The following is a 57,671-nucleotide window of genomic DNA, read 5'->3' as shown; positions in this document are numbered from 1 at the left end:
AAAGGGTTTGGGTCCTGGACCAAAATGGAGATGTCCCTATGGTAACTCCACCTGATGCCTGTTGTTTTTCATTTAATTGGAACCGCATACGAGTCTAAGGGGATCTGAGGAAGAAGGGCAAAAAACTACGCCAAAACCTTGACCATTGTTGTTATACTTTATACTGGTTCTCTGTCAAGGCTGCTTTGAAGTCTCATCCATGAAGTCCTGGAAAATTCACCAATCGAAAATCATTCTGTGAACGTTTCCCCTGTTTCCTTCTTTGACAATTTTTCACAATCAGAAAAGGACCCCGCATAATGGACATTGAAACACAGGCATTCGGTTCACTCGGACTTCTTGTCTTGGTTCTGGTGCTCATGTTTGGATTTCTCTACGTCATACCTATCCCACTGTGGATTGCCGCGTGGGCCTCGAACGCCTATGTTGGTCTTTTTACCCTCATTGGCATGCGATTACGCAGGGTTCCCCCGGTCACCGTGATCAATGCCAGAATCAGCGGAGTCAAGGCCGGACTCGATATTCCCGTGAACGACCTGGAAGCCCACTTTCTGGCCGGAGGAAATGTGGTCAAAGTCGTCAACGCCATGATCTCAGCCGACAAGGCCAATATCCCCATGACCTTTAAACGCGCCGCCGCCATAGATCTGGCCGGACGTGACGTCTTAGAAGCCGTCAAAATGTCGGTCATTCCCAAAGTCATCGAAACTCCCCGTATCACCGCAGTCGCCAAAGATGGCATCCAGCTGATTGCCGTCTCACGAGTCACCGTTCGAGCCAATATTGACCGGTTGGTCGGCGGAGCCGGTGAAGAAACCGTTATTGCGCGAGTGGGGGAAGGCATGGTGAGCACCATTGGCTCATCCGCCACACATAAGGACGTGCTGGAAAACCCCGACCATATTTCCAAAAATATATTGGGAAGAGGCCTGGACGCCGGAACAGCTTTTGAAATTCTGTCGATCGATATTGCCGATGTCGATGTGGGAGAAAATATCGGCGCAAAGCTGCAAATCGACCAGGCCAATGCGGACAAGCAAATTGCTCAAGCCAAAGCGGAAGAACGGCGGGCGATGGCGGTCGCATTGGAACAGGAAATGCGCGCCCGTGTCGTCGAGGCGGAGGCGGAGGTTCCCAAGGCCATGTCTGAAGCCTTTCGTCAGGGAAATTTAGGGATCATGGATTATTATCGGATGAAAAATGTGCAAGCCGATACGGCTATGCGAGGAGCCATTGCCGGCACGGAAGAGGAATCGCCGGGACCTTCAAAATAATGAGGTAATGATGAGCCTGGAAGCATTTATATCTTTCACCATTTTTCTTTTTCTGTCGTTGATCGCCCTTGCCATTCGATGGCTGAACGAACGAATACGGAGAGACATCGCCCTCAGAGACCTAAAGGATCTCTTTCTTTCAGACGGTGACTCCGCAAACCAGCGTGCCCCTGAAACACCCGACATCACGAACATTTCTCCGTCCGCACAAAAACCGCCCATACAGCCATTCAGACCCACGACCCCTCCGAAACGCCGGACCGCCAGCCGGCTTCGTTTACGCAATAAGGCAGATCTTCGACAGGGGATTATCATCATGACGGTTCTTGGACCTTGTAGGGCCCTGGAACACCCCGGTGACTAGACCATGTGAGTTGAAAAAGGCCACCATCGGCCTTCTCTGTCTTCGCCGGAGCGGCTTCACCGAATGAGCTACGAAGACTGAAAGCGGCTATGGCCTTGCTTCGGCATGACTCCGGGCAGGACTGGACGACCATTTTTCAACACTTCGTCATTTTTCCGGCATGTTTTTTTGTATACTCGCAAGGTCCTACCCATAACCCCCAGCCGCACTTTGTGGAAGGGATAAGAATCCTTTTCAATTTGAACAGATGCCTATGACTTGTCATTCCAGCATGACCTGAATACCCATGAAGAAGATCGGCAGAATCCATATCGGGACTTCAGGCTGGCATTATCCACACTGTGTGGGCCCCTTTTATCCGTCAGGTATGGCCAGTGAAGCGTTTCTCCGGTTTTATGCCCGCCACTTCAGCACTGTTGAAATCAACAACACGTTTTATCGGCTTCCTCTCACTCACACAGTGGCAGAGTGGAAAACCGAAACACCCAGGAACTTCTTGTTCACGTGTAAAGGCAGCCGGTTCATCACCCACATGAAAAAACTTAAAGATCCAGAACAGACCCTCCACCATTTTTTTGAAACGGTCAACCCCCTGAGCAACAAACTGGGACCGATCCTGTTTCAGTTGCCGCCGCGTTGGAGGATGAACGCGCTCAGGCTGGAAGAATTCTTGGAGGCCCTACCAAAAACTTCCCGGTATGCTTTCGAATTCCGTGACCATAGCTGGTTTGCGCAACCCGTCTACGACCTGCTCACCAAATATCATGCTGCCTTTTGCCTGTATCATCTAGCCGGCCGGTGGGCACCGGAAATCGTCACCACGGATTTTGTATATATCCGGTTTCATGGCCCCGGCGAAGCCTATCACGGAAAGTATCGTTCCCGAACCCTTCGCCTTTGGGCCAACAAATGTCACACGTGGGCGCAATCAGGCAAGAATGTCTACTGCTATTTCGACAATGACCAGAACGGGTATGCCCCGATCAATGCACTTTCCCTTCAAACAAGGGTGCAGAAATTAAAAAAGGAGTCCCGTTAAGGAAATAGAATCGGGCATGGGAACCCTCCTTGCGAAAATCCGTCCCGGAGGCCACCTCACTAAAAAATTATCATGCTTCATCAAATTCCCCGCAACCGTGGCAATCAGAAGGGTTTTACGAGCATTCCCGAATTAGGCCACACGAGCTCCAGAGCGCAGCGAACGACCGATCCGAATTTCATGCGCGTTGATGTGGTGACATGGATTAGGTTATTTATTTCTGACGTAGTGACTCGACAAAAAGCCTCCCGATGCCACAGATGAACAACTGTTCGTCACCCAGTTTTTAAAAGAATACCGATCCAATGCTTTATGACCACACAATCCTGTCAGCAGTCTCCCTGATGAACCGGAATGGAAACAGCTGGCCCATCGTCATAGACAAAAATTTGTCTCGTCGGCATTGTGGCCTTGAAAGACATCTTGAAATTTCTTTCGTTGAAGCTTGATCCGGAAAAAACCTCATACCCTGAAAATCCCCATCAGCAACCCGGAGCCATCTGTCAGATGATTGCTCTCCTGACCTCGCATTCCTCTCCCAAGCAACTTGAAAGTTTTCCTCAACTATTCATAAACACGACCCCATCAAGTCGGATTTCTATGGGGCCTGACTCTGAGACTGTCACTGTCAGCACGCCGTAAACCCACATGGGGTGGGACTTTCTCATTCAAATTGTGGTAAAAATTTCACTTGCCTATCATAAGATCAGTTGATAGGTGGTTGAGAACATTGGGCGAAGGCAATGGAGGGCCTTTGAGGAATATGAAAACCTCAAAGGCCATTTTTTTAACTTCATCAAAGGAGGAACTCGACGATTTTATCCAAACGTTATCCACGTATGAACCGGAGATTGTTTTCACAACACATCCATTTCCCGGAACGAGGGCTACAAGACAAAGAAGAACAATTCTCCATCGCAGGAAGGAAGTGAAAAGGGTTAAGGAATGGTCTCGGCATAGCTCTAACATTTACACAGACGGAGGACCCAAATGAGGCACATTTCACCAAATAAGAACATTTTTGGAATAGCGCTGGTACTTGGAGGTCTGACGATAGTTTATCTAACCGGGGGAGTATCTGAGGCCCAGAAGATCCCCTTTTTCGATCGGAATGTTGTTCTTTTGGATTGCGTCGAGAGTGCAACAAATACTTTTGTGGTTGATAATATGTCATCGACCGTCGACGTGGACATCAATAGAGGGTTGGATTGTGCAGCAGCTGTGCAAAAGTTATTGGTCAAAGGATATGTGCTGGGTCCCGGAACCGGAGGTGTGACTTCCGGTGAGGCGGCCTCGCTTGATCACTTCTTGATGATATTTTTCCTAAACCCCAATAATTTGCTCGAACGAAGGATCGACACTCAGACTGTAAATCCCTCACGAGATTGTGTTATTGGACAGATCTCACCGGGTTGTCCCACGAATATTCAAAGACCAGAAACACGAAATCCGACAGTGAATAGGCAGGAGCCACTCAGCCCAATACTACAGAGTCCTCGAAGCCCGATTTTACAGAAACGTACCCCTTAAAAGCCCCCGGCAGATAAACATCAAAGCCCGTCGCCTTCACACGGCCTCGGGCTTTGGTGCGATCCGGCTAGCTGATGACTGCCTCGTCCCCTGAGCAGATAGTTCTCTGTCCTGGCGGCGGAAAACCCTCAATGGAGCCCCTATGTGAGTGGCTCTGTCAATAAAGACGTTGATGGTTGGGATAAACTGACTTCTTTGCGAAGATTAAGGAGAACTTGAGGTTGCAACTCGGGTATTGAGGTTACAAACAAACGGCCCTGTGTGGTCCATTCCTGTACGCATTGAGGCATATAGAACAGGACACCTCCAGACCCCATGTTCGAGATTATCCGGAGAGCCCACCCACTTTCTTCAAAAAGAAACCCTTGTCTTCCTCCTAGATACAATCATGGCACTCGAAGGTAGAATCTGGGGCTGGTACTGAAAGGGCCTAGCCAGGTTGGACAAGATCGAACACCAGCACTCGCTGAAAAAGGGTTCGGCTACATAGATTGCCTGAACAGCAGCAGTCATACTTTCGTCCGCCTTGGCTTTCCAAGCCCGAATCGTATTCTTTGCCAAATTCAATGCGAAAAGATCCGCACACTCTTTTCCAATAAACAGGGATTTCCTGCTCCTGCCAAATACCAAGCTTTCCCTCAAAAGGAGGAAAATTCTTCCGGAATCCCTGAGTTTATTGGTCAAGCCACTTCAGGAGAAGGCAGCTTTATCGACGGCTCCCGGGACACTGGGAAGTGGATTAACCGTGGTTGCCTGTGGCCCCTTCTCCCCGTCTTCCACATTGAAGGAAACCTCCACCCCATCCTCAAGTTCCTCGAATTTCATTCCGTGTACCGCATTTTTGTGAAAGTAGACCTCGCCTCCTCCGTCCTGGAGAAGAAAACCATATCCTTCCTTGGGAAACAATTTAGAGATCACTCCGCGTAACGGAATAGGAGGGACACGTATTTCTTTGGAGGCCCGTTTGTCCCGAAACTTCTTCACTTCGATTGCCATGGCAAAGAATGCTGCACGGATCGCCTCTTCGAACGTCTTTTCCTCTTTTCTCGCCGTCAGGGTATGACGGCCAGGCATCGTGACAACCACCAGGGCTTCGGCCACATTTTGAGATTTTTTGTGATGGGCGTTTTTTGTGAGCGTCACCCGCCCGTGGATCAGGTCCTCATGGCCGGCCTGGAGATCGGCCATCCGACTTTCAATCTCCGTTTTCCACCGTGGGGTCATTGTCACATTTCGACTGTCAATTTGAAGATCCATAGTGTTTTCTTCCCTCTCGATTTGAGCATTAGAGACCACAGACACTCGCAACACCACAAACTAGGCTTCAGTATACTCATGGAAGTGCAAGAGGGAAACATGGAAAAATCCCCCTAGCATAAGGCCACGTGACGAAGTGCGGTCATTGGTCCACAGCTTTTCAATCGATCAAGCTGCGTTTGATTCTTCACCAACAAGGCTCCGGCAAACCCCAGGGCATTCACGGAAATGCCTTCAAAACACTCGGTGGACCGAGGAACCACTAACATCCACTGTCGTGTGACCAGTAAATTATAAGGACCAGGGCTTCTAATTTCCTCTCCCGTTCCACTGTCCGCCAAGCCGAGAATCTGCAACATACGCAGATATTGATTCAGCAACTCTGGTGCCCCTTTCAAGGGAGAGGCAATCCATTCCGGGTTCATCCGGACCAAAACATGGGAAAAAGGAAGACCGGGAGCTCTCCCAATCGTCCCCCCGAATCGGGCTCTATCCAAAAGGGGTTCAATAGGAAGATGAGACATTTCAGCCGTCAGGGGAAGAGGAACCATTTGCAAATGCTTATGTCGTTGACTCGCGCCACCAGCTTCCCCAGCATTATAAAAGGCCAATCCTTCGAATTCGATCAAACACAATAACAGGGCTTCGATATCACTCAGTGTGAGGAAGGATTCCTGTTTCTGAAACGATCGCGTCACCATGAGGATGTGATGATCCAGAACATTAAATTTATTCAATAAACACACATGGGTATCGGAAATGTCCGCCACAAACAAATCGGGATCGTAAGGCAGAAAGGGGTCCTGATCCATATTACCAGACTTGGAAGTATGCGGTTGATCGACGCTTGCCTGAGCCTTCCTGACCAGATTGGAGACCACTCGAATGAGAAAATTGACCCCAGCTTGTTCCACCAACTCGAAACGGGTGGGAATCCTATGAATCGCGCCTCGGTGCAGGGCGTGAACGGTTCTAGTTTGTACTTTGGCCTTCAAGGTTCCTGGTTCGAATTGCTGAATGATAACAGACATGTTTATTCCCCCGGCATAGGAGGGAGCTTTCCCTATAAAATGGGATATCTCACTCACATGGACATCTTTTATGCAAATGCAGTCTCACGTTTCTCAAGGGGTGCCGGTTTTTTATCAAACCATCACCATTCTGTCAGATCCCGTTAAACCTTTAAAACACCAAAGGCAGCTTTCAAATCAACCAGTCAGGAATCATGGTTACCGGCCTACTGAATGCCCTTACAGACTTAGCCCGTGCCGGGTGAGCCCTGATTTGTTTACAGGCCTTTCCCCTGAATTTCTACCTATCCCTTTGTCATAGCAAAAAACCTCTTGGCATATGACCTCAGGCCTCGCCATTTTGTATAGTCATCCCTCGCGTCCGATCTATTCAAAAAAAAGCAGAGAGAAGATGGTGACATCCGAGAATAGCGAGAAGAATCCGGAAATCGTACGGCTCTATGTTTTGCTAGAACCACTGTGCGAGATTTAGTATACACGTCCACATGGTCCTCTACAGGATCGTCCCATAGGGAATTTCTATTCATCTACTAGGAGGTTTCATGGCTACACCGAATCTTCACATTAAGGCCCGTGATCTTATGCAAACACGTATGGTCGCGGTGACTCGTCAGTATAGTGCTCGTGACCTCTCGATCCTCATCCATTCCGGCACGTTTAGCGGAGTACCTGTCATTGAACCGGGCAATCATCTGGTAGGAATGGTCACCGAATTTGATGTGTTGAAAGCCCTGGTCGATGGGAAAGATTTGCACGGGCTAAAGGCCGAAGACGTCATGACCATGAACCCGGTGACGGTTGAAGAAACCGCAACAGCGGAGGAAATTGTCCAACGCATGATCAAGCATCAGATTATCCGGATTCCCGTCGTACGTGATGGCAAGCTTCTGGGTATGGTCTCCCGCACAGACCTCTTGAATCACCTGATTGATAACCATTTGATTAATGTCTATGGAGGTTAGCAGCCGGGGGAGTCAATTTTTCAAGCATCGAGGAGGATGTAGCCTCCTCGAAAGTCGGTCAGGTTGAAGGCTGTTTCGGTCCCAAGAAGGCAGGGCCTTTCCGACCACTAATCCACCTGTCTCCTTCCACTTCTGGAAAAAGTCAAGACAAAAAGGACGTCCTTGCATGGGGAAAGGGACCAGACTCGTTCCCTTTATCCATGCTTGCTAAAAGAGCCATATGCGAAGACCATATACTTCTTCAGAAAGCGTAACTCAGTTCAAGCATGTGCAAGTCTACACCACGACTCTTTCCATAAATTGTCGCATCAGACATGTGATGGAATCGCCAGCCCACAATCATGTTTTTGGGGAGCTGAACACCCACACCAACGTGTGCAATGAATTGAAACGGACCACCGATATCTTGGCGGCCAAACTTCCACTTGCTGATGAGCGCACCTCCGACTCCGCCATCAATAATCAACCACCATCTTGGAATTTTTAAAGCTAAACCCGGCGTGAGCGTGGTGATAAAACCGAGATCCCCGGCTCCCCTCAACGCACCCGCAGAACCCCAAACTTGCGAACGCACCTCCCACCCGGACGCACCCTCCCACCTCCAGGGAAGCCCCAGAATGCCAATGACGTCAAATTGTTCAAAATCTTCCTTTTCGCCAGGCTGCAAACCGGCATCTTTAAAGTTCATGCCACCTCTTACCCCCAAGGTAACCAATTCAATGTCTTTGGCCCATCCGGTTCCTGAACATCCCAAGAAGCAAAGAAACACTAATAACGCCCTCATGAACTTATGACTCCTTTTGAAAAATATGATGACACGTTTGTGACAGCCCATCAGACCAACATACTTCCCTACCCCACCATGATTCTCATTTTAGTCATCAATTGATTTGATTGGGTATGCCAGATATTTAAAATGAAATACCCCAAAAAGTGAGACTCTAAACCTGGTGAAACTGAGGACAAGCGCAACACCTCACCGAAGCTGAAATGAGGATTTTTGCGCCACTTTTCCATGTTGGAAGTTTTTCTTTCCTAAAAAATCAAAGTCATCTCCTCCTGGGATTTTGGCACAGGTTTTGATGGTTCCAGATTGTACAATATTTCCATAACGGATATCTCTTCTTATGTTACTCATTGCCACCATCGACCCCATCTTACGAAAAAACTTACAGCGGACTTTAATGGAAAAGGGCGACCCTTTTCTTTTGCTGGATGAGGGGGAAAATATTATTGAATCCGTACTATGTCATGACCCTTCCCTGGTCGTGGTGGATTTATATTTGACCCAGCCGAGCGGTCTGGAAATTTTACGTCAACTCCGCGAAAAGGGATTCTCAGGAAAGGTGGTGGTATTGGGAGGGCAATCTAACCAAAGCCTCGCTCCCGAAGCCAGTCAACTGGGTGCCATTCAAATTATCGGACGTCCTTTCAACGCCAACCAGGTACTGGGCGCAGTACGAGTCGCCAGTGGCGACTTAGACTAAGTGACCGACTAAATTAGCTTTCCCCATCCCAAGAGGTGTGATATGAAAAAGTATCGTAACATCGGACACCATGAACGAGTGATTCGCGTCGGGGTAGGGTTTCTCCTCCTTGCCTTATCAGGATTTTCCTTCTTGCCGGGGTGGGGGGATCTCATCCTTATGAGTGTCGGACTTATCGCCTTGTTGACCGGTGTAATCGCATACTGTCCGGCGTGGCAAGCGTTGGGAATTAATACGTGCCCACTCCAAACACCTGAGCATCCGCGTTCACACTCTAATCCAACAGTTCATGAACAGGCGGATCCCTCATCCCACAGATCGTAAAGAAGCGTAATTTCAACTTGCAAATCAAACTCCCCGGCAAGAACAACACCAGGATAATGATGAACTCTGATATGTTCTGCGCAGAGACTCATGGGTCCACGATGCGAAATTCAACGACAACTGTCGGTAGTTTATTTGGACCGGTCAGGATCATCAATCATAGACGAACGCTGGTGGGTTCTCCCCACGCATGATCTTAAAACGCGGTTGGGGCTCGAATGCCATAGGTTCCCTAGATGGAAGGCCAACTGGTATCACCACTCATGAAAGCCCAACCTTAACCATGCCAGGATACTCCAACAGATTCTTCTACCAGATTACACAGAGCCTCATGCCGCAAACTGGTGGGGTTTCACTAAAATTGAGGACATATGAAGACACCAGCCCCACCATTGAAACCCAAAACTATTTTGATTCCTTTGGATGGTTCGTCCCACACGGAAGAGGCCGTTCGAAGCGTCCAGGCCTTATCTCCTCCTGAACGCGTCCTGCTGCTCCACACCATTTCCCTCCCTCAACTCGCCTATCCAGGAACAGGGATGAGTGTGGGTCATAATTTTTCCGAGGCCGCAGAAACGGCGTTGCGGGAAGAAGGCGCTCGAATCCTCGAAAAGGCCGCTTCCCTTTTGCCACCGGAATGCGGGAAGGTCTTTCCCCACCTTGAAAACGGGATTCCCGCTTCGATCATTCTATCGATGGCGGAACATGAATCGGTGGACCTCATCATTATGGGGTCGCGCGGGTTAGGCACCATTCAAGAACATCTCATCGGAAGCGTCTCGCACCGGATCGCAACCCACGCATCTTGCCACATACTTCTCGTCAAGGCTCCCGTTGTCCCGTTCAACAACATCCTTCTTCTCATCGAACATCCCCTTGATGCCGAATGGGCCATTGAGTTTTTATCCCAGAAGCCTTTTCGAGGCACTCCACATATTACCGTACTGCATGTCATCCCCTTTGCCCAGCCTATTCTCCCGATTGCCGCACTCCTACCTGACTCCTGGAAGAAGGAACTCCAGGATGGAGGAGCCCGTTTAACGAAAGACGTCGCGGACAAACTCTCAAGCCTGGGATATTCCGTAGAGAGTATAGTCGAACCCGGGGCTCCTTTCTCAGTCATTCAAAGACAGATCTCACGTCTTCAACCCCAATTAGTCCTCATGGGTACTCCCGGTCGTAAACCGCTTCAACGACTGGCACAGGGAAGTGTGTCTCATGCGACCATTCACCACTCGCCCTGTTCGGTGCTCTTGATTCGTGAACCGACTTCACATGCTCAGGCTTGATTACTCGAACGGGCTCTCCCTATGATGATCTGCTATAATCTTTAGGTCGAGAAACGACACCATGGATTCCCCATCCCCAAAATTCGCCATTCTAGTCGGGGGCGGACCTGCTCCCGGCATTAATAGTGTCATTGAGGCCGCCACGATTCGAAGCCGTCTTTGTGGGGTGGAGGTGCTTGGGATTGAAGATGGATTCCAATGGTTGATGAAAAGCGACCTTTCCCATACTCAAGCTCTCACCCGCGAAACGGTCAGCCACTTGCACTTCCGTGGTGGCTCCTTATTGGGCACATCTCGAGCCAATCCGACCAAGCGCCCTCAAGATTTATCAACCACGTTGAGCTCCCTGCAAAAATTGGATGTAACCGGCCTTATCACCATTGGCGGGGATGATACGGCCTTTTCCGCATTAAAACTGGCAGAACAGGCCAATGGGCAATTGCACGTTGTTCACGTTCCCAAAACGATTGATAACGATTTATGCCTTCCCCATGGCATGCCGACCTTTGGTTTTCAAACGGCCCGGCACATGGGAGTCGAACTGGTCAAAAATCTCATGATTGACGCCCATACCACATCCCGATGGTATTTTGTGGTCACCATGGGGCGAAAGGCCGGACACCTGGCCCTAGGCATCGGTAAAGCGGCAGGGGCGACCCTCACCCTGATTCCTGAGGAATTCAAGGGGACCACACTCAAGCTTGGTCACTTAACCAACATTCTGGTGGGTGCCATGGCTAAACGTCTGGTCCAAGGCCGCTCGGATGGCGTGGCGGTGCTGGCTGAAGGACTGTCGGAGTTTTTGGATCAGGACGACCTCGCACTCTTAGGCGGAGTTGAACGAGATGAACATGGCAATATCCGGCTGGCGGAACTGGATATCGGAAAAGTCTTGAAGGAAACCGTCACTCAAAAGCTGAAACACTCTGGCATCAAGATCACCATTGTGTCTAAAAATATCGGCTATGAACTTCGCTGCGCCGATCCTATTCCGTTCGACATGGAATACACACGGGACTTGGGGTATTGCGCCGCCCAATTTCTTCTGGATGGAGGAAATGGCGCCATGGTGTCTATCGTAAACGGACGCTTTACCCCCCTGCCGTTTAGCGACATCGTGGACTCCGCCACCGGCCGCACCCGGGTGCGCATGGTCGACGTTGATTCGGAATCCTATAAGATTGCCCGTGCCTATATGGCCCGATTGGAACCGGAAGATTTGGCAAACATGGAGACCGTTGCGCAGTATGCGGAAACCCTAAATATGACCCCCGACCAATTCCGTAGCACATTTGACGGGGTCGCCAATCCCTCCTGAACATTCACGATATGTTCTTCCCGCTGACTCTTTTCGAAATGGCCATTCTCTCGCTAAAGGCCAGAAACTCGCACCCGTGCAAATCCTTGCATAGACCATGAATTGGCCATAGGAGACTGAACGCTTAGACAAAAAAAGGAGGAAGGTGGCAAGCCTTGGCAAAGAAAAAACAAGGACCTGTTGTTATTGATGCGTTTCGTGTTTATAGAGGGATTCCGACACATCCATCGAAAATCCACCTTCATCCGTGAGCACCAACCCTCCATCCTGATCCAGACTAAATCCCATCGAATCCAAGAGAGCCGTCACCGGCAATTGATACACAATAAGGGTCCCTGAGACAATCGACATGACCTTTGTGCGTAGATCGGACTTCTTTTGCATGTTTCCGCTAAACATATCTTTGACAAACGTATACCCTTTCACCTTGACGATCCCGGCTTCATAGATCAGCACCTCTCCCACAAAAAACCGGGGCGTATCTTTTTCAAATAGTCGGCGATGGACGATTAACAGTTTCTCTCCTTGGTTAAGCATGCCTCTTCTCCTTTAACTCGGCAAAAGGATACGGAAGGAATTGCCCGCTCCCTCAACATTGGGCCGAGAATCTCTTTCGCTTATACCCATTGGTCAAAGTCAGGATGGGCGACCAGGGCACGCAGAATATCACTTCTGGTAATCATGCCCACTAAGCCGACGGATTCAGACACAATCGGCAATGCGCCAATGTGTTCCTCCAACAACACTCTCGCCAGTGCGCAAAGCTCGGCCTCCGGGGATGCGACTAACACCGGGCGACTGACCAGACCTTGGATAGAACCCCCGGCTGGTGTATGAGACTCCACTGTCCCTGGAAGAACCGACTCTATGGTTCCACGGAACAGATCCCGATCGGACAACATCCCGACTACGACGCCCTCTGCGCCGAGAATAGGAATGTGTCGAAAACGCCTGGAATGAACAACAGACCAGGCTTGGGCAAGTGAGGACGTCACAGGAAGCGTGACGACAGGGGAGGACATGATGTCCCTGGCAAGAATCTTTGCTCGAGAAGATTGCGTGAGCGAGTCAACCTGTTCATACAAACGGGCCGGCAAGGAAGATGGGCCGGCATTCTTCTGGGAAACCGAGGGAGGATCTTCCTGTCCAACCTTCACCTGGCGGGATGGAGAGGCCTTGGAAATTTTCTCGACATTTCTCTGCCGGAACGAACCCGGCACATAGGGAATCCGCATGCCTCCCGGCTCAAATAGGGTGAACATTCCGACACTCCGTGTGTGGTGGCATGGATTCACACTCTATACTTGTGAATGAGATTTTGCGCATGTTCGTTGAACCCCCTTCAGGGTTTTGTGAGGTCCAAATTTTCGTGCTCAGCGCAGGCATGGAGATGGTCCCAGCAATCCTTCCGGCAACCGGGTTCGTGCATCGACACAAGCCTGATTCAGTTGTGCCTGGTTTAATCCTTGGGCATACCGGATGGCCACACCCTCCAAACGCGTGCCCTGAAAAGAGGCGTTTTCGAGATTCGCCCCCCGAAGATCAGCCCCGTAAAACCTCGCCCCATCCAATTTTGCCTCTTGCAGATTGGTACGGAACAGCACGGCAAATTCCAGATTGCTCTCCGAAAGATCTGCTTCAACCAGGTTCGCCCACGAGACATCGGCGCCTTCCAGATTTGCCCTTTGCAAATTCGCCTTCGCGAGATAGGCTTCATCCAGTGTCGCCCGTAAGAGATTGCTACTCGCTAAATTCGCCTCAAGCAAGTCGGCATTTTGAAAACTTGCCCCGGCGCAATTGGCTCCTTCGAGATTGGCCTGAAACAGGACGGCTCTGTCCAAATTCGCTTCGCGGAGATTGGCCTGCGTTAGCACAGCCTCATTCAGATTGGCTAATCCCAAATCCGCCCCGGACAAATCGGCCGAGCGAATATCGGCTTCTTGTAAGTTGCTTCGGTTTAGATCCGCATCCAAAAGTTTGACATTGGCGAGTAAGGCTCGCTGAAAATTTGTTTCTCGACTATCGGCTCGAATAAGAGACGCCTCTGCCAAATTGGCCATTTCGAAATCCGCTCTGACCAGATAGGCCTCTTCCAAATCAGCGCCCCGTAAAACACCCAGGCGGAAACGGGACTCTGCGAGATTCGCTTCTCGCTTCTCGCAAATCGGCTCCTGTGAAATTGGCTTGGGTCAAATCGGCTTTTCGAAAATCCGCCAACCGGGCCCTCGCACCTGAGACTTTGGCTCCACGCATATCAACCGAGTAGAACGAGGCTTCTGTGAGATTGGCTTTTTGAAAGTTCACATGGACTAACTTGGCCGTGGTGAATACGGCACGCGTCAGGTTGGCCCCTTGAAAATTGGCCCCGCTTAAATCTTCTTCCCGAAAGTCGACCCCGGCCAGATCGGCCCCGCATAAATCAGCCTGCACGCCTTTCGGGTCTTGATGATCGGCGAGCCATCGGGCATGTGCGGCAAACATCCGGGTCAGCGTCTCTCCCGGAACCTGTTTTCCGAGGAATGCCCCACGACAGTCCAAGGAGGTGTCTGTGGGGCCACCGGCCACATCCAGATGCTCCCCATAGGCTCCGGTGGCCATCAGCAATCCGATGAATACGAATCCCATCTGCCATCCAATCCACCACCCTCTTGGTTTCACCGGGCCGGGATGCGAATAACCTGTCTTGCTTATGTTCAACAATATCCCTCCTTTCTTCCGTTTATGTCGTGTAAGGTCGGAGCTTCATCGGATGGGCAACTATGAAGGCAGACAAAGCATTCGGCCTTCATGCGATTATGGTTAATGCCGGACGACCAGCACAGACGAAGGCGCATAGGCGCTCACCCATTCCGAGACACTTCCCATAGTAAACCGTTCAACACCCGTGAGACCCTTGGATCCCATGACCACCAACTGAGCGTGACAGGCTGGAACCGTCTCGACGATTTTCTCCCGTGGATTCCCCTGAAGACGTTCTCCCACCACTTGAAAACCTTCCTTGAGAAACAATTCTCGATATTGCTCAAGGTATTCCTGAGCATGCTTCCGAAGAGGAGCCACCAGGGTCTTCAGCCGTGATTTCGGGAGTATCTTTTTGGACGCATCCGTCAAGATATCGGGCACAACCGACACCAGATGAAGGGTCACCTCTTCGGGAGACAGCCATTCTTTCACCTTATTTGCCGCGAACTTGGATGGCTTGGACCCATCCAAGGCAAGTAGGACGGAAGCCGGCACGTCGAGGGGACTCTTGACCGTCAGGACGGAGCAAGGACAATGGGTCAGAATCGTTCTTGAAATACTTCCAAGCAAATATCCCGGGAGATCGTTCATTCCGCGTGATCCCACAACCACCAAATCAGGGAGGCTTCGCTCGGCATAGGTAATAATTGAATCAGCCACATGCCCTTTCACCAAGGCCGTCTTAATCGCCGCGAAGGGTTTCGTGGTGGCCTGGCTTAATGCCAAATCGATTCGGTGGGCACACCCCGTCAAGACCTTCTGACCCGCTGCCTCTAGTTTCCTAGAAATATCTTTGGTACCTGACTCATGTTTTTTGGGTCGCTTTCCCCCACCACCTCTCAAGATCCGTGGATCAACCGCATGCAACAGCACCAACTCTTTTACCGAATGGCGAAATAGCTTGCCTATACATTCCAGGGCCCAGAGAGAAAACTCCGAGCCATCAACCGCACACAGGATTTTCATCGTCTGATCTCCTCAATCTTGGTCACAGGATATTTCACACCAGACCAGTTTTCATGTCGGTACATTCTGGTACTCGCAGGAATCCTGCCAAGTTGAGTATTTTTCAACAAAAATTTTTGTGTCCAGAATTTTGAATTTTCATGAAAGGAAAAATAGAGGGCCCGTTCACTTCATCCCCCATGCCCTTTTTTGGGACTATTTCCCTTTATCTTACTGTAGCCTTTTTCCACTTTTTCCCGAAAACAATTGTACAAGTCTCACTCAGAACTGTCTCTCAGGGAAGGAACATGATCTGGCATTTTCTTTGCTGAGTTCGCTTATGAAGATGATGATCATCAGTACTTTTCTGACTGGTTGTTAGCGTTGCCGGAACCCGTACTCCAAAATTTTAGGACGGCTGATATGGTGGTTTGGACGCTAAAGTGGCACGCGTCAGAATTCAAACGTCCTGAATCAAAGCCATTCACCATCCCAAGAATCTTTTCATGGCTCCTAACCTCAACCACTCGAATCTCGGCCAGGTCGTCTCCGTGCGGGGCAGCGTGGTGGATATCCGGTTCGAGAACCATTTACCGCCTATCTACTCGTTATTGCGCACAGGACAGGAGAGTCAAATCGCCATTGAGGTGTTGGCCCAACTCGACACACATCGCGTGCGCGGAATTGCGCTGACGCCTACACAAGGCCTCGCCCGCGGCATGGTCGTTGAAGACACCGGCGGACCGCTGATGGCTCCCGTCGGAAAAGGCATTCTCGCCCGCATGTTCGACGTGTTTGGAAATTCCATCGACCGTGAGCCGGAACCAACCGAGATTCAATATCGCTCCGTTCATCGAGCCCCGCCATCGTTGGCCCGGCGCTCCACCAAATCCGAGATTTTCGAGACGGGGATCAAGATTATTGATGTACTGTTGCCCCTGGAGCGCGGAGGCAAGGCTGGTCTATTTGGTGGAGCAGGGGTAGGCAAAACCGTTTTACTCACCGAGATGATTCACAATATGATCGGGCACCACCAGGGTGTCAGCATTTTTTGCGGGATAGGCGAACGCTGCCGTGAAGGAGAAGAATTGTACCGCGAAATGAAGGAGGCCGGTGTGCTGCCGAACATGGGGATGGTGTTCGGTCAGATGAACGAACCACCTGGCAGCCGGTTCCGTGTAGGCCACGCGGCACTGACCATGGCTGAGTATTTCCGGGACGACGAGCATCGTGATGTCCTGCTGCTGATCGATAATATTTTTCGGTTCATCCAGGCCGGCTCGGAGGTTTCAGGGTTGATGGGACAGATGCCATCACGTCTGGGCTACCAACCAACGATGGGGACCGAATTGTCCCGGTTGGAGGAACGCATCGCCAACACCGATTCCGGGGCTATCACGTCCATTCAAGCCGTGTATGTGCCTGCAGACGATTTCACCGATCCGGCCGCGGTGCACACCTTCTCGCATCTTTCCGCATCCATCGTGCTTTCCCGCAAACGAGCCAGTGAGGGGCTCTATCCGGCCATCGATCCCTTGCAGTCGAATTCAAAGATGGCCACGCCGGGCACGATCGATGAACGGCATTACCGCATCGCGCAGGAAGTCAGGCGGACACTCGCACAATATGCAGAACTCAAGGACATCATCGCCATGCTTGGCTTGGAACAACTCTCCATGACAGACCGCAAGGTGGTTGCTCGCGCCAGACGGCTGGAGCGGTTTCTCACCCAGCCGTTTTTCACGACAGAACAGTTTTCAGGCCTCAAAGGACAGCTCGTCAGCCGCAAGGACGCCCTGGACGGTTGTGAACGCATCCTGCGGGACGAGTTTAAGGATTACCCGGAACATGCTCTGTACATGATTGGCAAGATTGAGGATGCGCAGGACCAAGCGAGATCAGATAAACCTCCCGTTTAAGACAAAGGTGAATCGGACACCCCACCAACGGAAACCCGACACCGCATGGAAAGTCCGAACGATAGACAAAGCCATCGTTGATATCGCAACCGGAGGTCAGACATGCCGCCGAACTTCATGACTCTGAACATTCTTCTGCCGTTCAGGATTTTCACCCAGCAGAAATCGGTGATGCGAATCATCGCAGAAACCCGGGAAGGCTCATTCGGTCTTTTGCCGCTACGGCTTGATTGCGTGGCCGCACTCGAGCCGGGGATTCTAACCTATGAAACCGACACGGAAAAAGAAATATACGTCGCCCTTGATGAAGGGGTACTGGTCAAAAGCGGTCTGGACGTGATGATCTCCGTGCGCAACGCCATAGCCGGAACCGACCTCCACCAATTGCGCGAGGCTGTGGAACGTGAATTCCTCATTCTGGACGAACACGAGCAGAGCCTTCGCTCGGTGATGGCCAAGTTGGAAAGTAGCTTTGTACGCCGCTACGCGGATTTTCGCCATGACTGAGGACCCGGAAGAGAAGCCTCTCGGGGAAGAGACGCCCTTAGCCCGACAGATCGGTACGAAAGCCGCGCGCAAACTCAAGGCGCAACGTCACACAACGCGGACCATCTGGTTTGGGTTGGGCATGATGGGGTTGATCGGCTGGTCGGTCGCCATTCCGACACTACTTGGGGCGATACTCGGTCTCTGGCTGGACAAACACCATCCCGCACCACATTCATGGACGCTCACACTGCTCTTCATCGGCCTGATCATCGGCTGTGTCAATGCGTGGCATTGGGTGACCAGGGAAGACCGGGAGATACGAGCGGAACAGGAGAATCACGATGAGTGAAATCTTGAATCTCGGGCCCTCACTGTTCACAGGAATGTTACTTGGAGCGATGTTTTTCGGAGGTCTGTGGTGGACGGTTCGGAAAGGCCTGACCTCCACGCGGCCGGTTCTATGGTTCTCCGTCAGCCTGCTCCTTCGAACGAGCGTGACCCTGGCCGGTTTCTATCTGATCTCAGACGGCCATTGGGAGAGGCTGCTAATATGCCTGGTTGGATTTACCGTGGCGCGTTCGATCGTGACGCGGCTCACACGCTCAGACGAAAAGGCAACCCCCCCCCTGGCACAGGAGGGCGGCCGTGCACCTTAGTCCGGACGACATCATATTCTGGCAATACGGGTTCATCAAGCTGAATGCCACGATTTTGGTCACATGGGGATTGATGCTCCTGTTGGCTATTGGATCAACAGTCATTACGCGCCGCCTGGCCACCGGACTGACACGCTCTCGCTGGCAAAATCTCCTGGAAATTGTCGTCACCGCCATCCAGAACCAAATTGAAGAAGTCGGCCTGCCTCATCCGCACAGGTATCTGAGTTTTCTGGGAACGATCTTTCTGTTCATCGCGTTAGCCAGTCTCTGCACCATCATTCCCGGTTACGAACCCCCCACAGGCTCCCTCTCAACCACGGTGGCCCTCGCCCTGTGTGTGTTTGTGGCTGTGCCGCTGTTCGGCATTGAGGAGCAAGGAGTCGGCAACTATTTCAAATCCTACCTGAAGCCAACCGTCATTATGCTCCCGTTTAACATTATCAGCGAGTTTTCCCGCACGCTGGCTCTGGCCGTCCGCTTATTCGGCAACATGATGAGCGGGGCCATGATTCTCGCCATTCTCCTGACCATCACACCCTTCATCTTCCCGATCGTCATGAGTCTGCTCGGTCTGCTCACCGGGATGGTGCAGGCCTATATCTTCAGTATCCTGGCCACGGTCTATATTGCGGCCGCGACACGAACCCGACAGCATGAACTTCCACCTGATTCTGGAGCACCGGATTGACACACCACTCACAACAACCCAAGGAGATCCTATGGACAACATGACTCTTATCGCCATGGCATCAATTGTCACGGCCGGCCTCACCACCGGAATCGGTACGATCGGCCCAGCGCTGGGGGAAGGAAGAGCAACTGCAGCAGCGTTGACTTCGCTGGCCCAGCAGCCCGATTCCGCCAACACCATCACCAGGACGCTGTTTGTCGGCCTGGCGATGATCGAGTCCACGGCCATTTATGCTTTTGTGGTCTCGATGATTCTGATTTTTGCCAACCCGTTCTGGAATCATGTCCTTGCCCAGACCGCAGGAAAGTAAGACGATGCTCATCGACTGGTTCACCGTAGTTGCGCAGGCACTCAACTTTCTCATCCTGGTCTGGTTGTTGAAGCGCTTCCTGTACCAACCCATTCTGAATGCGATAGACGCCAGGGAAAAACGGATCGCCACTGAACTGGCAGACGCCGACGCGAAAGAAGCCGAAGCCAGGCAGGAACGCGACACATTCAAGCGTAAAAACGAGGAGTTCGACCAACAGCGTGCGGCACTGCTGACCAACGCCGTGAACCAGGCCACCACTGAACGTCAACAGCTCCTCGAGAACGCGCGGAAGGAATTGGACATCTTGCGGGCCCAGTGGCAGGAGGCGCTAAAAAGCGAACATCAAAGTTTAAGTGAAGAACTCAGCCGTCGAGCACGGGAAGAAGTCTTTGCCATCGTGCGAAAAACATTGGTGGACCTTGCCACAACGAACCTGGAAGAACAGATGGCCGACGCCTTCGTCCGCCGATTGCACGAACTAAATAATGTGGAAAGAGAGGGGCTAGAGTCGGCCTTCAAAACTGCGTCCACTCCCGCAATCGTACGCAGCACCTTCCATCTGCCTGCAACTCAGCGTCAGGCGATTGAAATTGCGGTCAAGGACGTGCTCGCTGTGAACACCCACGTCCAGTTCGAAACAGCCCCGGACCTGGTCAGCGGAATCGAACTCACGGCAAATGGACACAAGATTGCCTGGAGCATCAGGAATTATCTTGCGTCGCTTCAAAAAAGCGTCGACGACCTATTGAAAGTGCGTCCAAAAGCGGCAACAACACCCGAAGCACACCCCGAATAACCTACCAATGAACAACCCATTTGAGAGCCTGCACAGTCTCTTCGACAAAACGTTCACTGGTATGAGCCACGCACGCGAAGGTTTCGAGCCCGGCATAACAGCCCACGAGATAGGGAGAATCACATACGTCTCCACCGGCATCGCCAGGGTTTCCGGTCTTCCAGGCGTGGGGTTTGAAGAGGTGCTGAAATTTCCTGGTGATATGTACGGCATCGCCTTCAACGTCGATGAAGACGAAATCGGCGTCGTGCTCCTTGGCGACTACTGGCAGTTGCATGCGGGTGATGAAGTCGAACGAAGGGGACACGTCATGGACGTGCCGGTAGGCAACGAATTAATCGGACGGGTCATCAACCCATTAGGACGGCCTCTGGATGGCTGCGGGCCTGTGGTTTCCACAGAGCGTCTGCCTATTGAACGTCCGGCACCACCCATCATGAATCGTGGCCCCGTCACGGTGCCGTTACAAACCGGCATCAAGGTCATCGATGCGCTTATTCCCATCGGGCGCGGCCAGCGCGAGTTAATTCTCGGCGACCGGCAGACGGGCAAGACTGCCATTGCGATCGATACCATTCTCAACCAGCGCGACCAGAATGTGGTCTGCGTGTATTGCGCCATCGGCCAGCGCGCATCCGGCGTGGCCAAAGTCATTTCCACACTCCGCGAACAAGGCGCGATGGAGTATACCGTCGTCGTCGTGACCGAAGGCAACGACCCGCCGGGGCTCGCCTATATCGCGCCCTATGCCGCAACCAGTCTTGCGGAACATTTCATGAACCAGGGTCGCGATGTGCTGATAGTCTATGACGACCTGACCCATCACGCCCGCGCCTATCGTGAGCTATCCTTGCTCTTGCGCCGCCCACCCGGTCGGGAAGCGTTTCCCGGCGACATCTTTTACATCCACTCGCGGCTTCTGGAGCGCGCCACACATCTTCGCAAAGAACTCGGGGGCGGCTCCCTGACTGCCCTGCCCGTCATCGAAACCGAAGCACAAAACATTTCCGCCTACATTCCGACCAATTTAATTTCTATCACAGATGGACAGAGCTACCTTTCACCCTCTTTATTCGAATTAGGGGTGCTCCCTGCGGTCGATGTCAGTCGATCCGTTTCCCGCGTTGGAGGCAAGGCACAACGGGCGGCCTACCGGGCCGTCGCGGGAAATCTCAAGCTGGCCTATGCCCAGTTTGAGGAACTGGAAACCTTCGCCAGGTTCGGTGCCCGGCTTGATGAGGACACACGAATGATTATCGAGCACGGACGGCGGATCCGTGCCTGCCTCAAACAGCCTGAATTCGCCCCGATGTCCGTGCCCGCTCAAATCACCCTGCTTCTGGCGTTAACCGACAAATTGTTCGATCCTGTGCCACTTGACCAGATGGTGAAGGCCGAACAGACTGTACACAAGGCATCCCTCAACATCCCGATTGACGTGTGCAAACGATTGGAAGGCGCAGCCAAATTGAATGCGGAAGATCGTGAAACGATTATTCGAATTGCCCGTCAAGCATTAGCACGCTTTCAACCCACGCCCGAAAGGAAGGAGAAGGCATGAGCGATACCATGGTCGGTTTGCGTCGACAGATCGACGGAGCGGGAGATCTCCAATCTGTTGTTCGCACGATGAAAGCCTTGGCCGCCTCAAGCATCGGACAATACGAGCAATCGGTGAACGCATTGGCCGACTATGCCCGCGCGGTTGAACTGGGGTTAAGCGTTTGCTTTCGGGAAAACCCGCCTGTAGGCTTGATGGGAGAACAGAAGAGGACACGACAGACAGGTGCGTGTGGCGCAGTGGTGTTCGGTTCAGACCAGGGACTGGTCGGCCAGTTCAATGAGGTGATCGCCGATTTTGCGGTTAAGACCTTGTCGGCTCGGCCTGGACGTCATACCGTATGGGCTGTGGGTGAGCGGGTGCAGTCACGCCTGGCAGACACAGGACTCGCATTAGGAGGATTCTTTCCGGTCCCGAATTCGATCAAAGCCATTACGCCACTTGTCGGAAAGATTCTCCTGGAAAGCGAAGCGGCTCATAGCCGGGGAACGATCCACGAACTCCAAATCTTTTACAACCGCCCCACCTCCAGAGCGATCTATGCGCCGGTCAATCAGCGCTTGCTGCCCCTGGACGAAATCTGGCGAAGCGAGTTGGCCATACTCACGTGGCCGACGGGAAATCTGCCGGAGGTCATCGGCCGTGGCGGGGCCACACTGCGGTCGCTCATTCATGAGTATCTTTTTATCTCCCTCTTCCGGGCATGCGCGGAATCTCTGGCCAGCGAAAACGCCAGCCGACTGACCGCCATGCAACGCGCCGAGAAAAACATCGACGAGCTTCTGAAGGACCTCAATCGCCACTTCCACCAGTTGCGCCAAAGTGGCATCGACGAGGAACTCTTTGATGTCATCTCCGGCTTTGAGGCGCTGGCCGACAAACCAGCCGCCAGAGAAGGCCATGCAGGTACCCCACACATCGCACTATGAAGGAAGAACAATCATGAACATTCAAACCAAAGGGTTTCGCATAGCTGAAGGCACAACGGTTGATCTCAGCAACAGGCCAACCAGAGTCAAGGCTATCTATAACTCGAAAAAAACAGTACAAGCAGGTTCTCAACAAACATATTGAAGAGCTCAGCGACCTGCAACGACTCCTCTATGCGTCGAACCGTTATGCGTTGTTGCTTATATTTCAGGCCATGGACGCCGCAGGCAAGGACGGCGCCATCCGGCATGTCATGTCAGGAGTGAATCCACAAGGGTGCCAGGTGTTCAGCTTCAAACATCCCAGCGCTGAGGAATTGGACCATGATTTTCTATGGCGCACCACCCAGTCTCTGCCTGAACGCGGACGCATCGGTATTTTCAATCGTTCCTATTACGAGGAGGTTCTCATCGTGCGAGTGCATCCGGAGATTCTGTTGAGCCAGGGACTGCCGGACGAATTGCTTGACGAAAAAAATCTTTGGCAAGACCGGTATCGCTCCATCATTGACCTTGAGAGCCATCTCTACCGCAATGGCACGCGAATCATTAAATTCTTTCTTCATCTTTCAGAGGAAGAGCAGCGAAAGCGGTTCCTTCAACGGATTGATGAACCCGAAAAGAACTGGAAATTCAGCCTGGCCGATATAAAGGAACGAAAGTATTGGAAAGAGTATATGCAGGCCTATGCGGCCTGTTTGAGTGCCACAAGCACAGAGGCCGCTCCCTGGTATATCGTTCCTGCCGATGACAAAAAGAACGCCAGGCTCATCATTTCGAATGTGATCGTCGAAACATTGAAGAGTCTCAATATGAATTACCCGACCATAACCAAGGCGCGCCAGAAAGAATTGCAGTCAATCCGTAAACGTTTGGTGAAGTAAGATGAATTATACGGAAATTATGACTCGAGCCCTTCGACGTCACTCTCAGGACAAGCTCTGGAAGGCTCCGTGCCTCTGCCTATCATCCTGAGAGAACGAGAGATCTGAGGCCAGCCCAACCCGGCCATGCCTGCCCTGGGCGAAGTCGAAGGGGCTCAGCCAGGTGCTTCTCGCTGTTCAGCATGACAATGCTGTTGAGGGTATCTCCCACCTAATTTTCTTGTCATCCTCAAACCTTTATGGACCCCATCAGGATTCATCTGTTCAGGATGATGAGCGCTGTGGAGCGTAGAACCCTATATTTTGTATGATCCAGTAAGATCTGAAGCTCAAGAGTAAATGAGCAGAGATAGATTTTCATCTTTCCATTGGCCGCGATGAATAGCTTTTGAAAAGAAACCTTTCGGCCGTGAGCGCCTGCGGATAAGGGACACAGGACCCATGCGAATACGACATAAAGAACGTCATCGAACCGAACGCATTGGGTGGCTTCGGGCAGCCGTCTTGGGCGCCAACGACGGGATCGTGTCGACAGCCAGCCTGCTACTCGGAGTTTCGTCGGCAAATGCCACTCACGGCGATGTTTTGATCGCAGGAGTAGCCGGGCTGGTCGCGGGAGCCATGTCGATGGCTGCCGGTGAGTATGTATCCGTTCAATCACAGGCAGATACCGAGGAGGCCGACCTTGCTCTTGAGCATACGGAACTCCTCTCCGACCCTTCAGGTGAGCACAAGGAACTTGCCGCTCTCTATGTTGGGCGCGGTCTCGATCCAGCACTTGCAAAGCAGGTGGCCACACAACTCATGGCCCATGATGCCATCGGAGCGCATGCACGTGACGAATTGGGCATTTCCGAAAACCTCAGTGCGCGTCCGATTCAGGCGGCCCTAGCATCTGCCGGAAGCTTTGCCATCGGAGCCGCCCTACCTCTTGTAACCGCGACCATCGTCCCGGAAACCAGTTTGATTCCCATAGTTACTGGAACCTCCCTGGTGTTTCTCGGTGGGTTAGGAGGATTAGCCGCTCACGCGGGCGGTGCGTCGGTGATGACGGGCGCCATGCGCGTCACATTTTGGGGTGCACTGGCCATGGGGCTGACCGCGGGAGTCGGAACACTCTTCGGCCCAGCGGGTTAAATGAAAGCACGCGCACACGAATGAAAACTCAGGCCTCCTTCCTCTTGATTTTGTTACACCAACCATGAGCCGACTTGGAGAAATTCGCCGGATCCTATGGTGGATCCTCATTTTGAATCTAATTGTTGCCGCCGCAAAGTGGGGCTATGGCGTGATGACGTATTCATTAGGTCTGCAGGCCGACGGCCTCCATTCCACCTTTGATGGTCTCTCAAATGTGATCGGTTTGATTGGACTCTGGCTGGCCACGGCTCCTCCCGATGCCAATCATCCCTATGGTCATAAAAAATTTGAAACCCTGGCGGCTGGAAGCATCGGGGGTTTTCTGGTCATAACCTGTCTCTATCTCCTGTGGAAAGCCTATCAGTCATGGACTTTGGACCTGCACCCTCAGGTAACAGGGATCAGTTTTTTCATCATGATCGGAACCATGGGAGTCAATATTTTCGTGACCCGATGGGAACGGCGGAAAGGCACCGAACTCAAAAGCGACATTCTCACAGCAGACTCCTATCACACGGCGAGTGATGTCCTGACATCATGTTCTGTCCTGGCAGGGCTCTTGGCTGTGAAAGCCGGATATGCCTTCGTTGATCCGTTGGTGGCGGTGCTGATTGCCGGCGTGATCGCCTGGACAGCATCCATCGTGCTCAAAGACGTTCTGTCTTCCCTAACAGACGCAGTTCGATTGAACCCTGGGGAAGTTCACACGGCTGTCATGTCGATAGCCGGCGTCCTCCATTGCCACGATATCAGAACTCGCGGACTGAACCATCATGTTTTCATGGATCTCTCGGTTCACGTTGATCCTACCTTATCAGTCGAAAAAGCCCATACGCTCGCCACCAGGATTGAAGAGCATCTCATTGATCATTTTGAATCGCTGGAGGACGTGGTCGTCCACATCGAACCGGAAGGACACGAACGACGGTGATGGAAATCCTGAAGGAGAATCTCGAGGAGTGGAGTCAGGGATCAGAAGAAAAGAAACAAAGAAGCATTCAGCAAATTCAATCTTCAACTCCTCTTCTGCCTACGCCTCACGCCGTATTTCTTCGGAATAAATGGGCAGGGAAACAATAAAGGTTGCCCCTTGGCCTGGGACACTCGTTACACGGATGGCACCTTGATGTTCCTGGAGAATGCCATGAACCACGGTAAGCCCTAAGCCGGTCCCCTCCCCCACGGCCTTGGTGGAAAAAAACGGATCAAAAATCTTTGCGAGTTGCTCCTGAGGAATCCCACTCCCGGTATCCTGCACAGTGAGTTCCACCGTATCATCGGTCGGGTGAAGAGCCAAGCTCAGAGTGCCTCCATCACCCATCGCCTGGCAGGCATTCAAAATAAGATTTAACAATACCTGATTCATATGATCCGGATCCGCCAATACCTTTGGCAAGTGAGGATTTACTGTTTTCATGACCTGAATATGCTGTTTACCCAACCTCTCCTGCAGCACATCCAGCACATCGATCATCACGATCTCTAAGTTGACAGCCTGCCGAACAGCCGGACGTTTCCGGGCAAAGCTTAATAACTGATTCATAATTTTTGTAATGCGTTCCACCTGGGTCACGATTGTTTCCAATCCCCGCCTGGTACGCTCGTCCTGCGCTTTACGCATTAACAATTCCGCCCTCCCTAATATCACATTCATCGGTGTGCCAATCTCATGGGCCATGCCCGATGCCAACGTGCCCAACTCGGCCAATCGTTCAGTTTTTCGCAGTTGATCCTCCAACGCACGTTGTTGGGTAATATCCACCACGTATCCTTCAATCCCGACAACCTCGCCTGCTTCGGAAAAGATCCCACATCCCTGTTCCCACACCCATTTGACGGATCCATCCACTGTTCGAATCCGATAGCTGGACTGAAACGGTTTACGGTCCTTGAGAGCCTCCTGCACGTCCTGCCAGACCCGCTCGCGATCTTCTGGAAGCATCACATCCCGACCATACGACACCTCTCGCGATTGGACAAATTTATCAGGTGGATATCCCGTCAGATCCTGACAGCTCGGGCTGATGAATTCCATGGTCCAATCTCGTGTATTTTCACATCGATAGACCATGCCCGGCAGATTCTTGAGAAGGGTCGATAAGGTCCGTTGCGCCTCCTGTAACTCCTGCTCGGTCGCCACTCGTTCCGTCAAATCCATGATAATCGCCAGGAAGACCCGACGACCCTGCTCCCGTATATATTGAAGATGAACTTCAACCGGATACGTCGTTCGATCTTTTCTCCGATGAATTGTCCGAAAATCCACTTGTTCCCGTTGGCCCGTCCGAAGAAGGGCCAACAGCTCAAGAAACTGACCGTTCGGAAGATCCGGCTTCAAATCCAGCGGTGTCATGACGCACAATTCTTCCATGGTGTAGCCGATATTTTCCCTCGCGCCTTTGTTGACTTGAGTAAATCGCAGAGTGGTGGCATCAAACACATAGATTTCATTGACAGAATCCTCAAGAATTCTCCCCAGGTATGATAACCGCTCTTCATTGTGCTTTCGCTGGGAAATATCCCGAAGAATCACCGTCAACCATCGCTTCCCCGATCGTTCGATTTGAGAAATCGAGGCTTCCAAAGGAAAGATCTCGCCATTTCCCCGCAGTCCGGAGATTTCCATTCCGGCGCCCATTCGTCTGGAGGTTTCTCCAGTCTCGGCAAATCGGCGGATGTGTTCACGATGGGCAGATCGCAATGGGAGCGGAATGAATTGGTCGAGGGTATTTCCCAGTGCCTCTTGGGCCGAACACTGAAAAATTTCCTCAGCAGCCGCATTAAAGATGACAATCCGTTGATCATCATCAATGATGATAATGGCATCCATCGCCGAATGGATAATGCCTGCCAGTTGCTGCTCAATCGCCTCCAACCCGTTCCTGGCTTCCTGATGCATCGCCTGGACGGCTCGCAGCTCTGCCAATTCCTGCCGGAGTGCATGAACTTCCTGATGAAGGTCTGGGGATCGTGGATCGTGACTCATCGATTGCCCGGGAGGGTGATTCTGATAACCAGGAGACTAAAATTCAACGAATGAATGAGACAGGGACGAATGAAACATCTCTCGCAGGGCTGAACCCGGGGAAAAAGGAAGACCTTCGGGAGCGGAAAGGGGGAGCGCTCGATGATTCAGCTCGATCATTCTGAATCTTGGTGCATTCATACCACTTCCTCCATTTCAGCCAGCTTGCGATATAACGTCTTTCGATCAATGCCGAGTACGTGCGCCGTTTGATATTTATTCCCACCCATTTTTTCCAGCACCCGCCGGATGTAAGCCTTTTCCAACTGCTCAAGGGGAAGTAACCGCTCCGCGGCATCGCCGATAAGTTGGCCATCTCCTTGGATGTTCCGAATGTTGGAGGGGAGATCATCCAAACAAATCCTTTTCCCTTGCGTCAGGGTCGCCGCACGCTCGAGGATATTTTCTAACTCTCTGACATTACCCGGCCACTGATAATCCATCAGCCGGGCCATGGCCGGTTCTTCGACACTTTCAATGTGTTTTTGCTGCGCGGTGACACTTTTTTGCAATAATCCTTGAACCAGGATAGGCAGATCCTCTTTGCGATCCCGAAGAGGAGGTAAGTGCAGTTCAATCACATTCAAACGATAATACAAATCCTCCCGAAAACGCTTGGCCTTGACCTCCTCAGCCAATTGCACGTTCGTTGCGACCACCAACCGGACATTAATGGACAGGGAGCGGGTCGCCCCTACCCGCCGGATTTCCCGCTCTTGCACGGCACGAAGCAACTTGGCTTGAAGCATCATGGGCATTTCACTGATTTCATCCAAAAACAACGTGCCATCGTGAGCCTCTTCAAACAAACCGGGTTTATCCGACTTCGCATCCGTAAAGGCGCCCCGCACATGGCCAAACAGTTCGCTTTCCAACAACAGCTCGGGAATCGCCGCACAGTTTACCGGAACAAAAGGAGCGGCCTTACGTTGACTATTAAAATGAATGGCTTTGGCCACGAGTTCTTTTCCCGTCCCGCTTTCTCCCGTGATTAAAATATTAGTCTGGGAATCGGCCACTCGACGGATCAGGTCAAAAATTTCTTTCATTGGTTTACTTTTCCCGAGAATCTGATCAAAGGAAAACTCCCGGCTGACCTGTTGCCGTAATTGCTTGACCTCCTGGCGAAGGAGGGCCTCTCGCATGGCTTTCGCCACCGTCACCGATAATTCATTGCTCTTGATAGGTTTGGTGAGATAGTCGAACGCGCCCTGCTTCATGGCATCAACAGCCGACTCGACGGTGCCAAAAGCCGTCATCATGATGAGATTGGACTCCGGATGCTTTCGAAGGACATGATCCAACAATCCCAGCCCGTCCATGCCTTTCATCCGTAAATCCGTGACGACCACCGGAAATTTCTCCGTTTCCATCCGGTTAAGCGCATCGTGACCATCCGAAGCCACCATAACTCGATAGTGCTCTTCCTCGAGAATATCCCGCAGTAATTGCCGCATTTCAGGTTCATCATCGACAACTAGGACAGCTGGAAAATCGTTGATCATTGCCATATTCCTTGTGTTAACTCAGTAACCTGAGACCACGATTTATCAGAAATTACAGGCTCAGCCCACCCTGGGTAAGATAATATTTCCTTTCGGTGGCGCCCCATCCACTCCGGAAAATCGACGAGAGGCACCCAAAAAACATGTTCCACATCTGTAGCTTTTTTCACCAATCACAGGTACATCCACTGTAGCAATTTGCGCCATCTGGTCCAACTCAAGCTATGCTAAGTCGTCTACTTACCTTAAAAATGTTTTGTCAGTACTAGGGAGAGCCCATCCTTTGGTTGTTCATCACCGCGACCCCTTCTCATGATATTAGACTAATTACTAGAAAATCAGAGAAAAGCACACTTTTTTTGAAGATTACGTGGTATCAAGGTGGCATTCCTCTTGCTGACTCTTTACTAAGATAGGGCTCGGAGAACAACCTCGAAAAGGGAGATTCCATGAGAATTGTGGTTCCAGTTGATGGTTCATCCTGTTCAACCTCTTCTGTTCATACTCTTGCACATTTTGCGCCGCCGGAAGAATTGACGCTGGTTCATGCCCTCCACCTTCCCGATTTCAACTACCCCATGGTTACGCCGGATCTCAGAACCGAGGCACAGGAAGAAATCAAAGAACAATTGCGAAATGAAGGGGAGGAAATTCTCGATGCGGCGCAGAAACACCTGCCTGCCGATTTCTCCCATGTGCAGCGGATCCATCAAATCGGACATCCGGTCGACGTGATTGTGGAAACGGCACGATCCGCACAATCCAACCTGATCGTGTTGGGAGCCAGGGGTCTTGGCCCAGTCAAAGAACTGGTTCTCGGAAGTGTGTCGCATCGGGTTCTGATGCATGCGCCGTGTTCAACCATGATCGTCAAAACCCCCATAAGTCAGTTAAAAAAAATTCTTCTCCCCATTGAGGGTCAGGAAGACGCAGAGGCGGCGTTACAGTTTTTGGCTCTCCAACCTTTTCGACAACCGGTTGAGGTCGAGGTTTTTGCCGTCTGGCCACAACCACAATTGTCATGGCCAACCACAGTAGGACAATCGGACCGACTGGAAGCTCAAGCCATAGAAGAGGCCCAGGAACGCATGAAAGCCATCACTGACCGGCTCACCCGGATGAACTTCGCCTGTCAAGCGCATGTCGGGATTGGCGATCCCGCCTATGCCATCCTCGAACAACGCCACGCCTCCCAATCCGACCTGATCATGATGGGTATGCATGGCCGGGGAGGGTTCGCCCGGTTTTTGATGGGGAGCGTATCGCATTCCGTATTACACCAGACCTCGTGCCCGGTATTGATTGTCCGGTAAGCTTTCAGGATCAGGAGGACGGATTCCTTTTCCTGTTGATGACATCTGCCACAGATCTGGTCGGATTGAATGAGGCGCTTTGCCACGAAGGCTCGAGAACAACTGGGTTTTTTAAAGCATTTCCATCAAATTCCGTTGCCTTTCTTTTTAAAGTGTTGGCATACCCATTGCTGTCTATCAGGTGTAGGTATGATCCATAATATTCTTCCTGGGTAAAAAAGGAGGTGAGGAGATGAGTGCCATCACACATTGGGATCCGTTTCGAGAAATGGATGAGTTACAGGGTCGGCTTTCAACCTTATTTGGCCGTGCTCCGGTCAGAAAAGAAGGGGAACGTCAAGAAGCGTTGCGCGTCGCCGAATGGGCTCCCCTGGTAGACATCACGGAAGACCCGAAAGAATACCTGGTCAAAGCCGAGCTTCCCGAGGTCAAAAAGGATGAAATTAAAATCAGTGTACAAAACGATGTGTTAGTCCTTTCCGGGGAACGAAAGTATGAGAAGGAAGAAAAGGATAAAAAATACCACCGGATTGAGCGAGCCTATGGGAGCTTTTCACGGAGTTTTACCATCCCCGAAGATGCCGATCCCGAGAAGGTTTCGGCGGAATTCAAGGAAGGGGTGTTGCACGTCCATTTACCGAAAAGCGACCGGGCAAAACCGAAAAGTATTGCCGTGAAAGTTTCATGAATAAGCGGGTTCCCCCTCTGCATTAAAAGGGGAACCCGGGTACTTTGTAATGACAAGACGATCAGTCGCAGGAAGTCGAGCGAGACAATTCACTTCAACGCAAGGGAGATAATCCACACATGCACAACCTTCGAATATGCCTATTTCGCCGGGCTTGGGTTCTGTCTATTGGATTCTTTCTCCTAGGAGGTATGACCTCGCCCAGCGCGCAGCCCATACAAGAGGTGATCGTGACCATCGAGGGATACACGTTTCAAACCACCCAGATGCCTCTTCAACTGGACACAGAGACCATTATCTACATCACCAACAAAGATACGGTACGCCATGATTTTGGATCCGACATGTTCCTACATACTCTGACCCATGTCGATAGCAACGGCGTCGTCACCTATGGGAAAGGGGTGGAAGGCGTTCTTCTTGAGCCCGGCCATGAAGCATCAATTCGGTTAATGCTTAACCACTCCGGTCGATTCCAATTCCAATGTTCGATCCATAAGGAGATGAAAGGGGAAATTCTCCTCCTGACCGTGGACGCCGTGTAATCGGCAACCTCTGTATTACCCTACGGGTTGTGGTCGGGTGCCTGAGCTATTAGAATTTCTGAGAGTGCTCTCCTGCTGTCACTCTAAAGCGAAAGGCTAATATCGTTATGGTCAAGATCGTCACTCATATCCTATTTCCTACCGATTTTTCACCAAGCTCCACTCCTGCCTTTCGATATGCGGTGGAGTGGGCAAAAGTCTTTGAAGCGCAACTGACCATTCTTCATGTCCATTCCCTGCAACCGGGGCTGGATATCGACGCCGGAGTCGCCCAACAATTCCTGGATGAACAACGCAAGGTGGCGCGGGAAGAGTTGGACTCACTCGTGGCTGAGGCCCGGCAGCAAGTCCCGCGCGCATCCATGGAACTGCTGGCAGGCCTCCCTTCTGAATGCATTTGCGAGGTCGCACGGGGAAAAAAATGCGATTTAATTATGATGGGAACCCACGGGTGGACGGGATTCAATCGAGTCTTATTCGGGAGCGTCGCGGAACGGGTGATTCAACGAGCCCCATGTCCGGTTCTGTCCATTCCTCACCGGGAATCAGCGGATATCTCCGCGATGCATGACTTGCAAATCCTCCCGCGCCAAATCGTTCTGCCCTTAGAATTCTCCGATTGCTCCATGGATGCCTATGAATACGCGGTCCAAATCGCCAAATGGTTTGATGTGCCTCTGACTCTGGTCCATGCCATTGAACCATTATCTTACAGTTTGGACTTCACCCTGACTCATCCGCTTCAAGAAAAAACCAACCGGGATAAAGTCGAAAAGCGTTTGGCTGACCTCACCGCTGTCCTAATCGAACAGGGTCTATCCGCCCAATATGAGTTACTCGATAAGCCAACCGTGGATGGCATCCTGGAAACCAGTGCCATTCAGCAAGCAGATCTTATTATCATGGGGAGCCATGGCCGAAAAGGACTGACTCGGATGATCCTGGGAAGCACAGCCTATAAGTTACTCGAACAAAGTCCCTATCCCGTCCTCACGATTAAAAGTCCGAAATTCGAAGGAGGACATCATCCATCGCCCGCCAATGGCAAGACCACATCTTCTCCAGCATAAACCCTGAATCTGTGACGATGGCAGACAATCACTCTCACCCTATAACCGGATCGGAAGAAGGCTTTCGAAGTCTGTTAACCCGATTGGAGCATCAATCGCTCCGACCGGACTTTCAGATACAGCGGCAACTGGCCCTAAGCCACGCCCTTCAGCCCTATTTCCATCCACTCATGGTTCCTCCCTTGGTTCCCTTGCCGGAAGAAGAGGACCTGGCCAGGTGGTTCGTCTATGCCGATTATTTGCCGACTGACGGTCATGCTTCTCTCATCGAGCAGGTGCGAGACCTGGTAATGGAACATGTCCCGCAAGGGGAACGAGTCTGGCTGGATTCCTTGCGACATTCCTACATGGATCTGCTCGAAGTGCGAGACATCTCTGCCGAAAATGAGGCTGTTTATGCCCGTCTGCAATCGTTGGGAGACAAACAGATATTTGATGTTGTCCCTCATACGAGGCCGGTTCCCTACAAAGTGGGACAGGTCCTGCTCACCCGGCTTCTTCGGGGATTGGCCGATATTCGCCTACCTGGCCCCCCACTCATCCTTTCATCCAGCATGGGAAAAGCGGTCTTTGAATTGACGAATGAGATGCGACGGGAAATCGAGATTGGCACGGGCAATTTTGCCCTTGCAGAATGGGCAGAATTCGCCAAGAACTTCGGGTATATGATCATGTGGAGTGTCGCCAAGGTGCGACGAGGAGCCTGGACGGTCGTCGACTCACAGATTAACTATCAAAATACCCAAGGCGAAACCTTTCTCTATGCCATCGCCCTGTATGAACACCATGACTTCCGCTCAATGGCTGACAGGCTTCGTGAGCTTGATCAATTCACTCCCCCAAAAAAAAAGGCCGGCAAGCCGTCGTCAACGGCTTCACAAAGCGACACCTTAACGTGGGTATGGCTCCCACCACAGGACCCTTCCGATGCCAGAACATGCCCCGTCGCCCGCCTCACCTTGACACCCACACAATTATTTGTCGAAACCGACTCTGCGGACCGGCTGGATACCGTCAAGCACCAACTGGCGGCAGCTTTTGGCTTCTTACTGCATTACCAGGGTGAAACCACCGCTGCTCCTCAACTTCGGACTCCTGAAGTGGATCTCTTATCAGACAGCTACATCGCTCCCCCCACCATCGTCCCCAAAGAAGAAGAGCAACAGATCCTCGAGTCCTTGCTTGAAACCGCCTATTTGGAATGGGCAGAAAGGCCTTCGCCGCTTCTGAAAGGACAAAGCCCTCGGCATTTCTGCTCTGCGCAACAGGACACAAAGGAGGTTGCAGCCATCATCGATCAAATGGAACAACACGATCTGGGTCTGCGACGAACAGGCCAATCCGCGTATAATTACAACGTTCTCCGTGGTCACATTGGATTGTAAGTTAAAGGGAGTGTTGAAAAAGACCGCCAGCGGCGTTCTCGCCACTTGGCGTGCTCACGTACTTCTCCGTACGCTCCGCTCGCCCAAGTGGCTGTGGCCTTGCTGGACGGGCATTTTTGAACACTCCATAATGGTTCTCTGGGAGCCTCGGTCCCTCATAAGTTTGAGGAAACGGGAAAATTTTTAAATATTCAACAGTAATTTATAAGGCAATCATGGCCCCCGATTCTTTTGAACCTTCTCCGCCAGGACTCTTACACCGCCAGGATTTTTCTCATCTGATTGGTATTCTCCAGAACCTTGGCTATCGGATCCTGGGGCCGGTCCTCTCCAACGGCGCGATTCAATGGGGCGAAATTACTCGGGGAGAAGACCTCCCGATCGGGTGGAAGGACCAGCAACATCCAGGAAGCTATCGACTGGAACCGGACTCCAACCCCCGGTATTTTAATATCGTTCACGGCCCACAATCTCTCAAGCCACTGGTGTTTACTCCACGAGAAACCCTGTTAGTCCTGGACCGCAACGGAAAAACATTTTCTGCCAAAGAGACCGTTCCTGAGATACCACGAACCGCTGTGCTGGGAGTACGGGCGTGCGATCTTGCAGGACTCGGCATTCAAGATCAGATTTTTCTGAATGGTTCCTATCCTGATCCCTACTACCAACAGCGACGGACCAATCTCCTCCTCATCGCCGTCAACTGCACGAGGGCGCTGGAGACGTGCTTTTGCGCCTCAATGGGCACGGGGCCAAAAGCCCAAGGAGGGTACGATCTCAGCCTGACCGAAGCCGATGAAGACTTTCTGATCCAAGCCGGAAGCCCCGCAGGACTGGAAGTATTGGAACACCTTGCGTGCGGTGTGGCGTCTGAAGCGCGGATTCAGCAGGACGATGAACGAATAGCCGCCTGCGCAGCCAGCCAGACGAGGACCCTTCCACATGCTGCGTTACCCCAAGGATTATATGAGGCTCACGATCACCCTCGATGGGACGAGGTCGCCGCACGATGCCTGGCCTGCACCAACTGTACGATGGTCTGCCCCACCTGTTTTTGTCATGGGGTAGAGGAAACTCCATCCCTGGACCACCAACAATCGGAGCATGCGCGAGTTTGGGATTCATGCTTCACGTCCGATCACGGCTACATCCACGGGAAAAACTTCCGCCCCACTACCAAAGACCGCTATCGCATGTGGCTGACTCACAAATTAGGGTCATGGATCGACCAATTCGGCATGTCGGGATGCGTCGGTTGCGGCCGGTGCATCACTTGGTGTCCGGTGGGCATCGATCTCACCGAAGAAGCCCACGCCCTCTGCCAGCCACCCTCGTAACCAGTTGGGCACTGGCGAAACGGTCGAGATTGACGTTGGCCGATCGCGCTTTCCGATTGATTCCAGCAAAATTCACTTATCCTGATAGACCTCTCGTCTATGCCCCACTTTGACCACGATAACCACGAGCTCCTCGTCCCGGATCTCATAAACAATTCGATACACTCCTTGGCGAACTCGAAACCTTTCCTGTCCCGACAATTTCTCACTACCGACCGGGCGTGGGTTATCCGCTAAACCTTCAATACGCTTGAGAATGCGAGAAACATCGTTGTTAGGGATGGAACGAAAATCTTTGGTGACCGACTTTTTGAATGTCAGTCTATAACTGGCCATGGGCCTTGAGATCATTCAGAAGTTCTTCATAACTGAGAGTAGGCTCGCCAGCCCGCTGCTGGAAGGCAGCCAGGTCTTCCTGGTCCTCCGCGAGAGCTGCTCGCACAGCATCATTGACGATGTCAGATATGGATCGGTGAGTATGCGCAGCCTTAAGTCTAAGTGCCGCATGGAGATTTTCATCAAAGTAGACTGTCGACCGTTTAGAACTTGTGCCCATGGAATTACACCTCCTTATGATACTGTCATTGTAGCGCTTTAGCGTTATAACGTCAAAGCGCTTAACGCATATTGGAGGTTCTAACCCAAAAACTTCAATTGTTTAAATGTTGAAGAGGTCACCAAATGGCATCCGATGGGGCACCGATCTCACGGAGGAAGTCTACGCTCTCTGCCAGCCACCCTAATAAGCCAAACGGCAGTGGGTCGGTCCAATCGTCATCGCCCGGCTACTTATGCGCGATGGGTTTCTCTGTAAACAGAAAGTCCTTTAAATGCTTTGAAAACGTAGGATCCTTGCGTCGAATCCATTCAAGCACCATCGAGGCATGTTCCTTCTCCTCGTCTCGATTGTGCACAAGAATGGCTTTGAGGTCCGCGTCTTTGCACGCATTCGCGCGCTGATTGTACCAATCCACAGCCTCCAGTTCCTCCATCAACGAAACGATGGCCCGATGCATGTCCCGGGTTTCATCGGACAATTCCTCAATGGGTTCGTGATAACCGACACTCGCCATATGCTTCTCCTATGTTGTGTGAAGTGAATGAATACTGCATACGAAACCTCTAACCGGAAAAAGACATTGAAATCGGGACCTGAACCTTTACCAATGGGGTGGATTCCAGACACCAGATTTTTTGAGATGGCCATGTCTCTAAATTATCACAGCCCGATCATGCAGCCTTCAGGATGGCTACGATGACGAACATCGGATCATTCCAACGTTATCGACACCAAGGAATAAAGAAGGAATCCCCAATTCAAAAAATATATCCCAATACGTGCGTCTCCATCCACATTACATTTCCCCGGTACCCTAACAAATCGGTGATCGACTCCTCAGGCCTTTGCGGACTTGCCGATTTGCACTTCCAGCGAACACACTCCACCGGGACAACCGGATGCAGGTCTGCCTCGCAGAGTGACATCAAGATTTGGAGGAACCGTGAAGGTCCTGACGACTTTTTGAAATGTCAGCGGCGAATCCCGGTTCCACGGGAGCAAGGAAAGACCGCGTGCCAGCAGACAGTATCCGGTAAAACACAGGATCATTGTGCCAATAGCCGGAACCCAATAGAGAAATCGAAGTGGCGGCAGATACAGTACGACGAGGAGAAGCAGATACGCGAGACGCAGTTGCGCAGGAAAAGACGAGGCATTTTCTTCACGAGCAAAAAAAACCAAGGCTTGGATGGTGGAAATGAGTATAGCCAGAAAGAAGTAAGTCGGGTCAACGAGCAGGCCGGCCAGTAAGCAACCGGCGAGGCACAACCAGATCCACCAGGTGTAGTCGGACAGACGGATAAATTGCATCATGGATACTAGAATAGGACATATGGAAAAAAATGTAAAAACCCGGATTTCACCCATGCGGGCGTTGGACGAACAAATAATGATTCGTTTAATCCTTAATCATATGGTCATCCTGAGCCGGCAGCGAAGGATCTGTGCCCAAAAGAATGTCCTCGCCTCCCAGAATGTCTGTGTGTCATGACCCATTCATCACTTCCCACCAAGTTCTAACGGATGGCATTCAGACTTTCATGCTCTCAATCATACCCATAGAGCCATTTGGTCGTCGCGTGATGAATATTTTTTACCGAATGACAGGTTTCTTTCGGAATGAATACCTCATCTCCGGGTTCCGCGATAATCTCTTTGCCCCCGATGGTCAGGCGCAATTTCCCTTCAACAATAGTGACCAGCTCGTTGGCCGAATGAACGAAATCATTCCACTCCCGCCCGGGAGGATCAACAAACACATCGCACGAATACCCCCGCTGATTCCAGGACCGAGCCACCTCCTGGCGAGTAAGTGGCAGAGAAAACTTTTTACAGGTCAAGTATTCCAAGTCACAATTCTCAGGGCTGCTTGAAAAACATCTCTTTGTGCCTTTGCTTCAGTTTCACATATTCCTTATTTTCTCTGGCTTTCTTCCACTTCTGGTAAAAGATTTTAGCTGATTCAGTCTTCTCTTTATCTTCTACAACCGGCAGGATTTCCCTGCTAGGCTGAGCATACTTCCGGCCTGTTTTGTGGTTGGCATATCTTCTGGACCTCGTATACCCCATCTGCAAGTATTTACGTGCCATATCCATTCCGACAAAGTCGCCCTTGGCTTTGTATGCGAGAAATAACTTGTAAATCCAGTTAGCCGACCTTCGAGCCATCTGGGGGGTTTTAAATTTCCAGTGTGGTAATATCTCGCTCTTATAGGGTTCAACCAGAAGGACTCCCTGCTCTCCTTTTCCGATACGATACAGCTCCGGATGCTTTCTGAAATCAATGGCGTTGAAATCGAGTGTGTAATCGAATGACATGGTCTTCACCGAGTCCCTGGATTCGCCAGATTTCATTCCCCCATGTACCTTCCTGAGTTTTTACCCCTTTCGGCGACGCTCTCTGAAACTTAGGAATGCCGTGACGGCGACCTGGTTGTATTAGATGGCTTATTTTTAGCCAATTGAGGTCGTGTTCGTTCATGATTGATGACCGTCACCAACTTGGCAATGTCCGGCGAATCGCGCCATTCGTGCAAATCAGATCCTTGGGCACCGGCTTTCATCCTCCAGACCGGATAGGCACGAGAAGGCGCCCCCGGGATATTAGGTGTGTCTGCATCCCCAAGGAGATCTTCCAGGGATATGGCTAAGAGAAAGCTCGGGGTTCTAGCTAAATAGGCATGCACGGCTTGCTGCAATTCAGAGGTGAATAAAGGAAGGGCTTGTGATGTTCCGGAATGCGGACCGGTCCACAATCCTTCCTTTCTGAGGGCTTGCAGTAATTTCTCCTTTTCCTTGTTTCGTGCATGCCATTCTTTCCCGGCATCGGTCGGGTCAGGATATACATTCAATTGTGTTTTCCAGTGAATATCCCGGCCTTCCCAATATCCTTTCAATGTGGGTAAATCATGGGTGGATACGGCGACCATCGCCGACCTCTTATACCGGTTCGGCGGGATAAAATTCCCTGTATTGGTTTTTTCAAATAATAAAAGCCGGTAGCTCAACAGACCAGAGAGGCTGAGGGTTTTTCTAATGTGAGGGGTGATTGTTCCCAGATCTTCCCCAACAATGGTGGTCCCGGACTTGTGACTCTCCAAGGCCAAAATGGCTAATAACGCTTCGGCGGGATAATGAATATAAGCCCCTTCTGAGGGCGACTTTCCTCGCGGAATCCAGAACAATCGGAAAAGCCCCATGGCATGATCAATGCGCAATAAGCCGCCGCCGTTCATCATGGCCTGAAACGTTTTGACAAAGACCTCATAGCCTTGTTGATGGAGATGTTCGGGAGAAAGCGGCACCAGGTTCCAATTTTGGCCTTTTGGCGAAAAAATTTCCGGTGGGGTCCCAATGGATGCCTGCGTCACCAATTGATTCTGGAAGGCCCAGGCTTCATAACCATTGGGATCGATCCCTACGGCGAGATCTTGATAGAGGCCAACGGGCATACGCAGTCGACGCGCAGTTGCTCTCACCTGCGCGAGCTGGTCCTGGCATATCCATTCAAGGTATCGAAAAAAATTGATGCGTGTGGGATGTTTGCGGGAAAACCTTTGGACCTGAGGAGAGAGCGGATCTCTGAATTCTTTCGGCCAATCCTGCCAACTTTTTGTCTTTTTCTTGGGAGAACGGGTACGCGAAAAAATTTCACCTAATACCTGAAAACAGGCAAAATGTTCGAGATTGCTTCCCTGCTGTTGAATAAATCGCAGAAAGGCCAATCCCCGCCGTGACCGGGGAACCAGATGGTTTTTGAGAAACTGACGATACAGGGTTTCGAAATGTTTATACTTGATGGCCTGCACCGAATCGTAATCAACTGTCGGAGATGCTCGGAGGGCGCTCAAAGTTGTCTGAAAAACTTTGCTTTTGACGCGTCGCTGAGCCACCGGGCTTTCATAATGTTCGGGAATTCGCTCAATATCCAAATACAAGGGATGATGGAACATCCGGCTTGAAGGGGAATATGGACTGATTTCACCCGGCAGCAACGCATGGAGAGGATTGACGCCAACCATGGCTGCGCCTAAATCTTTCCCTGCCCAGCCGACCAGATTGTTGAGGTCGCTGAAATCTCCGATTCCCCAGTTCCGTTCGGACCGTACTCCATAAAGTTGAACGGTCAATCCCCAGAGACCACGGGCCTTCTTATAAGAGGCCGGGGCATATGCGCTGTCCGGAGTGACGATGACACGCGAAGTTTCATGTGCCCGGTACGAAGGAGAGGTGATTGACAATTGGAGCGTATAATATCCCAGCGGCAACTGACGGGGAAAAGGAAGCCTGCCACGCAGATAGTGCCGCCCGTTAATTTTTTTTCGCCCAAGGATCTTTATCGAAGTTCCACTGGCCTGACGGGTTGCTCGAAACTTGTTTTCTCCCCGGATGGTCCAGTCGAGGTGTATGGAAGAAAGTGATTCCGGTCCTAGAGGAATGTGCAACATCCATCCTGAGGACAATTTCGATTGAGGAATGACGAACGTTTCTTGAACGCATTTCGTCCATTCATTGGTCTTCGAGGCTAAAACAGATTCACGGACTTGTTGGGACGTTTGGGCGGAAACACCCATCAGCCGAAGCAGGCCTCGCAAACTTTCATCAGGCACCACTCTCTGATTGCCGCTTTCGTCGCGAAAGACGGGCTGAATCCCATGACGCCGGGCCAATTGATGCAAGAGCGAAACGGATTTCTTTTGAGATGTATCGGTATTCGGTAAAGGTTTCATCTGGATCCTATGATTCTGTGTGACTGTTCAAATGTCCTTGGTCTTAAGGCTATGGTCCCTCCGTCAGGACCCATTTGTAATTTTACCCCAATGACCATCAGAACCTCCTTAATCAAATGGAAAAAATCATTCACTCCCCTCCAAGTAGATCGACAAACAGATCTCACTAATATCCCCGCTAAGCCCATGATAGAAATCTCTTCTCGATTCAGAGAAACAGGAAATTTCTTACGGGTAAGAAATCACATTGAATTGCCCTCAGAACAGAACGAACAAGCTCACCGCCTCGCAACCGGCGAATGAATCTTTGTCCGATGGTTTACCTGTCAGACACTTAATCGGATCATAAAGAATATATGGTTCCTCGTTCTCTCATTTCTGTTCCTGAAAGGTGTGTTTTCCATGGGTCTGACGCCTGCCGACTGGCCTAAGGGAGGGATGCCTTTATCAGTTGGGGTGCCTTGTTTGAGCCCTTCGATAAAGCTCAGGACAGGCTCCGCGAGTTGGTCCGCCCTCCTCTGGTTGGCGTCCCTTCGGTCCCATAAGGCCAGACGGGGCGTCAATGGTTTTGGGGACTTTTGCCGAATCAAAAGGCCCTCGCCTGCCGAGGCGAAACCCGGCGAACAGAGCATCAGTTGGCCACGAGAGTTGGGGACACCGGTGCGAGTCATTCATCCACTAGCGCTTGTTTACAGGGAGCCCCTAAGGTAGATTTCAGATACACATCGTCTAGCTGTAAGACCAAAATCCAAAATTATCATGTTCCGCTTTTTCGAAGTGCCGCTATCAGAAGATCAGCCACCGCACCACCCGATGCCGGATTCTGGCCGGTGATAAGCCTGGTATCTTCCAACGCAAATGAACCCCAGGGCTTATCGGCTTTCTTATATTTCGCCCCTCGCTTAACCAATTCGGTCTCCGTCAGGAATGGCACAACCTTATCGAGTTCCACAAGCTGTTCTTCTTCATTTGAAAAGCCGGTGACGTTTTTGCCTTTAATGAGTAGCGTTCCATCCGATAACTGAATGTTCAGCAAACCGAGAGCGCCGTGGCACACTGAGGAAACACATCCACCATTCTCATAAATCTTCCGGCTGATCGATTGAAGTTTTTCGTTATCGGGAAAATCCCAGATCACCCCATGGCCACCGGTAAAGTAAATCGCCACATAATCATCCGGGTTGACGTCGGCGGGTGTAACCGTGGTCCCTAGACGATTCATAAATTCCTTTTTCTGGTACCATTCCCAGTCAGTCGTATCTGCCTGTGCAAGACTATGTGGATCAATCGGAGTGTATCCTCCTTTGGGACTGACAAAATCAACCCCATAACCAGCCTCTTGAACTTTCTTCACGAAGTGTACGGCCTCACCCAACCATAATCCGGTCGCCCGATTTAAGTTTGGATATTTTGCCACGCTGGTAAGAACTACTAGGATTTTCTTGCTCATAACGCCCCCCCTTTCTGCTTCGTGCAGACTTGAATATTTTTCTAACGATTGGTTTTTTTTACTCTAAAACTTTAGGGGGAACAGAAAAATGGCCTTTTAAAGGTTTCACAAATAACTATTTCTGGAACTAGATTTAAAAATTTTTAATCTCGATGCTTAACTGGCAGTTCCTCATTACTTTGGCTTTGGTCTTGCTATTCTCTCAAAAGAGACCTCCAATCCCTAGCATTTGAGGAGAAATGCTACACTACCATGAAGCGTTCATTTGGAGAAATTAGAATTCAGGTGATTGTGGTTTCATTTGTTAGGATACCCTATGGGGTCTAAACTTTTCTTACGAGGACGCCAGCGTAATCCCATAAATGCCAAACCATGACTTTTAATCCCTACCTCATTCATCCGGCTGTGATCGTGGACAGGAAACAGGAGTCCACCGATATCGTGACCTTTCGCCTGCAACTCACAGATTCCACTCATCGGGAGTCTTTTCGCTTTGAGGCGGGGCAGTTCAACATGCTCTATGTGTTTGGTGTAGGGGAGGTAGCCATTTCCATTGTGTCGGACCCTGGGGAGCCGGAATTTCTGGACCACACCATTCGTGTGGTGGGTCGGATCACGCAGGTATTGGGTGCGATGCAAGTGGGTGAGAGTGTGGGCGTTCGTGGGCCGTTTGGGATTGGATGGCCCATGAGGGAAGCCCAAGGGAAGGATGTGCTTATCGTCACCGGCGGATTGGGATGCGCTCCGGTGGTGGGAGCCATTGAATATATGTTTCGGAGGCGGGAGGAGTATGGCGCCATGACCATTCTCCACGGGGTAAAAACCCCCCACGACCTGCTCTACCGGGAACGATTTGATGCCTGGCGCTACCAACCCCGCACACAGGTACTATTGACCAGCGATGAACCCGGAAAGACCTGGCATAGCCATGTGGGCGTGGTCACCGAATTGTTTGACCAACTGCAGTTGGACCCTGCCAATACGCTGGTCATGATGTGCGGACCGGAGATCATGATGCGGATTGCCTGTAATACCCTCTCGCATCAAGGTCTGCGCCCTGACGCTATGTATGTGTCGTTGGAGCGGCATATGGAATGCGGCATCGGACTCTGCGGGCATTGTCAGCTTGGGCCATTCTTTGTCTGTAAGGACGGACCCGTGATGCGGTTAGACCGGGTGGTACCGTATTTCGGAAAAGTGGGTGTGTAAATAGAGCCTGAAGAAATGATCTGAAAAAATTCTCCTGGCCCCCTTTTTAAGGGGGAATTGTGAATGAAGAATAGCCCGCAATGACAATGGATGGATCAACGACCCCAACTCAGCATTCTTCAACCAGGCCCCGCCCCCGAATTGCCGTGGTGAAGTTTGCCTCTTGTGACGGATGCCAGTTAAGCATTCTGAATATGGAGGACGATTTACTGGCTTTGGGAGAAGCCCTCGACATCGCCTATTTCCCCGAAGCCTCCAGCAATATGCAGCCTGGCCCGTATGATATAACATTCGTTGAAGGCTCCATTACCTGCCCTGAAGATCTCTCTCGAGTTCTCGATCTCCGGCAACAGACAACAACCTTGATCACCATCGGTGCCTGTGCGACTTCCGGGGGCATTCAGGCTCTTCGGAACTGGGGCGATGTGGAAGCCTTCAAGCGAACGGTGTATCCCAGCCCCGAATACATCCACAGCCTGAGCACATCGACTCCTATTTCCGAACACGTCAAGGTGGACTATGAATTGTGGGGATGCCCGATTGATAAGCCACAACTCCTTCGAGTGCTCACCGATTTACTGAGAGGCGTCACACCCAGCATTCCCGCACACAGTGTATGCCTGGACTGTAAACGCCAGGGACATGTCTGCGTCCTGGTCGCGAAGGGCATGCCCTGTCTTGGACCGGTGACGCGTACCGGGTGCGGGGCCATCTGCCCCGCTATGGGCCGGGAGTGCTATGGGTGCTTTGGCCCCGCCGAACAGGATTCAGTAATTCCAGGAGTGCCCCCAAATACCGGATCTCTGGCCAAACAATTTCATGAGCAGCTGCAACTCATACCCCTGGAAATGGTTCGCCGTTTTCGAGGAATCAACGGATCGGTTCAGCCTTTCCGGAAGGAAAGCGATGCCTGGGACTCCAGATAAATCGAGAACCATCAAAATCGACATGATGGCCAGGGTAGAAGGGGAAGGAGCCCTTCATATCACCGTTCAGGATGGTCAGGTCCGGGATGTGCAACTCCGGATTTTTGAACCTCCACGATTTTTTGAAGCCTTCCTCCAGGGACGTCACGTTAACGAAGTGCCCGATATCGTGGCCCGTATTTGCGGTATTTGTCCGGTGGCTTATCAAATGAGTGCAGTCCATGCCCTGGAACAAATCTTCCATGTGGAGATGCCACAAAGCCTTCGCGATTTACGTCGACTCCTGTATTGCGGGGAATGGATCGAAAGTCATGTTCTGCACATTTATATGCTCCAGGGTCCGGATTTCTTAGGATTCGACAGCGGGCTTGAGATGGCCCGCTCACACCCCGATCTTGTGAAGCGAGGGCTTCGAATGAAAAAGGCGGGCAATGATCTGTTAACGCTGTTAGGGGGACGATCAGTGCATCCGGTTTCGGTAAAGATCGGCGGATTCTCCCAAGTGCCGACAAGGAATGCCTTGCATGAGCTGAAGGACGAATTCCTATGGGCCAGGGATGCCGCTGCGGAAACGCTTAGGTGGGTGAGCGGGTTTGAATTTCAAGATCCCGAACAGGCCTATACCTTCCTCGCCCTTCGGGGGCCTTCTGAATATCCGATGAATGAAGGCGACGTCGTCACCAATCGGGGACACCGCATGGCCGCCTCGGAGTTTGAACACCATTTCCATGAAGAACAAGTACCCTATTCCAATGCCCTCCACTGCACGTTGAATGGAAAATCTTATCTCACAGGGCCGTTAGCCCGGCTCGCTCTCAACCAGGACCAGCTCTCGTTGTTGGCCAAAGACGTCTTACAGAGCACGGGATTAGTCCTCCCGTTCAACCGCGCGTCCATGGGTATCGTGGCACGATCGGTGGAAGTGCTCTATGCCTTTGACGAGGCTCTTCGACTCATTGACCGGTATGAGCGGCCAACTTCTCCAAACGTGCCAGTAACACTCCGCGCCGGAACCGGTATGGCCGCGACCGAAGCCCCGCGAGGCCTTTTATACCATCGTTATGAGGTCAAGGCTGATGGCACCATTTGCCTTGCCAAGATTGTGCCGCCAACCTCCCAAAATCAACGCCGCATGGAGGACGATCTTCGAAACCTCCTGCCAGACATCCTTCATCTCAACGATCAGGAAACCGCAATGAAATGCGAAGAACTGATTCGCAGTTATGATCCCTGCATCTCCTGCGCAACACATTTTTTAACACTGACCAAAGAAAACCTCCCTCCGACGATGTCAAAATTCCCATAAAAAATTTCTGAAGGGAACTCGCAAGCGGATGGACCAATTCAACCGATAGGACTCCGGCCTGTTGGCACAATTTAAGAATATTTGCTTAGTTGAAATGTTTTTACTTAATTTTTCACGCAAAAAACCTGGGCAGGAAGCCAGAATCCATCCTACAGAGCAACGGCGGGAAAACTGAAAGGTAGGTCTTAGGGAAGGGTCGCCAAATGATGACCGGTCAGCCCAAAGTAGGCTTCATCGATCGTCCCAACAGGGGAGACCTGCATCAAAAACGGGGTACGCCAATCTCCATCCCGTACATCATACTCGCTGGGAACCAACACACGCTCAAAGTGATTTTCGTAGGCGGCTAAAATTTTGAGTTGAAGCCCTCCCACAGCTCCGATCGATCCTCTTTCCGTGATCGTTCCGGTGAGGGCCCGCCCTTCCAGGAGATGATCTCCCTTGATCATGGACACCACGCTCAGGCCCACCATGGCCGAAAGACTTTCCCCATAAACCGTGAGGCCGGTATAAGGAAATTTCAGGAGAACAGTCCAGGATTCCGACGGAAGATTGGCAGCAGCCAGCGCCCGAGTGATGGCTGCATGGATCGACTGACGGGCAAACAAGGAAAAATTTCCTGGTTCGGTATGAAATTGGATTTGAAGGCCGTTGCGATCCTGACGCTCATAGACATCAATCACCACCTGGCTTACCATGCCCACCGGCCTGAATTGTTTGTTGAGAGATGTCCCCAGGATTGGAATAATCAGATGCGGAATCTGACGAACAGACGGACTGGCCCCAAGACTGGTGGCACACACCACATTGAGGGTCAAGACTAACCCCAGAAGCAATGAGACCTTCTTCCTGTCCGCTTTATTAATCATGTATTGATATCCTTCTCATACAAACGGAATTACTCCTCCTTTTTATCCATTTCTTTTATTATAACGGACAATCTAGTTTTTTGTCGCCTGTCAGCTTCTGAGCGCCTCGAAGGCCCACCAGCTTATACGGCCCCCTGATATTCCTCCAGCACCCTCATATGTTGGGCCGGAATGCCATATAGGGACACATACAAAAGAACCCACTAGCTCCCAATACCTAGACGATCTTTAGGAAAGTGGCCTGAACAGGCCGACAAATTTGGCAGGACCGGGGAGCCAGTTTCTAGTCTACCACTCCAAAGGGACCAGATCGACCTCTCCGGGGAGTGTAGCCGGACAGAGTTGCACAATCGCCAAAAAATGTGTCGCCAGCGGATGCAGGAGGACGTGCGACTGAAATCAAGATTGCCCTTACTGGCAGGGGCTGGGACACCAAAACACCAGATAGAGAAAAACTAACACGCCTATCGCAATTGCACCAATAAGGTACCAGGTTTTATGCATACAACCTCGGAAAAGGAATGTATGTCCAGATTGGACCTTTAGATCGGGTCATTCACGCACAAACAAAATTGAGGACTCAGTGTGATGCACCACGGAATGGGAGACGCTTCCCAAAAGAAAGCGACTCACGCCGGACCGGCTATGTGTTCGCATCAGGATTACATCAGCAGCATATTTGTTCGCTTCTTTAATGATCGTGTGTGAAGGTGCCCCGACGACGACGACTCCTTTGGCCTCATGCCCCATCTGCTTCAATTCCGCGCTGAGCCCGTTCGTAAACTTCTCCCCATAGGCGATCATCTCTTTTCGAAATTCCGGAGAAATCATCGCACCCACCGGCCAGACCGGTTCTGAAAACGGAATGACATGCAGAACGGTCGCTGTGATGGGCTCCCGGAATGGTTTTTTTTTCAAAAACCGCACCACCACCTCGCCGTCTTCCAGACTTTCAACAGGAATTAAAACCTGCTGGATCTTGCGAGTGGGCTTCTTAATGATCAGGGTCGAACACGACGCATGCGTCATCACACGATGCGAAACGCTCCCGAACATCTGCTCTCGAATCTGACCAATACCCCTGGCGCCCAACACCACGAGATCGGTTCCCTTCTCCTTGACCATGGTGAGAATGACCTCGGCAGGAGTACCCATTTCCAGTCGTCTCATGACCGATCCCGGATGAAGAGGCAGGAGGGACAATGCCTGCTCAATGATGCGTTCGCCTTCTTCCCTCATCGCCTTGTCCACCGCCAATCTCAAATCTTTCGCGATCCCCGCCCCGATGGATGGATAGGGGATACCCGGCACATTCACCACATGTAACACCATCAGGCTCTCCGCCGGGCTCAGCGCTTCAAACACACGTACTGCATCGACCGATTGATCCGATCCATCAACTGCTAATAGGTATTTCATACATCGTCTCCCGGGTATGACACATCCTTTGTGCCGTGGGTATTGCTATTAAATAACTCTTCGTACCTGTTCCAACTACCAACTCTTGTGTGCACAAATGTCCTGTTCCTATCTGACTTCCTTAACCATATCGATGGCCCCGCACGGACATTCTTCCGCGCACACACCACATCCCTTGCAATAGTCATAATTCACTTCGTACCGCTGACCGGGGCCCAATTTAATAATGGCGTTGTCCGGACACACGCCATAACAGGTATCGCACTCAAAGCAATTTCCGCAAGAGAGACAGCGTCGGGCTTCGAGCAAAGCCGTGTCCTTATCCAAACCGCCGACCACTTCTTCAAAGCTGGCGCGACGCCTGGCCAGATCCAGGTAGGGCTGCCGACTCTTATCCGCATCGGTGTAATACCAGGTATTGAGCCGGTCATAAGTCGCAACGGTATTGGGCAAAGGTTTCCGATACTCACTACCGCGGAGATACGCATCAATATGCCGTGCCGCTTTTTTCCCATGGCCGCTAGCCACCGTCACCGTGCGCTCTGCAGGAACCATATCCCCCCCGGCAAACACTCCCGCACGCCCGGTCATCATTGAGGCATCGACCTGAATCACCCCGTCGGACGAAATATCCAATCCCGGCACATTCTCTAAAAACCCGGTATCCACTTCCTGGCCCACCGCCAGAATCACCGTGTCGGCTTCCAAGGTCTCCATCCGGCCGGTGGGTTGAGGGCGCCCCTGCTCATCCAGCGTCATCTCTTCAACGGTCAACGTCGTATTGTTCACTTGTCGGATGGTATGCAGCCATCGGGTCAGCACCCCCTCCTCCAAGGCTTCTTCCACTTCAAAATCATGGGCGGGCATGTGTCCGCGATCACGCCGATAAATCAGGATCGTTTCCTCGGCACCCAGGCGCTTGGCGGTTCGCGCGGCATCAATAGCCGTATCACCTCCACCATAGACGACGACCCGCCGACCGATCTTGGGAACAGTCTGACCATCCATTCCTTTAAGAAATCCCAAGGCATCGATCATCCGGCCGGCATCCCGGCCGGGAATATCAACCCGTTTGCTCAGATGAGCCCCAATCGCCAGAAACACGGCATCGAATCCGCCCTCTTTGATGATCGTTTCTAAATTGTCGACTTTCTGATTCAGATGGATCGAAACGCCCATGGCGACAATTCTTGCAATTTCAGCGTCAAGGACATTCCGGGGCAGACGATATTGTGGAATGCCGAACCGCATCATGCCCCCCGGCTTCGGCCCCGCTTCAATGATGGTCACCGCATGTCCCAAGCGGGCGAGATGATACGCAGCAGAAAGGCCGCTCGGTCCCGCGCCGACGACCAGGACCCGCCTTCCGGTTGCCACGCCCGCCTCCACCTGCCAACCCTGCTCAATCGCGTAATCGCCTAAAAAGCGCTCAACGGCATGAATACTCACAGGCTCATCGAGTTGGCCCCGGTTGCAGGCCGTTTCACACGGGTGATAACACACACGACCATGAATCGCCGGGAAGGGATTGTCTTCCATAATTTTCCGCCAGGCCTGCTCATATTTCCCTTCCTCCGCCTCATACAACCAGCCTTGGATATTTTCACCAGCCGGACAGCCCTGATTGCAGGGCGGAAGGTGATCAACATAGATCGGCCGCATCGTCCGCCAGGTGCCGGTATGATTGGCCAGGCTTGAAGCGGGGTTCAATGTAATGGCAAAGGGTTTCTGTTCCATCATCACGCCTTTAACGGAAGGAGTTGATACCGATCAATATTCGTATCCGCCATCGCCTGAATCGCTTCAAGAGCACCCTCATCTCGTGGATGCAAGAGATGTTTAAACCGCCCTTGAAGTTCGAGGTATTGCTCGACAGGAACTTTTTTCCGGATAGGCGTTCGATCGGTCACTTCGCCCCCTTCGGCTTCAAACAAGGGAAATAGGCCGCTTTCCACTGCCAGGCGGGCGACCTTGATCGTATGCGCAGGATCCGATTTCCAGCCAAGCGGACAGGGCACATGGATATGAATATACCGTGCGCCCCTGATGCTCATGGCCTTCGTCACTTTCGCTTCCAGATCATGGAGATCGGCCACGGAGGCCGTGGCCACATAGGGTATGCCGTGCGCCATCGCAATGCGTGGAAGATTTTTTCCAATGCCCATGGGATTACCGGGGTCTTTTCCCACGGCTTGCGTCGTATTGGTCCAGGCTCGTGGCGGGGTGGATCCCGAACGCTGCACTCCCGTGTTCATGTAGGCCTCATTGTCATAACAGACATACAACACGTCATCATTGCGTTCGAACATCCCGGACAAACACCCGAATCCGATATCAACCGTCGCGCCATCTCCGCCCTGGGCAATGACTCGGATATCCGTCCTGCCTTTGGCCCGCAGGGCTGCCGCCACGCCGCTCGCCACCGCCGGTGCATTCCCGAATAACGAATGCATCCAGGGAATCTGCCAGGCACTTTCCGGATAGGGACTGGAGAAGACTTCCAAACAGCCGGTGGCATTCACTGCAACCATCTGCTGATGGGTAGCCCGCATCACCGCATCAAGGGCATAGCGGGCGCCCAGCGCTTCACCGCAACCCTGGCAGGCACGATGACCTGAATTGAGCGAATTGGTCCGATCCATCCCGGCTTGGACCGTACGATCGGATTCATCCAGCAGCCGGTTGCCAACCGTAAAGGTCCCGGTTTGATAAAATTTCACACGTTGATAGGACATAGCGGCCTCATCACTAAGGATTAAATGGGCGAAGCGCCGGGAGCACCGATTTCCCGAAGAATATTTTCTGCGGTGGGTCCCGAACGCCGCTGCGCCTGTTGTCTGGTCAATTCCCGATTAATGGCGTCCCAATTCAGATCGAGGAAATGAGGTTCCTCCAGACCCTCCAGGCATGCCTGCTTCACCGTATCCATGACCGAGGCTTGAGGAATGGGGCGACCTCCAAGTCCCGCGATCACCGTATCCACAATAGTTGGTAATCCCCGAAGTGCCATCTTCACATCGCTGGACACGATGCCCCCCTTACCCACTGCCAGGTCTTTTTCAAAAACAATGATCCGCTTGGCATTCTGAACAACATGGCGAAGAGCATGAGAGGGGAAGGGTCGAAACGCACAGAGCGCAATAGAACCGACCGGCCATCCTTCTTTCCGCAAATCATCCACCGCGTCTTTAATGGTACCGTTCACCGATCCCAGTGCCAGCAAAATGGTATCAGCCTCATCCGTGTGATAGGCCTTCAACAGTCCACCGGAACTTCGCTGAAAGATGTCCTGAAAACCCTGAGAGAGTCGTGGAATCGCCTCTAACGCTCGCAGATGTTTGTGATGGGCGAGATACCGCACCTCGGCAAAGGCTTCCGGTCCGACCATGGCGCCAATGGACACAGGTTCCTGCGGGTCTAACACTTGAACCGGTTCAAATGCCGGCACGTAGGCATCCACCTGCTCTTGCGTGGGAAGATCAACCACCTCATAGGCATGGGTAAGAATATAGCCATCCATACACACCATCACCGGGCAACTCAGTTCCTCGGCCAGGCGAAAGGCTTGAATGTGGAGATCGACGGCTTCTTGATTATCTTCGGCAAATAATTGAATCCAGCCGGCATCCCGCATGGACATGCTGTCAGAATGATCGTTCCAGATATTGATCGGGGCGCCGAGGGCGCGATTGGCGATCGTCATGACAATGGGGAGACCCAATCCCGCCGCGTTATAAACCGCTTCGGCCATGAACAAGAGTCCCTGGCTCGTCGTCGCGGTATAGGTTCGCGCACCCATGGCCGAGGCGCCGATTAGCACACTAAGCGCACCAAACTCGGACTCGACATTCAGGAATTGGCAATTGCCGACTTCTCCCGCTTTCACCTTGCGTGAAAGGGTTTCGACAATATGGGTTTGGGGAGAAATCGGATAACAAGCCATCACTTCAGGCCGACAGAGGGCCACAGCGTGGGCCACGGCTTGAGATCCTTCAATATGATGTTTCATGGTCGTTTGTTGATTCCTCGATTGAATTACACCTTGGCCAGGTTTGCCGCAACATAATCATATACCTCTGCGGCCACTGCCCCGTTCAATTCTCCAATTCTTCCCGGAAACTTTTCTGTGATCGCCTGATTCACGGAAGCTTTGCTGACTTCCCCGGTCAGGGCCGCATAACCGGCCACCATCCCAATATTGGCAAACGGTCGCCCAAGTTGTTTCAAGGCCAGATCGGATGCCGGAAGTGTATGCATCTGCACTCCGGGATGTTGAATGACAAAGTCCGTAAGATGAAGCGCGTGGACATCTCGTGTGGAATTAATGAGAACGAAGGCTGACGCAGCCAATCCGGCAAAGACATCCACCTGATGCAGCAGGGTAGAGTCCCCTATGAGCAAGACATTCGGATGATAGACCGGCTCCCGACTGCGAATGGGATGAGAATTTATCCGGCAGAATGCGGTTACCGGCGCACCGGTCCGTTCAGATCCAAAACTAGGGAAGGCCTGCGCCTCCTTCCCATCCCGGAATGCCGCTAACGCCAGCAGCTCAGCAGCAGTCACCACGCCCTGCCCTCCTCTGCCATGAATACGGATTTGGATCATCGGCCTCCCATTAATACACCTGAATGTATCCCTGTCGCTATCACTCACTCATAATCTATTTGGCAAGAGATATGCCTTATTCCGTTTGAGTTTGAAATATTAGATTCAACTAGCAAAACCTCAGCAATCTTGGGCAGGCCCAGAACCAGGAACCGGAATATTGGGGAAATGAGGTACAGTCCAAATCATGGGTCATGTAGAAAAATGCCCCAGTGGATTGAGGAAAAGAATTGGCTCCTGAAGACAGCAGGACAATATTTCCACAGATTCCGGATCAACACATTATTTAAAAGTTAAGGAGGCCCAGTTGTCATCTTCAGGATCATTTTCAAAAAATCTCTGCCGGATTACTCTTGTGCTCTGGATAGGAAGCGCCGGCGTGCTGGGCTGGTTTTTTGTGAAAGGCGAGACGACCCCTTCAGCCGACGACCGAACGGCCGTGCTTCTGGCTCCTGCCGAACGCGACTTTATTCTGACGGAAATGCGACAACTCTTACGGGCTGTGCATGGAGTCGTGACGGGCGTGAGTGATACAGATCAGACCCAAGGGCATGCTCAGGCTGCAGCGGCCGCCCGCTCCGCAGGAATGAAAATGGCCGTGGATGACAATCCAGCGCTCATGCTTAAACTTCCGCTACCCATGAAACAGCTCGGAATGTCCGTGCATCGGGATTTTGACGAATTGGCGGATGCGATCACCGGGGGCACGACATCACAGGACATTCTTCAACGCCTGTCGACTATCACGACCAGATGCCTGGCATGCCATGAGATGTATCAAATTAAAGAGGGGTAACTGAATAAATTTCCCGGGTCAGCCAAGCCATGCTCAATGGGAAATGATCAATATGAAACACGCAGACGACAAACCCATGTCATTCTGAGTGAAACGAAGGATCTGACTAAGCCGTGGCATCTTCAATCTGGGCACAGATTCTTCGCCATGGGCTCAGAATGACAATTTAATGCAGGCCTAATCAAAGCATGACGGGTTCTCTCCTGTCTGAATAATTGGAATCTAAGATGTTTTGCCACTCACGATCAGCAACACTTCAGACACACCTGAAGCCGCACTACTAAAGATGACCAACGAGTCCAACAACCGCACGGAGACCCCTTCCCCATCGCCAAGCGACACGGTCTGGCATACTCTTTCTTACCCGGATGTCAGTCAACGGCTGGGAGTCGATCCTTACACGGGGCTGAATGCCGGGGAAGCCCGCCGCCGGTTGCAACAGCATGGCCAAAACACCATTCCCGAACACCGCCAGCGCAGTCTCGCGCGAATCTTCGTTGATCAATTCACCGATTTTATGATCCTGGTGCTTATTGGGGCCGCCATTGTCTCGGGCATATTGGGTGAGCGTTTGGATGCCCTGGCAATTGTCATCATTGTGGTGCTCAACGGGATCATCGGGTTCGTGCAGGAATATCGGGCCGACCGGGCCATGCAGGCTATTAAAAAGCTCGCCACGCCTACAACGCGGGTTCTACGTGAGCAGCAGGTCGCCTCGCTCTCCACGCTCGATGTGGTACCGGGCGACATCGTCCTGCTGGAAGCCGGAGACCTCATCCCTGCCGACCTTCGCCTCATCGAAGCCGTTCAACTTAAAGTGGATGAATCGGCGCTCACAGGCGAGAGCGTCCCGGTGGACAAACAGACCGACCCGCTGGACGATCCGAAACTTTCCCTGGGTGATCGACGGAATGTGGCCTATAAAGGCACGCTCCTCACATACGGTCGCGGCACAGGAATCGTCATTGGCACCGGACTAAAGACCGAGCTAGGACAAATCGCGTCGCTCCTGCATAAGGACGAAGACATCAAAACGCCCTTGCAACAACGCCTGGCGGTGTTTGGACGACGCCTCGCGCTGGCCGTTCTGGCAATCTGTATTGTGTTGTTTGCTGTGGGCGTCTGGCGGGGTGAGCCGCCGGTGCTCATGTTCCTGACGGCCGTGAGTCTGGCCGTGGCCGCGATTCCTGAAGCCTTACCAGCCGTCGTCACCATTTCGCTGGCCTTGGGCGCACGAAAAATGGCGCGAAAGCAGGCGTTGATCCGGCGACTGCCCGCCGTAGAAACCTTAGGCTCCGTCACCTATATCTGCTCTGATAAAACAGGCACGCTCACACAAAACTCCATGCGGGTGGAGCAGATGTCGGTGGCCGGGAACATACTGCGCCCATCTGCGGGTAGACAACCCGACAGCGAAGCCGACCTCCACAATCCCATTCATCTGTTTTTTCTGGGGTTGGCGCTCAACAACGATGCAAAGGCACAGCCCGAAGGCCAGACCTTGGGTGATCCCACCGAAGTGGCATTGTATCTGGCGGCGGTGGAGGCGGGGTATGACAAAAGCACATTAGAGTCCACAAATCCTCGCATAGAAGAAATCCCCTTCGACTCAGATCGCCAATGTATGACGACAATGCATCGAATGCCGAAGGGCACCATCTCTTTTACCAAAGGATCGCCGGAAAAACTTTTTCCGCTTTGCCAATCCATGCTCACACAGACCGGCCCTCAGTCACTACATCTCGACCATCTATTAGAGCAGGCCGAACAGATGGCCAATGAAGGCTTGCGGGTTTTGGCGGTGGCCTATCGGCAATGGGATCAAGCACCCACGGAAATGACTTCCTCGACTGTCGAACGCGAACTCATCTTCCTCGGATTAGTCGGCATGATGGATCCGCCACGGGAAGAAGCCGCGAAGGCGGTCGCCCTCTGCCAATCGGCAGGGATCACCCCAGTCATGATCACCGGCGATCACCCCGGCACCGCCCAGGCCATTGCCTCACGCGTTGGAATTATCAATAAGGACACCACGGTGCTGACCGGCCAGGAATTGGAACACAGTTCCCCCGAAGAGCTGGCGCAACTGGTGGAGCATATTCGCGTCTATGCCCGCATTACACCCACGCAAAAAATTGCCATCGTCAAAACCCTGCAAACCAGGGGAGAGTTTGTCGCGATGACCGGCGATGGGGTGAATGACGCCCCCGCGTTGAACCAGGCCAACATCGGCATTGCGATGGGGCAAACCGGCACAGACGTAGCCCGTGAAGCCTCCGACATGATTTTGCTGGATGATAACTTTGCGACCATCGTCACCGCCGTCCGGGACGGACGCCGGATCTATGACAACATCCGCAAGTTTGTGAAATATACGATGACGAGCAATTCCGGAGAAATCTGGACGATTTTCCTGGCACCCTTATTCGGCCTGCCGATTCCCCTGCTTCCGATTCAAATCTTATGGATCAATCTTGTCACAGACGGCTTACCCGGCCTCGCCCTCGCCATGGAACCCGAAGAGCGCAACATCATGCAGCGCCCTCCCCGCCCGCCGAATGAAAGCATCTTTGCCGGTGGCCTCTGGCAACACATTTTGTGGGTAGGACTACTCATGGGTGGTGTATCGCTGGCTACTGAAATGTGGGCTTACGAGGCCGATCAGGGAGAATGGCAAACCATGGTGTTTACCGTCCTCACCCTCTCCCAAATGGGCCATGTGTTGGCGATTCGTGCGGAGCAGGAATCATTTATTCAGCGGGGACCGTTGACCAATCTCTGGGTATTGGGAGCCGTGGTTCTCACCTTCGCCCTTCAGATAGCCACCATCTACGTGCCTATTCTCAATCCCATCTTCCATACCATACCCTTAACCCTGGACCAACTCGGCCTCTGTCTCCTTCTTTCAACAATCGTCTTTTTCGCCGTAGAAACCGAAAAGTGGGTCAGATGTCGGCCATGATAACTGGCAGAAGCTATAGTCGTACCAAATAATTTCCGTTTCTTTCTGGCACACAATTCCCCAAACTGGAATGATCAGAGATGCCGGGTTTCGTCCTGGCTGCCGAGCCACTTTTGTTTCGGCAAAAGTAGCCAAAACCATTGACGCCCCGTCCGGTCACATTAGAATGGACGGACGCAACGGAGAGGAGGGCGGGCCAACTCGTTGCACTCAAACAAGGCCCGCCGAGTGATGAGAGCGTCCGCCCATGGGACCGGGCGGCAGGCGTCGGACAATGGGAAGGCTAAGGTCTCTCAGGACATTCAATGTGGAACGGCCGCTTTACCGGCATACCAAAGAAAAGAAGCCTTTGGAAAATATTAGGAATAACTATAGTCCATCTATCCCGCAGTCAAATTTCCCATTTTCAGATTGATTTTAGCCATCCCTGAATGGTCTCTTTTAAATTTGTCTGGATGCTCTTCATTTACTCTCTGGTATAATCCCGAGGGAGGGGAAAAATATGTCTACTATTGCAGAACGTATTACTGTGAACGTTGACCAATGCGGTGGCCGTCCCTGTATCCGGGGAATGCGGATTCGTGTGACGGATGTCCTTGACCTCTTGGGGAACGGGCTCACCCCTCAACAAGTCCTAGAAGAATTGCCCGATTTAGAAGCGGAAGATATTCAAGCCTGTCTTAAATTTGCCAGTACGCGTGTGAACCATCCCATGGTTACCTCTTAATTCTGTGGATCGACGCTCAACTGTCTCCTCAGTTAGCTCCCTGGCTCACTACTACATTTCATAGAGATCTGACTTAGTATTCTTTTTTAAACGAAAGGTAATTTCAATATGAATACTTTGTGTGGCGTAGAAAACTTGATGATAGGCAGTCAAAGACAAGCCGTTGTTGGGTCTCTCATTATTGTGAACTACAACTTTGAAGCTGATGGTCTGACTGAGGCATCTATCATTTCTGTAGTAATAATGAATCCCTTCTCTTGGTAAATTGACTCTGCAATCTGGTTGAGCTGTGCGATAAC

General features: G+C 51.8%; 55 protein-coding genes and 1 pseudogene (1 of these 56 only partly in view). 31 read left to right on the top strand and 25 right to left on the bottom strand.

Annotated features, from left to right (window positions below):
- The first annotated feature begins 299 nt into the window (after positions 1-299).
- Together floA and PP769_RS09660 are read left to right on the top strand one after the other, a co-directional pair.
- Positions 300-1,274 carry a flotillin-like protein FloA gene (gene floA, locus PP769_RS09665; RefSeq protein ID WP_312646923.1) on the top strand — a complete coding sequence of 325 codons (975 nt, stop codon included), beginning with the start codon at positions 300-302 and terminating at the stop codon, positions 1,272-1,274.
- A 650-nt stretch (positions 1,275-1,924) separates the two neighbouring features.
- Entirely contained in the window at positions 1,925-2,677 is a 753-nt protein-coding gene (locus PP769_RS09660) for a DUF72 domain-containing protein (RefSeq protein WP_312646922.1), read from the top strand.
- Positions 2,678-4,897: 2,220 nt separating this feature from the next.
- Here PP769_RS09660 and PP769_RS09655 read toward each other — a convergent pair.
- Together PP769_RS09655 and PP769_RS09650 are read right to left on the bottom strand one after the other, a co-directional pair.
- The gene (locus PP769_RS09655; RefSeq protein ID WP_312646921.1) at positions 4,898-5,464 is read right to left on the bottom strand and encodes a cold shock domain-containing protein; all 567 of its coding nucleotides are present in this window, start codon (positions 5,462-5,464) and stop codon (positions 4,898-4,900) included.
- Between the two features lie 113 nt (positions 5,465-5,577).
- The gene (locus PP769_RS09650) at positions 5,578-6,495 is read right to left on the bottom strand and encodes an ATP adenylyltransferase family protein (protein WP_312646920.1); all 918 of its coding nucleotides are present in this window, start codon (positions 6,493-6,495) and stop codon (positions 5,578-5,580) included.
- A 542-nt stretch (positions 6,496-7,037) separates the two neighbouring features.
- Between PP769_RS09650 and PP769_RS09645 the strand changes: the two genes are divergently transcribed.
- Positions 7,038-7,457: a CBS domain-containing protein gene (locus tag PP769_RS09645; RefSeq protein ID WP_312646918.1), complete on the top strand. Its 420-nt coding sequence runs from the start codon at positions 7,038-7,040 to the stop codon at positions 7,455-7,457.
- 241 nt (positions 7,458-7,698) lie between these two features.
- Here the strand turns inward: PP769_RS09645 and PP769_RS09640 are convergent, their stop codons facing one another.
- Positions 7,699-8,241, bottom strand: a complete 543-nt coding sequence (locus tag PP769_RS09640) for an acyloxyacyl hydrolase (RefSeq protein ID WP_312646916.1) — start codon at positions 8,239-8,241, stop codon at positions 7,699-7,701.
- A 343-nt stretch (positions 8,242-8,584) separates the two neighbouring features.
- Between PP769_RS09640 and PP769_RS09635 the strand changes: the two genes are divergently transcribed.
- The 4 genes from PP769_RS09635 to pfp all read left to right on the top strand — a co-directional run bounded on the left by PP769_RS09635 (position 8,585) and on the right by pfp (position 11,875).
- A complete protein-coding gene (locus PP769_RS09635) occupies positions 8,585-8,944 on the top strand; it encodes a response regulator (protein WP_312646915.1) in 360 nt (119 codons plus the stop codon).
- A 42-nt stretch (positions 8,945-8,986) separates the two neighbouring features.
- Complete coding sequence (locus PP769_RS09630) at positions 8,987-9,268, top strand: YgaP family membrane protein (RefSeq protein WP_312646914.1); 282 nt, start codon at positions 8,987-8,989, stop codon at positions 9,266-9,268.
- A gap of 371 nt (positions 9,269-9,639) precedes the next feature.
- Positions 9,640-10,557 carry a universal stress protein gene (locus PP769_RS09625; RefSeq protein WP_312646912.1) on the top strand — a complete coding sequence of 306 codons (918 nt, stop codon included), beginning with the start codon at positions 9,640-9,642 and terminating at the stop codon, positions 10,555-10,557.
- A 61-nt stretch (positions 10,558-10,618) separates the two neighbouring features.
- A complete protein-coding gene (gene pfp / locus PP769_RS09620) occupies positions 10,619-11,875 on the top strand; it encodes a diphosphate--fructose-6-phosphate 1-phosphotransferase (RefSeq protein WP_312646911.1) in 1,257 nt (418 codons plus the stop codon).
- A gap of 183 nt (positions 11,876-12,058) precedes the next feature.
- On the opposite strand, the gene PP769_RS09615 is transcribed toward pfp, so the two are convergent.
- The 5 genes from PP769_RS09615 to PP769_RS09595 form a co-directional block, all read right to left on the bottom strand.
- Positions 12,059-12,412 (bottom strand): hypothetical protein, encoded by a 354-nt coding sequence (locus PP769_RS09615; RefSeq protein WP_312646910.1) that lies wholly within the window; start codon positions 12,410-12,412, stop codon positions 12,059-12,061.
- 80 nt (positions 12,413-12,492) lie between these two features.
- Positions 12,493-13,137: a CBS domain-containing protein gene (locus PP769_RS09610; protein WP_312646909.1), complete on the bottom strand. Its 645-nt coding sequence runs from the start codon at positions 13,135-13,137 to the stop codon at positions 12,493-12,495.
- A gap of 111 nt (positions 13,138-13,248) precedes the next feature.
- Positions 13,249-13,935, bottom strand: a complete 687-nt coding sequence (locus PP769_RS09605) for a pentapeptide repeat-containing protein (RefSeq protein ID WP_312646908.1) — start codon at positions 13,933-13,935, stop codon at positions 13,249-13,251.
- 37 nt (positions 13,936-13,972) lie between these two features.
- Complete coding sequence (locus PP769_RS09600) at positions 13,973-14,500, bottom strand: pentapeptide repeat-containing protein (RefSeq protein WP_312646907.1); 528 nt, start codon at positions 14,498-14,500, stop codon at positions 13,973-13,975.
- Positions 14,501-14,674: 174 nt separating this feature from the next.
- Positions 14,675-15,583 (bottom strand): universal stress protein, encoded by a 909-nt coding sequence (locus PP769_RS09595; RefSeq protein ID WP_312646906.1) that lies wholly within the window; start codon positions 15,581-15,583, stop codon positions 14,675-14,677.
- A gap of 485 nt (positions 15,584-16,068) precedes the next feature.
- On the opposite strand from PP769_RS09595, the gene atpD reads away from it, so the two are divergent.
- The 12 genes and pseudogenes from atpD (at position 16,069) to PP769_RS09535 (ending at position 25,874) form a co-directional block, all read left to right on the top strand.
- Entirely contained in the window at positions 16,069-17,481 is a 1,413-nt protein-coding gene (atpD, locus tag PP769_RS09590; protein WP_312646905.1) for a F0F1 ATP synthase subunit beta, read from the top strand.
- 102 nt (positions 17,482-17,583) lie between these two features.
- On the top strand, positions 17,584-17,988 hold the full coding sequence (locus tag PP769_RS09585) for a F0F1 ATP synthase subunit epsilon (RefSeq protein WP_312646903.1): 405 nt from the start codon (positions 17,584-17,586) through the stop codon (positions 17,986-17,988).
- The gene (locus PP769_RS09580; protein ID WP_312646900.1) at positions 17,981-18,319 is read left to right on the top strand and encodes an AtpZ/AtpI family protein; all 339 of its coding nucleotides are present in this window, start codon (positions 17,981-17,983) and stop codon (positions 18,317-18,319) included. The genes PP769_RS09585 and PP769_RS09580 overlap by 8 nt, the downstream gene beginning before the upstream one ends.
- Positions 18,312-18,626 carry an N-ATPase subunit AtpR gene (locus PP769_RS09575; protein ID WP_312646898.1) on the top strand — a complete coding sequence of 105 codons (315 nt, stop codon included), beginning with the start codon at positions 18,312-18,314 and terminating at the stop codon, positions 18,624-18,626. The genes PP769_RS09580 and PP769_RS09575 overlap by 8 nt, the downstream gene beginning before the upstream one ends.
- Positions 18,616-19,317 carry a F0F1 ATP synthase subunit A gene (locus PP769_RS09570; protein WP_312646896.1) on the top strand — a complete coding sequence of 234 codons (702 nt, stop codon included), beginning with the start codon at positions 18,616-18,618 and terminating at the stop codon, positions 19,315-19,317. Before PP769_RS09575 ends, PP769_RS09570 begins: the two co-directional genes overlap by 11 nt.
- Before the next feature lie 31 nt (positions 19,318-19,348).
- Positions 19,349-19,630, top strand: a complete 282-nt coding sequence (locus PP769_RS09565; protein ID WP_312646895.1) for a F0F1 ATP synthase subunit C — start codon at positions 19,349-19,351, stop codon at positions 19,628-19,630.
- A gap of 4 nt (positions 19,631-19,634) precedes the next feature.
- Complete coding sequence (locus PP769_RS09560; protein ID WP_312646893.1) at positions 19,635-20,429, top strand: F0F1 ATP synthase subunit delta; 795 nt, start codon at positions 19,635-19,637, stop codon at positions 20,427-20,429.
- Between the two features lie 7 nt (positions 20,430-20,436).
- Positions 20,437-21,990, top strand: coding sequence for an alternate F1F0 ATPase, F1 subunit alpha (locus PP769_RS09555; protein ID WP_312646892.1), 1,554 nt, complete (start codon positions 20,437-20,439; stop codon positions 21,988-21,990).
- A complete protein-coding gene (locus PP769_RS09550; protein ID WP_312646891.1) occupies positions 21,987-22,919 on the top strand; it encodes a F0F1 ATP synthase subunit gamma in 933 nt (310 codons plus the stop codon). Before PP769_RS09555 ends, PP769_RS09550 begins: the two co-directional genes overlap by 4 nt.
- Positions 22,920-22,932: 13 nt before the next feature.
- Positions 22,933-23,803, top strand: a pseudogene (locus tag PP769_RS09545) (ADP-polyphosphate phosphotransferase).
- Between the two features lie 441 nt (positions 23,804-24,244).
- Positions 24,245-24,940: a VIT1/CCC1 transporter family protein gene (locus tag PP769_RS09540; RefSeq protein WP_312646888.1), complete on the top strand. Its 696-nt coding sequence runs from the start codon at positions 24,245-24,247 to the stop codon at positions 24,938-24,940.
- Between the two features lie 64 nt (positions 24,941-25,004).
- Positions 25,005-25,874 carry a cation diffusion facilitator family transporter gene (locus tag PP769_RS09535; RefSeq protein ID WP_312646887.1) on the top strand — a complete coding sequence of 290 codons (870 nt, stop codon included), beginning with the start codon at positions 25,005-25,007 and terminating at the stop codon, positions 25,872-25,874.
- A gap of 99 nt (positions 25,875-25,973) precedes the next feature.
- Here PP769_RS09535 and PP769_RS09530 read toward each other — a convergent pair whose 3' ends face one another.
- Positions 25,974-27,929, bottom strand: a complete 1,956-nt coding sequence (locus PP769_RS09530) for a PAS domain-containing sensor histidine kinase (RefSeq protein WP_312646886.1) — start codon at positions 27,927-27,929, stop codon at positions 25,974-25,976.
- A 176-nt stretch (positions 27,930-28,105) separates the two neighbouring features.
- Entirely contained in the window at positions 28,106-29,473 is a 1,368-nt protein-coding gene (locus PP769_RS09525) for a sigma-54-dependent transcriptional regulator (protein ID WP_312646885.1), read from the bottom strand.
- A 449-nt stretch (positions 29,474-29,922) separates the two neighbouring features.
- On the opposite strand from PP769_RS09525, the gene PP769_RS09520 reads away from it, so the two are divergent.
- From PP769_RS09520 to PP769_RS09495, 6 genes are all read left to right on the top strand, one after another.
- Entirely contained in the window at positions 29,923-30,786 is an 864-nt protein-coding gene (locus tag PP769_RS09520) for a universal stress protein (RefSeq protein WP_312646883.1), read from the top strand.
- 232 nt (positions 30,787-31,018) lie between these two features.
- Positions 31,019-31,474, top strand: coding sequence for an Hsp20/alpha crystallin family protein (locus PP769_RS09515; RefSeq protein WP_312646882.1), 456 nt, complete (start codon positions 31,019-31,021; stop codon positions 31,472-31,474).
- Between the two features lie 191 nt (positions 31,475-31,665).
- Positions 31,666-32,019, top strand: a complete 354-nt coding sequence (locus PP769_RS09510) for a cupredoxin domain-containing protein (protein WP_312646881.1) — start codon at positions 31,666-31,668, stop codon at positions 32,017-32,019.
- 107 nt (positions 32,020-32,126) lie between these two features.
- Positions 32,127-33,089, top strand: coding sequence for a universal stress protein (locus tag PP769_RS09505; RefSeq protein WP_312646880.1), 963 nt, complete (start codon positions 32,127-32,129; stop codon positions 33,087-33,089).
- 17 nt (positions 33,090-33,106) lie between these two features.
- Positions 33,107-34,474 (top strand): hypothetical protein, encoded by a 1,368-nt coding sequence (locus tag PP769_RS09500; protein WP_312646879.1) that lies wholly within the window; start codon positions 33,107-33,109, stop codon positions 34,472-34,474.
- 215 nt (positions 34,475-34,689) lie between these two features.
- The gene (locus tag PP769_RS09495; protein ID WP_312646877.1) at positions 34,690-35,811 is read left to right on the top strand and encodes a 4Fe-4S dicluster domain-containing protein; all 1,122 of its coding nucleotides are present in this window, start codon (positions 34,690-34,692) and stop codon (positions 35,809-35,811) included.
- Positions 35,812-35,883: 72 nt separating this feature from the next.
- Here PP769_RS09495 and PP769_RS09490 read toward each other — a convergent pair whose 3' ends face one another.
- The 8 genes from PP769_RS09490 to PP769_RS09455 all read right to left on the bottom strand — a co-directional run bounded on the left by PP769_RS09490 (position 35,884) and on the right by PP769_RS09455 (position 42,550).
- Positions 35,884-36,147 carry a type II toxin-antitoxin system RelE family toxin gene (locus PP769_RS09490; RefSeq protein WP_312646876.1) on the bottom strand — a complete coding sequence of 88 codons (264 nt, stop codon included), beginning with the start codon at positions 36,145-36,147 and terminating at the stop codon, positions 35,884-35,886.
- The gene (locus PP769_RS09485; RefSeq protein WP_312646875.1) at positions 36,134-36,367 is read right to left on the bottom strand and encodes a plasmid partition protein ParG; all 234 of its coding nucleotides are present in this window, start codon (positions 36,365-36,367) and stop codon (positions 36,134-36,136) included. Before PP769_RS09485 ends, PP769_RS09490 begins: the two co-directional genes overlap by 14 nt.
- Positions 36,368-36,596: 229 nt before the next feature.
- A complete protein-coding gene (locus PP769_RS09480; RefSeq protein WP_312646874.1) occupies positions 36,597-36,884 on the bottom strand; it encodes an encapsulin-associated ferritin-like protein in 288 nt (95 codons plus the stop codon).
- Between the two features lie 323 nt (positions 36,885-37,207).
- Positions 37,208-37,684: a hypothetical protein gene (locus tag PP769_RS09475; protein WP_312646873.1), complete on the bottom strand. Its 477-nt coding sequence runs from the start codon at positions 37,682-37,684 to the stop codon at positions 37,208-37,210.
- A gap of 233 nt (positions 37,685-37,917) precedes the next feature.
- Positions 37,918-38,220, bottom strand: a complete 303-nt coding sequence (locus PP769_RS09470; protein ID WP_312646872.1) for a cupin domain-containing protein — start codon at positions 38,218-38,220, stop codon at positions 37,918-37,920.
- A 10-nt stretch (positions 38,221-38,230) separates the two neighbouring features.
- Positions 38,231-38,689: a DUF4385 domain-containing protein gene (locus PP769_RS09465; RefSeq protein ID WP_376753434.1), complete on the bottom strand. Its 459-nt coding sequence runs from the start codon at positions 38,687-38,689 to the stop codon at positions 38,231-38,233.
- A gap of 89 nt (positions 38,690-38,778) precedes the next feature.
- Entirely contained in the window at positions 38,779-41,100 is a 2,322-nt protein-coding gene (gene malQ / locus PP769_RS09460; RefSeq protein ID WP_312646870.1) for a 4-alpha-glucanotransferase, read from the bottom strand.
- Between the two features lie 757 nt (positions 41,101-41,857).
- A complete protein-coding gene (locus tag PP769_RS09455; protein ID WP_312646868.1) occupies positions 41,858-42,550 on the bottom strand; it encodes a type 1 glutamine amidotransferase domain-containing protein in 693 nt (230 codons plus the stop codon).
- 372 nt (positions 42,551-42,922) lie between these two features.
- Between PP769_RS09455 and PP769_RS09450 the strand changes: the two genes are divergently transcribed.
- The 3 genes from PP769_RS09450 (at position 42,923) to PP769_RS09440 (ending at position 45,991) form a co-directional block, all read left to right on the top strand.
- Complete coding sequence (locus PP769_RS09450; protein WP_312646867.1) at positions 42,923-43,759, top strand: FAD/NAD(P)-binding protein; 837 nt, start codon at positions 42,923-42,925, stop codon at positions 43,757-43,759.
- A gap of 80 nt (positions 43,760-43,839) precedes the next feature.
- On the top strand, positions 43,840-44,685 hold the full coding sequence (locus tag PP769_RS09445; protein ID WP_312646866.1) for an NADH-quinone oxidoreductase subunit B family protein: 846 nt from the start codon (positions 43,840-43,842) through the stop codon (positions 44,683-44,685).
- Complete coding sequence (locus tag PP769_RS09440; protein WP_312646865.1) at positions 44,666-45,991, top strand: Ni/Fe hydrogenase subunit alpha; 1,326 nt, start codon at positions 44,666-44,668, stop codon at positions 45,989-45,991. Before PP769_RS09445 ends, PP769_RS09440 begins: the two co-directional genes overlap by 20 nt.
- A 185-nt stretch (positions 45,992-46,176) precedes the next feature.
- On the opposite strand, the gene PP769_RS09435 is transcribed toward PP769_RS09440, so the two are convergent.
- The 6 genes from PP769_RS09435 to PP769_RS09410 form a co-directional block, all read right to left on the bottom strand.
- Positions 46,177-46,860, bottom strand: coding sequence for a S16 family serine protease (locus PP769_RS09435; RefSeq protein ID WP_312646864.1), 684 nt, complete (start codon positions 46,858-46,860; stop codon positions 46,177-46,179).
- A gap of 552 nt (positions 46,861-47,412) precedes the next feature.
- Positions 47,413-48,279 (bottom strand): universal stress protein, encoded by an 867-nt coding sequence (locus PP769_RS09430; protein WP_312646863.1) that lies wholly within the window; start codon positions 48,277-48,279, stop codon positions 47,413-47,415.
- A gap of 108 nt (positions 48,280-48,387) precedes the next feature.
- On the bottom strand, positions 48,388-50,019 hold the full coding sequence (locus PP769_RS09425) for an NAD(P)-binding protein (RefSeq protein ID WP_312646861.1): 1,632 nt from the start codon (positions 50,017-50,019) through the stop codon (positions 48,388-48,390).
- On the bottom strand, positions 50,019-51,014 hold the full coding sequence (locus tag PP769_RS09420; protein ID WP_312646860.1) for a thiamine pyrophosphate-dependent enzyme: 996 nt from the start codon (positions 51,012-51,014) through the stop codon (positions 50,019-50,021). The genes PP769_RS09425 and PP769_RS09420 overlap by 1 nt, the downstream gene beginning before the upstream one ends.
- Before the next feature lie 20 nt (positions 51,015-51,034).
- The gene (gene porA, locus PP769_RS09415; RefSeq protein ID WP_312646858.1) at positions 51,035-52,288 is read right to left on the bottom strand and encodes a pyruvate ferredoxin oxidoreductase; all 1,254 of its coding nucleotides are present in this window, start codon (positions 52,286-52,288) and stop codon (positions 51,035-51,037) included.
- A gap of 26 nt (positions 52,289-52,314) precedes the next feature.
- Positions 52,315-52,887: a 2-oxoacid:acceptor oxidoreductase family protein gene (locus PP769_RS09410; RefSeq protein ID WP_312646857.1), complete on the bottom strand. Its 573-nt coding sequence runs from the start codon at positions 52,885-52,887 to the stop codon at positions 52,315-52,317.
- A 307-nt stretch (positions 52,888-53,194) separates the two neighbouring features.
- Between PP769_RS09410 and PP769_RS09405 the strand changes: the two genes are divergently transcribed.
- The 3 genes from PP769_RS09405 to PP769_RS09395 all read left to right on the top strand — a co-directional run bounded on the left by PP769_RS09405 (position 53,195) and on the right by PP769_RS09395 (position 57,372).
- Positions 53,195-53,683: a hypothetical protein gene (locus PP769_RS09405; RefSeq protein WP_312646856.1), complete on the top strand. Its 489-nt coding sequence runs from the start codon at positions 53,195-53,197 to the stop codon at positions 53,681-53,683.
- 286 nt (positions 53,684-53,969) lie between these two features.
- Entirely contained in the window at positions 53,970-56,645 is a 2,676-nt protein-coding gene (locus PP769_RS09400) for a cation-translocating P-type ATPase (protein ID WP_376753433.1), read from the top strand.
- Positions 56,646-57,147: 502 nt separating this feature from the next.
- A complete protein-coding gene (locus PP769_RS09395; RefSeq protein WP_312646854.1) occupies positions 57,148-57,372 on the top strand; it encodes a DUF433 domain-containing protein in 225 nt (74 codons plus the stop codon).
- Between the two features lie 188 nt (positions 57,373-57,560).
- On the opposite strand, the gene PP769_RS09390 is transcribed toward PP769_RS09395, so the two are convergent.
- Positions 57,561-57,671, bottom strand: the 3' end of a protein-coding gene (locus tag PP769_RS09390) for a DUF8371 domain-containing protein (RefSeq protein ID WP_312646853.1). 1,122 nt of this gene lie beyond the right edge of the window; only the last 111 of its 1,233 coding nucleotides appear in the window; the start codon falls outside the window, past its right edge — the gene reads right to left on this strand; the stop codon is at positions 57,561-57,563.

The sequence above is a fragment of the Candidatus Nitrospira allomarina genome, assembly GCF_032050975.1.
GTDB classification, from domain to species: Bacteria; Nitrospirota; Nitrospiria; order Nitrospirales; family UBA8639; genus Nitrospira_E; species Nitrospira_E allomarina.
This window is presented reverse-complemented; position numbering and strand designations above follow the sequence as displayed.

What these genes read in the sequence shown, in the direction of transcription:
- floA (WP_312646923.1), top strand. Translation starts at nt 300, where the DNA reads ATGGACATTGAAACACAGGCATTCGGTTCACTCGGACTTCTTGTCTTG.
- PP769_RS09660 (WP_312646922.1), top strand. Translation starts at nt 1,925, where the DNA reads ATGAAGAAGATCGGCAGAATCCATATCGGGACTTCAGGCTGGCATTAT.
- PP769_RS09655 (WP_312646921.1), bottom strand. Translation starts at nt 5,464, where the DNA reads ATGGATCTTCAAATTGACAGTCGAAATGTGACAATGACCCCACGGTGG.
- PP769_RS09650 (WP_312646920.1), bottom strand. Translation starts at nt 6,495, where the DNA reads ATGTCTGTTATCATTCAGCAATTCGAACCAGGAACCTTGAAGGCCAAA.
- PP769_RS09645 (WP_312646918.1), top strand. Translation starts at nt 7,038, where the DNA reads ATGGCTACACCGAATCTTCACATTAAGGCCCGTGATCTTATGCAAACA.
- PP769_RS09640 (WP_312646916.1), bottom strand. Translation starts at nt 8,241, where the DNA reads ATGAGGGCGTTATTAGTGTTTCTTTGCTTCTTGGGATGTTCAGGAACC.
- PP769_RS09635 (WP_312646915.1), top strand. Translation starts at nt 8,585, where the DNA reads ATGTTACTCATTGCCACCATCGACCCCATCTTACGAAAAAACTTACAG.
- PP769_RS09630 (WP_312646914.1), top strand. Translation starts at nt 8,987, where the DNA reads ATGAAAAAGTATCGTAACATCGGACACCATGAACGAGTGATTCGCGTC.
- PP769_RS09625 (WP_312646912.1), top strand. Translation starts at nt 9,640, where the DNA reads ATGAAGACACCAGCCCCACCATTGAAACCCAAAACTATTTTGATTCCT.
- pfp (WP_312646911.1), top strand. Translation starts at nt 10,619, where the DNA reads ATGGATTCCCCATCCCCAAAATTCGCCATTCTAGTCGGGGGCGGACCT.
- PP769_RS09615 (WP_312646910.1), bottom strand. Translation starts at nt 12,412, where the DNA reads ATGCTTAACCAAGGAGAGAAACTGTTAATCGTCCATCGCCGACTATTT.
- PP769_RS09610 (WP_312646909.1), bottom strand. Translation starts at nt 13,137, where the DNA reads ATGTTCACCCTATTTGAGCCGGGAGGCATGCGGATTCCCTATGTGCCG.
- PP769_RS09605 (WP_312646908.1), bottom strand. Translation starts at nt 13,935, where the DNA reads ATGGCCAATTTGGCAGAGGCGTCTCTTATTCGAGCCGATAGTCGAGAA.
- PP769_RS09600 (WP_312646907.1), bottom strand. Translation starts at nt 14,500, where the DNA reads ATGGGATTCGTATTCATCGGATTGCTGATGGCCACCGGAGCCTATGGG.
- PP769_RS09595 (WP_312646906.1), bottom strand. Translation starts at nt 15,583, where the DNA reads ATGAAAATCCTGTGTGCGGTTGATGGCTCGGAGTTTTCTCTCTGGGCC.
- atpD (WP_312646905.1), top strand. Translation starts at nt 16,069, where the DNA reads ATGGCTCCTAACCTCAACCACTCGAATCTCGGCCAGGTCGTCTCCGTG.
- PP769_RS09585 (WP_312646903.1), top strand. Translation starts at nt 17,584, where the DNA reads ATGCCGCCGAACTTCATGACTCTGAACATTCTTCTGCCGTTCAGGATT.
- PP769_RS09580 (WP_312646900.1), top strand. Translation starts at nt 17,981, where the DNA reads ATGACTGAGGACCCGGAAGAGAAGCCTCTCGGGGAAGAGACGCCCTTA.
- PP769_RS09575 (WP_312646898.1), top strand. Translation starts at nt 18,312, where the DNA reads ATGAGTGAAATCTTGAATCTCGGGCCCTCACTGTTCACAGGAATGTTA.
- PP769_RS09565 (WP_312646895.1), top strand. Translation starts at nt 19,349, where the DNA reads ATGGACAACATGACTCTTATCGCCATGGCATCAATTGTCACGGCCGGC.
- PP769_RS09560 (WP_312646893.1), top strand. Translation starts at nt 19,635, where the DNA reads ATGCTCATCGACTGGTTCACCGTAGTTGCGCAGGCACTCAACTTTCTC.
- PP769_RS09555 (WP_312646892.1), top strand. Translation starts at nt 20,437, where the DNA reads ATGAACAACCCATTTGAGAGCCTGCACAGTCTCTTCGACAAAACGTTC.
- PP769_RS09550 (WP_312646891.1), top strand. Translation starts at nt 21,987, where the DNA reads ATGAGCGATACCATGGTCGGTTTGCGTCGACAGATCGACGGAGCGGGA.
- PP769_RS09540 (WP_312646888.1), top strand. Translation starts at nt 24,245, where the DNA reads ATGCGAATACGACATAAAGAACGTCATCGAACCGAACGCATTGGGTGG.
- PP769_RS09535 (WP_312646887.1), top strand. Translation starts at nt 25,005, where the DNA reads ATGAGCCGACTTGGAGAAATTCGCCGGATCCTATGGTGGATCCTCATT.
- PP769_RS09530 (WP_312646886.1), bottom strand. Translation starts at nt 27,929, where the DNA reads ATGAGTCACGATCCACGATCCCCAGACCTTCATCAGGAAGTTCATGCA.
- PP769_RS09525 (WP_312646885.1), bottom strand. Translation starts at nt 29,473, where the DNA reads ATGATCAACGATTTTCCAGCTGTCCTAGTTGTCGATGATGAACCTGAA.
- PP769_RS09520 (WP_312646883.1), top strand. Translation starts at nt 29,923, where the DNA reads ATGAGAATTGTGGTTCCAGTTGATGGTTCATCCTGTTCAACCTCTTCT.
- PP769_RS09515 (WP_312646882.1), top strand. Translation starts at nt 31,019, where the DNA reads ATGAGTGCCATCACACATTGGGATCCGTTTCGAGAAATGGATGAGTTA.
- PP769_RS09510 (WP_312646881.1), top strand. Translation starts at nt 31,666, where the DNA reads ATGACCTCGCCCAGCGCGCAGCCCATACAAGAGGTGATCGTGACCATC.
- PP769_RS09505 (WP_312646880.1), top strand. Translation starts at nt 32,127, where the DNA reads ATGGTCAAGATCGTCACTCATATCCTATTTCCTACCGATTTTTCACCA.
- PP769_RS09500 (WP_312646879.1), top strand. Translation starts at nt 33,107, where the DNA reads ATGGCAGACAATCACTCTCACCCTATAACCGGATCGGAAGAAGGCTTT.
- PP769_RS09495 (WP_312646877.1), top strand. Translation starts at nt 34,690, where the DNA reads ATGGCCCCCGATTCTTTTGAACCTTCTCCGCCAGGACTCTTACACCGC.
- PP769_RS09490 (WP_312646876.1), bottom strand. Translation starts at nt 36,147, where the DNA reads ATGGCCAGTTATAGACTGACATTCAAAAAGTCGGTCACCAAAGATTTT.
- PP769_RS09485 (WP_312646875.1), bottom strand. Translation starts at nt 36,367, where the DNA reads ATGGGCACAAGTTCTAAACGGTCGACAGTCTACTTTGATGAAAATCTC.
- PP769_RS09480 (WP_312646874.1), bottom strand. Translation starts at nt 36,884, where the DNA reads ATGGCGAGTGTCGGTTATCACGAACCCATTGAGGAATTGTCCGATGAA.
- PP769_RS09475 (WP_312646873.1), bottom strand. Translation starts at nt 37,684, where the DNA reads ATGATGCAATTTATCCGTCTGTCCGACTACACCTGGTGGATCTGGTTG.
- PP769_RS09465 (WP_376753434.1), bottom strand. Translation starts at nt 38,689, where the DNA reads ATGTCATTCGATTACACACTCGATTTCAACGCCATTGATTTCAGAAAG.
- malQ (WP_312646870.1), bottom strand. Translation starts at nt 41,100, where the DNA reads ATGAAACCTTTACCGAATACCGATACATCTCAAAAGAAATCCGTTTCG.
- PP769_RS09455 (WP_312646868.1), bottom strand. Translation starts at nt 42,550, where the DNA reads ATGAGCAAGAAAATCCTAGTAGTTCTTACCAGCGTGGCAAAATATCCA.
- PP769_RS09450 (WP_312646867.1), top strand. Translation starts at nt 42,923, where the DNA reads ATGACTTTTAATCCCTACCTCATTCATCCGGCTGTGATCGTGGACAGG.
- PP769_RS09445 (WP_312646866.1), top strand. Translation starts at nt 43,840, where the DNA reads ATGACAATGGATGGATCAACGACCCCAACTCAGCATTCTTCAACCAGG.
- PP769_RS09440 (WP_312646865.1), top strand. Translation starts at nt 44,666, where the DNA reads ATGCCTGGGACTCCAGATAAATCGAGAACCATCAAAATCGACATGATG.
- PP769_RS09435 (WP_312646864.1), bottom strand. Translation starts at nt 46,860, where the DNA reads ATGATTAATAAAGCGGACAGGAAGAAGGTCTCATTGCTTCTGGGGTTA.
- PP769_RS09430 (WP_312646863.1), bottom strand. Translation starts at nt 48,279, where the DNA reads ATGAAATACCTATTAGCAGTTGATGGATCGGATCAATCGGTCGATGCA.
- PP769_RS09425 (WP_312646861.1), bottom strand. Translation starts at nt 50,019, where the DNA reads ATGATGGAACAGAAACCCTTTGCCATTACATTGAACCCCGCTTCAAGC.
- PP769_RS09420 (WP_312646860.1), bottom strand. Translation starts at nt 51,014, where the DNA reads ATGTCCTATCAACGTGTGAAATTTTATCAAACCGGGACCTTTACGGTT.
- porA (WP_312646858.1), bottom strand. Translation starts at nt 52,288, where the DNA reads ATGAAACATCATATTGAAGGATCTCAAGCCGTGGCCCACGCTGTGGCC.
- PP769_RS09410 (WP_312646857.1), bottom strand. Translation starts at nt 52,887, where the DNA reads ATGATCCAAATCCGTATTCATGGCAGAGGAGGGCAGGGCGTGGTGACT.
- PP769_RS09400 (WP_376753433.1), top strand. Translation starts at nt 53,970, where the DNA reads ATGACCAACGAGTCCAACAACCGCACGGAGACCCCTTCCCCATCGCCA.
- PP769_RS09395 (WP_312646854.1), top strand. Translation starts at nt 57,148, where the DNA reads ATGTCTACTATTGCAGAACGTATTACTGTGAACGTTGACCAATGCGGT.